At 69.5% G+C, this 57505-nt stretch carries 53 protein-coding genes (2 of these 53 cut by a window edge); 28 read left to right on the forward strand and 25 right to left on the reverse strand.

Going from position 1 to position 57505, the window contains the following annotated elements:
• A protein-coding gene (locus BW733_RS02210) for a cytochrome c biogenesis CcdA family protein (RefSeq protein ID WP_202970260.1) crosses the window boundary here: on the reverse strand, positions 1–100 show its start. It extends 479 nt beyond the left edge of the window; only the first 100 of its 579 coding nucleotides appear in the window; its start codon is at positions 98–100; the stop codon falls past the left edge of the window.
• Positions 100–861 carry a DsbA family protein gene (locus BW733_RS02215; RefSeq protein ID WP_077347507.1) on the reverse strand — a complete coding sequence of 254 codons (762 nt, stop codon included), beginning with the start codon at positions 859–861 and terminating at the stop codon, positions 100–102. The genes BW733_RS02210 and BW733_RS02215 overlap by 1 nt, the downstream gene beginning before the upstream one ends.
• A 173-nt stretch (positions 862–1034) precedes the next feature.
• Here BW733_RS02215 and BW733_RS02220 point away from each other — a divergent pair, with 173 nt between their 5' ends.
• Positions 1035–3212 carry a HelD family protein gene (locus BW733_RS02220; RefSeq protein ID WP_179947149.1) on the forward strand — a complete coding sequence of 726 codons (2178 nt, stop codon included), beginning with the start codon at positions 1035–1037 and terminating at the stop codon, positions 3210–3212.
• Between the two features lie 3 nt (positions 3213–3215).
• Here BW733_RS02220 and BW733_RS02225 read toward each other — a convergent pair whose 3' ends face one another.
• On the reverse strand, positions 3216–4106 hold the full coding sequence (locus BW733_RS02225) for a methylenetetrahydrofolate reductase (RefSeq protein WP_077347511.1): 891 nt from the start codon (positions 4104–4106) through the stop codon (positions 3216–3218).
• Between the two features lie 47 nt (positions 4107–4153).
• Here BW733_RS02225 and BW733_RS02230 point away from each other — a divergent pair, with 47 nt between their 5' ends.
• Positions 4154–5245 carry a polyprenyl synthetase family protein gene (locus BW733_RS02230; RefSeq protein WP_077347512.1) on the forward strand — a complete coding sequence of 364 codons (1092 nt, stop codon included), beginning with the start codon at positions 4154–4156 and terminating at the stop codon, positions 5243–5245.
• Positions 5235–7604, forward strand: coding sequence for an HAD-IC family P-type ATPase (locus BW733_RS02235; RefSeq protein WP_077347514.1), 2370 nt, complete (start codon positions 5235–5237; stop codon positions 7602–7604). The genes BW733_RS02230 and BW733_RS02235 overlap by 11 nt, the downstream gene beginning before the upstream one ends.
• On the opposite strand, the gene BW733_RS02240 is transcribed toward BW733_RS02235, so the two are convergent.
• A complete protein-coding gene (locus tag BW733_RS02240; protein ID WP_077347516.1) occupies positions 7577–8257 on the reverse strand; it encodes a thiamine phosphate synthase in 681 nt (226 codons plus the stop codon). The two genes, BW733_RS02235 and BW733_RS02240, sit on opposite strands and share 28 nt — an antisense overlap.
• 236 nt (positions 8258–8493) lie before the next feature.
• On the opposite strand from BW733_RS02240, the gene pknB reads away from it, so the two are divergent.
• Both pknB and BW733_RS02250 read left to right on the forward strand, forming a co-directional pair.
• Positions 8494–10563, forward strand: coding sequence for a Stk1 family PASTA domain-containing Ser/Thr kinase (gene pknB / locus BW733_RS02245; RefSeq protein WP_161490106.1), 2070 nt, complete (start codon positions 8494–8496; stop codon positions 10561–10563).
• A gap of 45 nt (positions 10564–10608) precedes the next feature.
• Positions 10609–11802, forward strand: coding sequence for a hypothetical protein (locus BW733_RS02250; RefSeq protein WP_077347520.1), 1194 nt, complete (start codon positions 10609–10611; stop codon positions 11800–11802).
• Here the strand turns inward: BW733_RS02250 and BW733_RS02255 are convergent.
• The 5 genes from BW733_RS02255 to BW733_RS02275 are packed head-to-tail and all read right to left on the reverse strand — an operon-like array spanning position 11767 to position 16844.
• A complete protein-coding gene (locus BW733_RS02255; RefSeq protein ID WP_077347522.1) occupies positions 11767–12777 on the reverse strand; it encodes a threonine aldolase family protein in 1011 nt (336 codons plus the stop codon). The two genes, BW733_RS02250 and BW733_RS02255, sit on opposite strands and share 36 nt — an antisense overlap.
• The gene (locus BW733_RS02260) at positions 12774–14159 is read right to left on the reverse strand and encodes a class II 3-deoxy-7-phosphoheptulonate synthase (protein WP_077347524.1); all 1386 of its coding nucleotides are present in this window, start codon (positions 14157–14159) and stop codon (positions 12774–12776) included. Before BW733_RS02260 ends, BW733_RS02255 begins: the two co-directional genes overlap by 4 nt.
• Before the next feature lie 60 nt (positions 14160–14219).
• Positions 14220–14885: a response regulator gene (locus BW733_RS02265; RefSeq protein ID WP_077347526.1), complete on the reverse strand. Its 666-nt coding sequence runs from the start codon at positions 14883–14885 to the stop codon at positions 14220–14222.
• Complete coding sequence (locus tag BW733_RS02270) at positions 14885–16084, reverse strand: sensor histidine kinase (RefSeq protein ID WP_077347528.1); 1200 nt, start codon at positions 16082–16084, stop codon at positions 14885–14887. The genes BW733_RS02265 and BW733_RS02270 overlap by 1 nt, the downstream gene beginning before the upstream one ends.
• Positions 16077–16844: a lysophospholipid acyltransferase family protein gene (locus tag BW733_RS02275; RefSeq protein WP_077347530.1), complete on the reverse strand. Its 768-nt coding sequence runs from the start codon at positions 16842–16844 to the stop codon at positions 16077–16079. The genes BW733_RS02270 and BW733_RS02275 overlap by 8 nt, the downstream gene beginning before the upstream one ends.
• 47 nt (positions 16845–16891) lie before the next feature.
• Here BW733_RS02275 and BW733_RS02280 point away from each other — a divergent pair, with 47 nt between their 5' ends.
• Positions 16892–17659 (forward strand): alpha/beta hydrolase, encoded by a 768-nt coding sequence (locus BW733_RS02280; protein ID WP_077347532.1) that lies wholly within the window; start codon positions 16892–16894, stop codon positions 17657–17659.
• 56 nt (positions 17660–17715) lie between these two features.
• Here the strand turns inward: BW733_RS02280 and BW733_RS02285 are convergent, their stop codons facing one another.
• Together BW733_RS02285 and BW733_RS02290 are read right to left on the reverse strand one after the other, a co-directional pair.
• Positions 17716–18852, reverse strand: coding sequence for a C40 family peptidase (locus BW733_RS02285; RefSeq protein WP_077347534.1), 1137 nt, complete (start codon positions 18850–18852; stop codon positions 17716–17718).
• 81 nt (positions 18853–18933) lie between these two features.
• Positions 18934–19074, reverse strand: a complete 141-nt coding sequence (locus BW733_RS02290; RefSeq protein ID WP_237268275.1) for a hypothetical protein — start codon at positions 19072–19074, stop codon at positions 18934–18936.
• A gap of 125 nt (positions 19075–19199) precedes the next feature.
• Here BW733_RS02290 and BW733_RS02295 point away from each other — a divergent pair, with 125 nt between their 5' ends.
• Positions 19200–20930: a DEDD exonuclease domain-containing protein gene (locus tag BW733_RS02295; protein WP_077347536.1), complete on the forward strand. Its 1731-nt coding sequence runs from the start codon at positions 19200–19202 to the stop codon at positions 20928–20930.
• Between the two features lie 56 nt (positions 20931–20986).
• Here BW733_RS02295 and BW733_RS02300 read toward each other — a convergent pair whose 3' ends face one another.
• Positions 20987–21496, reverse strand: coding sequence for a peptidylprolyl isomerase (locus BW733_RS02300; protein WP_077347538.1), 510 nt, complete (start codon positions 21494–21496; stop codon positions 20987–20989).
• A gap of 130 nt (positions 21497–21626) precedes the next feature.
• Between BW733_RS02300 and BW733_RS02305 the strand changes: the two genes are divergently transcribed.
• Both BW733_RS02305 and BW733_RS19855 read left to right on the forward strand, forming a co-directional pair.
• Positions 21627–22070: a VOC family protein gene (locus BW733_RS02305; protein WP_077347540.1), complete on the forward strand. Its 444-nt coding sequence runs from the start codon at positions 21627–21629 to the stop codon at positions 22068–22070.
• Positions 22071–22188: 118 nt separating this feature from the next.
• Complete coding sequence (locus tag BW733_RS19855) at positions 22189–23100, forward strand: sunset domain-containing protein (protein WP_077347542.1); 912 nt, start codon at positions 22189–22191, stop codon at positions 23098–23100.
• 60 nt (positions 23101–23160) lie between these two features.
• On the opposite strand, the gene BW733_RS02315 is transcribed toward BW733_RS19855, so the two are convergent.
• Positions 23161–24357: a winged helix-turn-helix domain-containing protein gene (locus tag BW733_RS02315; protein ID WP_077347544.1), complete on the reverse strand. Its 1197-nt coding sequence runs from the start codon at positions 24355–24357 to the stop codon at positions 23161–23163.
• 79 nt (positions 24358–24436) lie between these two features.
• Here BW733_RS02315 and BW733_RS02320 point away from each other — a divergent pair, with 79 nt between their 5' ends.
• On the forward strand, positions 24437–25084 hold the full coding sequence (locus BW733_RS02320; protein WP_077347546.1) for a prepilin peptidase: 648 nt from the start codon (positions 24437–24439) through the stop codon (positions 25082–25084).
• On the opposite strand, the gene trpD is transcribed toward BW733_RS02320, so the two are convergent.
• Complete coding sequence (gene trpD / locus BW733_RS02325) at positions 25071–26108, reverse strand: anthranilate phosphoribosyltransferase (RefSeq protein WP_077347548.1); 1038 nt, start codon at positions 26106–26108, stop codon at positions 25071–25073. The two genes, BW733_RS02320 and trpD, sit on opposite strands and share 14 nt — an antisense overlap.
• Positions 26108–26515 (reverse strand): DNA-binding transcriptional response regulator, encoded by a 408-nt coding sequence (locus BW733_RS02330; RefSeq protein ID WP_179947135.1) that lies wholly within the window; start codon positions 26513–26515, stop codon positions 26108–26110. The genes trpD and BW733_RS02330 overlap by 1 nt, the downstream gene beginning before the upstream one ends.
• 225 nt (positions 26516–26740) lie before the next feature.
• Between BW733_RS02330 and ctaE the strand changes: the two genes are divergently transcribed.
• The 14 genes from ctaE to BW733_RS02400 all read left to right on the forward strand — a co-directional run bounded on the left by ctaE (position 26741) and on the right by BW733_RS02400 (position 46987).
• Positions 26741–27445: an aa3-type cytochrome oxidase subunit III gene (ctaE, locus tag BW733_RS02335; RefSeq protein WP_077347552.1), complete on the forward strand. Its 705-nt coding sequence runs from the start codon at positions 26741–26743 to the stop codon at positions 27443–27445.
• A gap of 22 nt (positions 27446–27467) precedes the next feature.
• Positions 27468–28268: a cytochrome bc1 complex diheme cytochrome c subunit gene (gene qcrC / locus BW733_RS02340; RefSeq protein WP_077347554.1), complete on the forward strand. Its 801-nt coding sequence runs from the start codon at positions 27468–27470 to the stop codon at positions 28266–28268.
• The gene (qcrA, locus tag BW733_RS02345) at positions 28265–29356 is read left to right on the forward strand and encodes a cytochrome bc1 complex Rieske iron-sulfur subunit (protein ID WP_077347556.1); all 1092 of its coding nucleotides are present in this window, start codon (positions 28265–28267) and stop codon (positions 29354–29356) included. The genes qcrC and qcrA overlap by 4 nt, the downstream gene beginning before the upstream one ends.
• Positions 29356–31092, forward strand: coding sequence for a cytochrome bc1 complex cytochrome b subunit (gene qcrB, locus BW733_RS02350; RefSeq protein ID WP_077347558.1), 1737 nt, complete (start codon positions 29356–29358; stop codon positions 31090–31092). The genes qcrA and qcrB overlap by 1 nt, the downstream gene beginning before the upstream one ends.
• Positions 31093–31241: 149 nt before the next feature.
• Positions 31242–34946, forward strand: a complete 3705-nt coding sequence (locus BW733_RS02355) for a DUF4132 domain-containing protein (RefSeq protein ID WP_077347560.1) — start codon at positions 31242–31244, stop codon at positions 34944–34946.
• Complete coding sequence (locus BW733_RS02360; protein WP_077347562.1) at positions 34946–36037, forward strand: ATP-binding protein; 1092 nt, start codon at positions 34946–34948, stop codon at positions 36035–36037. The genes BW733_RS02355 and BW733_RS02360 overlap by 1 nt, the downstream gene beginning before the upstream one ends.
• Position 36038: 1 nt before the next feature.
• Positions 36039–38399 carry a DUF5682 family protein gene (locus BW733_RS02365; protein ID WP_077347564.1) on the forward strand — a complete coding sequence of 787 codons (2361 nt, stop codon included), beginning with the start codon at positions 36039–36041 and terminating at the stop codon, positions 38397–38399.
• A complete protein-coding gene (locus BW733_RS02370) occupies positions 38396–39520 on the forward strand; it encodes a VWA domain-containing protein (protein ID WP_202970262.1) in 1125 nt (374 codons plus the stop codon). Before BW733_RS02365 ends, BW733_RS02370 begins: the two co-directional genes overlap by 4 nt.
• Positions 39517–41445: a hypothetical protein gene (locus tag BW733_RS02375; RefSeq protein WP_077347568.1), complete on the forward strand. Its 1929-nt coding sequence runs from the start codon at positions 39517–39519 to the stop codon at positions 41443–41445. The genes BW733_RS02370 and BW733_RS02375 overlap by 4 nt, the downstream gene beginning before the upstream one ends.
• A gap of 68 nt (positions 41446–41513) precedes the next feature.
• Positions 41514–42920, forward strand: a complete 1407-nt coding sequence (locus BW733_RS02380; protein ID WP_237268361.1) for a GuaB1 family IMP dehydrogenase-related protein — start codon at positions 41514–41516, stop codon at positions 42918–42920.
• A 16-nt stretch (positions 42921–42936) separates the two neighbouring features.
• Positions 42937–44196, forward strand: coding sequence for a sensor histidine kinase (locus BW733_RS02385; RefSeq protein WP_077347572.1), 1260 nt, complete (start codon positions 42937–42939; stop codon positions 44194–44196).
• Positions 44193–44843: a response regulator gene (locus BW733_RS02390; RefSeq protein WP_077347574.1), complete on the forward strand. Its 651-nt coding sequence runs from the start codon at positions 44193–44195 to the stop codon at positions 44841–44843. The genes BW733_RS02385 and BW733_RS02390 overlap by 4 nt, the downstream gene beginning before the upstream one ends.
• A gap of 87 nt (positions 44844–44930) precedes the next feature.
• Positions 44931–45812 carry an ABC transporter ATP-binding protein gene (locus BW733_RS02395; RefSeq protein WP_077347576.1) on the forward strand — a complete coding sequence of 294 codons (882 nt, stop codon included), beginning with the start codon at positions 44931–44933 and terminating at the stop codon, positions 45810–45812.
• Positions 45809–46987 carry an ABC transporter permease gene (locus tag BW733_RS02400; RefSeq protein ID WP_077347578.1) on the forward strand — a complete coding sequence of 393 codons (1179 nt, stop codon included), beginning with the start codon at positions 45809–45811 and terminating at the stop codon, positions 46985–46987. Before BW733_RS02395 ends, BW733_RS02400 begins: the two co-directional genes overlap by 4 nt.
• Before the next feature lie 63 nt (positions 46988–47050).
• Here BW733_RS02400 and ctaF read toward each other — a convergent pair whose 3' ends face one another.
• The 7 genes from ctaF to BW733_RS02435 form a co-directional block, all read right to left on the reverse strand.
• Complete coding sequence (gene ctaF / locus BW733_RS02405; protein ID WP_077347580.1) at positions 47051–47449, reverse strand: aa3-type cytochrome oxidase subunit IV; 399 nt, start codon at positions 47447–47449, stop codon at positions 47051–47053.
• On the reverse strand, positions 47446–49173 hold the full coding sequence (gene ctaD, locus BW733_RS02410) for an aa3-type cytochrome oxidase subunit I (RefSeq protein ID WP_077347582.1): 1728 nt from the start codon (positions 49171–49173) through the stop codon (positions 47446–47448). The genes ctaF and ctaD overlap by 4 nt, the downstream gene beginning before the upstream one ends.
• Entirely contained in the window at positions 49173–50030 is an 858-nt protein-coding gene (gene ctaC / locus BW733_RS02415; protein ID WP_237268276.1) for an aa3-type cytochrome oxidase subunit II, read from the reverse strand. Before ctaC ends, ctaD begins: the two co-directional genes overlap by 1 nt.
• 146 nt (positions 50031–50176) lie before the next feature.
• Entirely contained in the window at positions 50177–50521 is a 345-nt protein-coding gene (locus BW733_RS02420) for a HesB/IscA family protein (RefSeq protein WP_152024530.1), read from the reverse strand.
• A gap of 96 nt (positions 50522–50617) precedes the next feature.
• A complete protein-coding gene (locus BW733_RS02425; protein ID WP_161490107.1) occupies positions 50618–51502 on the reverse strand; it encodes a glycerate kinase in 885 nt (294 codons plus the stop codon).
• Entirely contained in the window at positions 51499–51834 is a 336-nt protein-coding gene (gene pspAA / locus BW733_RS02430) for a PspA-associated protein PspAA (RefSeq protein WP_077347590.1), read from the reverse strand. The genes BW733_RS02425 and pspAA overlap by 4 nt, the downstream gene beginning before the upstream one ends.
• Positions 51831–52670: a PspA/IM30 family protein gene (locus BW733_RS02435; RefSeq protein WP_077347592.1), complete on the reverse strand. Its 840-nt coding sequence runs from the start codon at positions 52668–52670 to the stop codon at positions 51831–51833. Before BW733_RS02435 ends, pspAA begins: the two co-directional genes overlap by 4 nt.
• Positions 52671–52829: 159 nt before the next feature.
• Here BW733_RS02435 and BW733_RS02440 point away from each other — a divergent pair, with 159 nt between their 5' ends.
• Together BW733_RS02440 and BW733_RS02445 are read left to right on the forward strand one after the other, a co-directional pair.
• Positions 52830–53498 (forward strand): DUF3043 domain-containing protein, encoded by a 669-nt coding sequence (locus tag BW733_RS02440; protein ID WP_077347594.1) that lies wholly within the window; start codon positions 52830–52832, stop codon positions 53496–53498.
• Positions 53498–53704 (forward strand): hypothetical protein, encoded by a 207-nt coding sequence (locus BW733_RS02445; protein ID WP_077347596.1) that lies wholly within the window; start codon positions 53498–53500, stop codon positions 53702–53704. Before BW733_RS02440 ends, BW733_RS02445 begins: the two co-directional genes overlap by 1 nt.
• On the opposite strand, the gene BW733_RS02450 is transcribed toward BW733_RS02445, so the two are convergent.
• A complete protein-coding gene (locus tag BW733_RS02450) occupies positions 53685–53993 on the reverse strand; it encodes a hypothetical protein (protein WP_077347598.1) in 309 nt (102 codons plus the stop codon). The two genes, BW733_RS02445 and BW733_RS02450, sit on opposite strands and share 20 nt — an antisense overlap.
• A gap of 69 nt (positions 53994–54062) precedes the next feature.
• Between BW733_RS02450 and BW733_RS02455 the strand changes: the two genes are divergently transcribed.
• Positions 54063–55574 (forward strand): leucyl aminopeptidase, encoded by a 1512-nt coding sequence (locus BW733_RS02455; protein WP_418361328.1) that lies wholly within the window; start codon positions 54063–54065, stop codon positions 55572–55574.
• Here the strand turns inward: BW733_RS02455 and BW733_RS02460 are convergent.
• Both BW733_RS02460 and BW733_RS02465 read right to left on the reverse strand, forming a co-directional pair.
• Complete coding sequence (locus tag BW733_RS02460; RefSeq protein ID WP_077347602.1) at positions 55553–55903, reverse strand: hypothetical protein; 351 nt, start codon at positions 55901–55903, stop codon at positions 55553–55555. The two genes, BW733_RS02455 and BW733_RS02460, sit on opposite strands and share 22 nt — an antisense overlap.
• Positions 55904–56013: 110 nt before the next feature.
• Positions 56014–56775, reverse strand: coding sequence for a hypothetical protein (locus BW733_RS02465; RefSeq protein ID WP_077347604.1), 762 nt, complete (start codon positions 56773–56775; stop codon positions 56014–56016).
• Positions 56776–56956: 181 nt separating this feature from the next.
• Between BW733_RS02465 and BW733_RS02475 the strand changes: the two genes are divergently transcribed.
• On the forward strand, positions 56957–57505 hold the 5' end (the start) of the coding sequence (locus tag BW733_RS02475) for an integrase catalytic domain-containing protein (RefSeq protein ID WP_152024495.1). It continues 708 nt past the right edge of the window; 549 of the gene's 1257 nt are visible here — the first part of the coding sequence; its start codon is at positions 56957–56959; the stop codon falls past the right edge of the window.

A 57505-nucleotide genomic window follows, 5' to 3' on the forward strand; every position in this document is an offset into this window, starting at 1 on the left:
CGAACGCGTAGGCGAAGAAGGCGGGAAGCAGGAGCGCCGCGCAGGGGCTGAGGATCGCCGCCATGCCTCCAAGGAAGGCACCGGCGTAGCCGACCAGCATCAGCCTGCCAGGCCGGCCTGCTGCCGGATGATCTCCTGGAACTCCTCGATCGGGAGCGCACCCGCCACGAACTGCGAGCCGATCACGAACGACGGCGTCGAGCTGATCCCCATCGACTGCGCCTCCTGGGAGTCGGCGAGCACCGCCTCCTGGTGTGCAGGGTCGGCCCAGTCGGTCTTGAACTGCTCGAGGTCGAGGCCCAGCTGCTCGACGATGCCGAACACCAGCTCGTCCGGGATGTCTGGGTGGCCCTCGTTGGGGAGGGCGACGAAGAGTTCGTGCGCGAACTCGAAGTAGTGGCCCTGCACGCCTGCGGCCCGGGCCGCGGTTGCCGCGCGGATCGACTCGTCGCCGAAGATGGCGAGGTCGCGGAACTCGACGCGCAGCGTCCCGTCGTCGATCAGCGGCTGCAGCCCCGGAAGGGTCTCCTCCGCCCAGACCGAGCAGAACGGGCAGCGGTAGTCGGCCCACTCCGTCAACACGACGGGCGCGTCGACCTCACCCAGAGCGAGTGGATCGCCCTCCTGCCTGCGCGGGAACTCGTCGACGAGGAACTGCTCGAGCTTGACCTGCTCATCGGTCTTCGCCGAGGCGGGGGCGTCGCTGACCACCGCCGCGGGCGCCGAGCCCCCTGGGTCCGCCGGCTCCGCCGTGGTCGACGGCGTGCGCTGCAGTTGGGCGATGATCCCGATCAGGACGACGATCACCGCCACCATGGCGACGATCACGAACTTGTACGTCCTTGCGGGCGCGGATGACATGGGATCAACTCATTCTCGGTCGGCGACTGCTCTGCCACCCACTCTGCCCTACGCCCTCGGAGAACCACGAACCGGGGTCGGTCCACGTGCACGCGTCCTGCCCGCGGCAGTAGTAGGCTTGACTGTCTGTCTCACCACAAGGGATGAAGGTCTTGACTAATTCGCGCGAGCAACTGGAACGCGAGATCGCCCTCGAACAGGCCCACGTCGACCGGGTCTACGACAACCTCAACGTCGCGACGGCAAGCGCGAAGTCGCTCGCCGAACAGGGCCGTGACATCTACCGCTCCGACCGCATCGGCTACACGCGCGAGGAGGACAGCACCGCGCTGTTCGAGCGCGACGCCTTCGCCTACCAGGCCGCCCGCCGGCTCGCGGTCCTCGACGCCGAGCACGAGGGTCTCGTCTTCGGCAGGATCGACCTCACCGACGACGAGGCGCGCTACATCGGGCGCATCGGGGTGCGCGACGAGGACTACGAGCCCCTCGTGATCGACTGGCGCGCCCCGGCCGCCGAGCCGTTCTACCGCGCCACCCCGGCCGAGCCGATGGGGGTGATCCGACGCCGCGTGCTGCGCTGCCGCGACGACAAGGTGATCGGGCTGGAGGACGATCTGCTCGACTCGTCGACCGACTCGGCCCTCCCGATCATCGGCGAGGGAGCCCTCATGGCGGCGCTGACCCGCGCCCGGGGCCGCACCATGCGCGACATCGTTGCCACCATCCAGGGCGAACAGGACGAGGCGATCCGCGCCCCTTACCAGGGCGTCACGATCATCGCGGGCGGCCCCGGCACGGGCAAGACCGTGGTGGCTCTGCACCGCGCCGCGTACCTGCTCTACACCAACCGGGCCCGCCTCGAGCGCGGCGGCGTGCTCGTCGTCGGGCCGTCCAACGTGTTCATGAACTACATCGAGCGCGTGCTGCCGAGCCTCGGCGAGGACTCCGTGACCCTCAAGGCCATCGGCAGCGTCGCCAGCGACGTGCTCGGCATGTCGAGCGAACGGATGGACGCCGCGGAGGCGGCCACCGTCAAGGGCAGCCTGTCGATGGTCGGGGTGCTGCGCCGGCTGGTGCGCACCCCTCTGATCGACCATCCGGAGGCGCTGCGGGTGCGGGTCACCGTCAAGGGAGAGGTGCTGGGCCTCGACGCGGCCGAGCTCGGCCGGATCCGCGACCAGGTGCTCGCCCAGACCAAGCTGAACCGCGGCCGCGAACTGGCCCTGAAGCTCGTCATCTCCGCCCTGAAGGACAAGTTCCCCGACGACATCGAGATCTCGCCGGAGGAACTCGACGAACGGATCCGCGAGCACGCGAGCCTCGCCATGTTCATGAACGCCTGGTGGCCTGCGCTCAGCGCGACCCGGGTGCTCGCCCGGCTCAGCGATCCGCAGCTCACCGCGCGGGTGGCCAAGGACCTCGACGGCGACGAGCGGCGCGCGCTGAGCGACTCCTACGCCTGGCTGCGCGGCTCCGAGGGAGACGCGGACGAGGTCTCCGGCTGGTCGGTCGCCGACATCGCGCTGCTCGACGAACTCGTCTCCATTCTCGGCCCCATGCCTGAGGACCCCGACCAGGAGCTCGACGTCTTCATCGAGGGCGGCGACGTCGCGGAGGTGCTGACCACCGCCGACCTGCTGCGCTTCGAGCGCACCCGCGACGTCGAGGACGATCCGCAGACGACCTACGCGCACATCCTCGTCGACGAGGGACAGGACGTGACGCCCATGCAGTGGCGGATGCTGCGCAGGCGCGGGCCGCAGTCGTCGTGGACGATCGTCGGTGACCCGGCGCAGAGTTCGTACCCGTTCCCGGACGAGACCCGCAAGGCCCTCGACGAACTGATCGGGCGCGCCCAGCGCCGCACGTTCACGATGAGCACCAACTACCGCTCCCCCAGCGAGGTGTTCGACCTCGCCGCGCGGGTGATCACGAAGGTCTACCCGGACGCGGAACTTCCGCGCGCGGTGCGCTCCACCGGCATCGAACCGAAGCTGACCGCCACCGGCAGCGACGACCTGCATGCGGCCCTGCGCACCGAACTCCTCGATCTCGCGGGGAAGGTCAGCGGCACGATCGGCGTCATCTGTCCCCCGTCCCTGCTGCGCGAGGTCCAGCTGTTAGTGATGGGCGATGAGCGGCTGCGCGCCTTCGAGGACCGGCTGATCGTCGTGACGGCGCTGCAGGCGAAGGGCCTCGAGTACGACGGCGTCGTCGTGGTGGCACCCGACCGGATCATCGAGGAGGCGCCCGGCGGCGTCCGCGTGCTGTACGTGGCGCTGACGAGGGCGACGCAGCGGCTGGTCACCCTCGACGTCGACACCTCCGAGTGGCGCGGGCTGCTCAGCTGAGGCTCAGAGCTCGTCCTTCAGCCTCGCCAGCACCTCGCGGGTGGCCTTCGACCGGTTCTGGGTGAAGAACTGCAGGCCGGGGGCGCCTGCGGCGAGCAGGTCGCGGCACAGCTGCAGGGCGGCGTTGAGACCGATCTCGCGGACCTCCTCCTTCGACCCTGCTGCGCGCAGCCGGGAGACGAAACCCTCGGGGAGGGCACGCCCGGACAGGTCGGCGAAGCGCTCGATCTGGGTGATCACCGTCAGCGGCATGATGCCGGGGATGATCGGGACGGTGCAGCCGAGCGCGCGCATCCGCTCCACGAGCTCGCCGTAGCGTCCGGCGTCGAAGAACAGCTGTGTGATCGCGAACTCGGCTCCCGCCTCGACCTTCTGGGTGAGGATCCTTGCGTCGAGGTCGACGTCGTCGCTCGTCTCGTGTGGGTTCGGGAAGGCCGCGACACCGACGCAGAAGTCCCCCTGCTCCCGGATGAAGCGCACCAGTTCGGTCGCGTTGCCGAGGCCGTCGGGATGGGCCTCCCATTCCCCTCCGCCCGGCATGTCGCCGCGGATGGCGAGGATGTTGGTCACCCCTGCCTCCCGGTAGGCGTCGAGCGCCTCCGCGATATCGGCCTTCGACTGGTCGACGCAGGTGAGGTGCCCCACCGTCAACGGCCCTCCCGACTCCGCGATCCAGCGCGTCGCCCGGATGGTGCGGTCGCGGCGCGACCCGTTGGCCCCATAGGTGACAGACACGAAGTCAGGGGCCAGCGGAGCGAGCGCGTCGACGGCGCGCCACAAGATGGGCTCCTCTTCCTCAGACCTCGGGGGGAAGAACTCGAACGAGAAGAGGGGACCATGGGCCGAGGCGAGGAGGTCGCCGACGGTCGCCGGACTCGGATCGGTGCGAAGCATGCCCCCACAATAGGGAGTCCGTTGCACTGCTCCACTAGGCTGCCCACGTGAGACGCTCGCTTGATCCCACCGCTCCGCTGAACGACGATTTCCTGTCCGCGATCAGCGAAACCATCGCCGGTTTCCTCGACGCCCAGGCGCCTCTGATCGCCGAGGTCGGCGTGCCCGAGCTGCTGAACGTGGCCAGGATCGCCACCGAAGGGGGCAAGCGGCTGCGACCCGCCTACTGCTACTGGAGCTACGTGGCTGCCGCGGGACTGCCCGAGGACGACTCCTCGCTGCTCGCCGTTGCCTCCTCGCTCGATCTGCTGCACGTCAGCGCGCTCGTCCACGACGACCTGATCGACGACGCCGACACCCGACGCGGCCTTCCTGCCGCCCACAGGCGTTTCGAACAGTTCCACGGCGCCCGGTCGGGCCGAGGCGACGGCGCCGAGTTCGGCACGTCCGCCGCGATCCTGCTCGGCGACCTGCTGTTGATGTGGAGCCTTGAGCTGGCCGACGCCTCGGGCGCGCCGGGACTCGAGCGCACCCGCGGGCTGCTCAACGCCATGCGCTCGGAGGTCACCGCCGGCCAGTTCCTCGACGTCAGCGCGCAGTACGACGTGGCGGACGAGGCCAGCTTCGCCGACGAGCTCGAGGTGGCCCGTCGTGTGCTCGAGTTCAAGTCGGCGCGCTACTCGATCCGCCGCCCCGCCCAGATCGGGGCGAGCCTCGCCGGGGCGGACGAGACACTACTTGCGACGCTCGGGGAGTTCGGCTCGGTCGTCGGCCGGGCGTTCCAGCTGCGCGACGACGTGCTCGGCGTCTACGGCGACCCGGCGGTCACCGGGAAGCCCTTCGGCGGCGACATCCACGAGGGTAAGCGCACCGTCCTCGTGCTCACCGCGCTCGCCAATGGATCATCGGCGCAGGCGCGCGAGTTGGACTCGATCCTCGGCGCCCCCGGCATCACCGACGCCGACGTGCGCCGCGCCGGGGAGATCATCGAGTCGACCGGGGCGCTGAGCTCCGTCGAGTCGACGATCGCCGACAACTGGCACCACGCGCAGCGGCTGCTCGCGGACACCCCCATGGCTGAGGAGGGTCGGACCGCCCTCTCCGCGTTGGCAGACCGGAGCGTCAACCGTGCCCGTTGACGTCCAGGGCCTGACCTCTGAGGAGGTCGCCGACCGCGTCGCGCGGGGACAGGTCAACACTCTCCCCTCCAGGTCGGGGCGCTCCACGCTGGACATCGTCCGCGCCAACGTGCTCACCCGCGTCAACGCGATCCTCTTCGTCCTGTTCATGTGCGTGGCCGTCACAGGCCATTTCATCCAGGGCATCTTCGGGCTGCTGATCGTGGTCAACTCGACCATCGGCATCATCCAGGAGCTGCGGGCCAAGCGGACCCTCGACAACCTCGCCGTGGTCGGCGAGGCCCACCCGACGGTGATCCGCGACGGCGTCGCGCGGCAGATCGTGCGCGACGAGGTCGTGCTCGACGATCTGATCGTCGTCACGCCGGGAGAACAGGTCGTCGTCGACGGGGTCGTGGTCGACGCCGACTACCTCGAGGTCGACGAGTCGCTGCTGACCGGCGAATCGGACGCGCTCGCCAAGGAGCCCGGCGACCGCGTCCTTTCCGGCTCCTTCGTCGTCTCCGGCACGGGCCGCTACCGCGCGGAGAAGGTCGGCGCAGACGCCTACGCGGCGCAGTTGACGGCCCAGGCGGCCAAGTTCACGCTTGTCAGCTCCGAACTGCGGCAGGGCATCAACAAGATCCTCAAGTACGTCACCTGGCTGCTGATCCCGGTCGGCCTGCTCAACATCGTCGTCCAGTTCACCCAGCCGGACACCACCTGGCAGGAGGCGGTCCTGCGCACCACCTCCGCTCTGGTGCCGATGGTCCCGGAGGGGCTCGTCCTGCTCACGTCGATGGCCTTCGCGCTCGGCGTGATCCGGCTCGGTCGGCGCAACTGCCTCGTCCAGGAACTACCCGCCATCGAGGGCCTCGCACGGGTCAGCGTCGTCTGCGCGGACAAGACGGGCACCCTCACCGAGCACGCGTTGACGCTCGGCGAGATCATCCACCTCGACGCCGACCCCGCGGAGGTGTCAGCGGCTCTTGCGCAACTGGTGGCCGCCGATCCCACCCCCAACGCCTCCATGCAGGCGATCAACGCCGTCGTGGAGCCGGCCGACCGCCCGTGGCCGATCCTCGCGCGGGCACCGTTCACCTCGGCCAAGAAGTTCTCCGGCGTCACGTTCGAGCACGCGACCTGGCTGCTCGGCGCGGCAGACGTGCTGTGCGAGGGTGAGGTCGCAGACCGGGCCGAGGAGATCGGCTCGACGGGGCGCCGGGTGCTGCTGCTCGCGACCGCCTCCGAGCGGGTCGACTCCGCCTCTGCGCCGGGCGCCGTGGTGCCGAAGGCGCTGCTGGTGCTCGACCAGGTCAAGCGCACCGATGCCGCGGACACGCTGCGCTACTTCCAGGAGCAGAACGTCGAGGTGAAGGTCATCTCCGGCGACAACGCCGCCTCGGTCGGTGCCGTGACCCGTTCGCTCGGCGTCGAGATCGGTGAGGTCGTCGACGCGAGGACCCTGCCCGAGCCGGGGCCCGAGTTCGCCGGGATCGTCGACGACGCCGATGTCTTCGGGAGGGTGACCCCCGAGCAGAAGCGTCAGATGGTCGAGGCCCTGCAGTCGCGCGGGCACAGCGTCGCCATGACAGGCGACGGCGTCAACGACGTGCTTGCGCTGAAGGACGCCGACCTCGGCGTCGCCATGGGCTCCGGCTCGTCCGCCACCCGCGCCGTCGCCCAGATCGTCCTGCTCGACGACAAATTCGCCTCGCTGCCGCACGTCGTCGCAGAGGGACGCCGGGTGATCGGCAACATCGAGCGCGTCGCGAAGCTGTTCCTCACCAAGACGATCTACGCGGTGATCCTCGCGCTCGCGGCCGGCCTGCTCGGCATCCCGAACCCGTTCCTCCCGCTGCACGTCACGGTCGTCGGCTGGTTCACGATCGGCATCCCCGCGTTCCTGATGAGCCTCGCCCCGAACCGCGAGCGGGCACGCCCGGGTTTCGTGCGGCGCACGCTCGCCGTCGCGATCCCCGGCGGCATCGTGGTGGCAGCCGGCGCGTTGACCACCTATCTGGGCAGTCGAGGACTGCACGACGTGCCGGACCACATCCAGACGCAGGCGTCGACGGCGACCCTGATCACGCTCATCATGACGGCCACCTGGGTGCTGAGCGTCGTCGCCCGGCCCTACGTGTGGTGGAGGGCCGCGCTCGTCGCGTTCGCCTACGGGTTCTACTTCACGGTCTTCGCGCTGCCGGTCTCACAGCGCTGGCTGAGCCTCGACGTGTCGAATCTCCAGACCATCGGCTTCGGCGTGATCGTCGGCCTCATCGGCATGGCGGCCATCGAGGTGATCTGGTGGGTCACCGCGGTCATCCGCGGCGAGACCCCGAGGTTGTGGGGTCAGCCGGCGAAGGCGTCGCTCGAGTAGGCCTGCGCCCCGGGATCTGCGTCCCAGGCCGCCTTCACCGCGTCGGCGATGGCGCGCGTCTCGGCGTTCGGGTCGGCCGAACGGAAGATCGACGTGGACACCGTCACGCGCCGTGCGCCTGCGGCTAGCACGTCATGGACGGAGACGCTGGAGATCCCTCCGGCGGCGAACCACACCGGACCGGCGGGCAGCCCGACCGGTGGCGCGGCGGCTGCGGTCCTTGCGATCTCGTCGTTGACGCCCGAGTCGGTCACGGCCGGCCCGACGAAGCCGAACACGAACGGGTCGCCGTCGATCTTGTCGAGGTCGGAGGCTCCGTCGATGGAGCGGCCGAAGAGCGAGTATTCGTGCGGCCTGCGGTAGCCGAAGGGACGCCAGCCGGGCCGCTTCAGGAAGACGACATCGGCGGAGGCCTGTGCCGCGACCTCGAGGTCGTCGGCCGCGACGAGGGTCGGAAGCGAGAAGAGCCTCTTGCGCGCCACCTGGATCGACTCGACGGCCTCCTCGACGCTGCGGTTGCCCTTCGACAGCACCAGGAGGTCGGCGCCGTGGGCGGCCAGATCCGCCGCCTCGGGACCCGCGAACTTCGGCGGCACCACGACGGCCACGCGGGCCATCCTCAGGCGCGTCGTCAACGGCACCAGTGCGGTCATGGGCTCCTCCATCGGTCTGAGCGGTTGGCAACACTCTAGTGAGCAGACGCGTCGCGCGTGCGGCGGATCGCCCTTGTTCCACGGACCTCGGTCTTCGCCGCGTGCCCGGGGTCATACCGGCGTGGCCCGCGCCGCGACTCGCCGCGTCCACAGGTCCGCCCATGGCCAGGCACCGCATACAATCGACAGGCAGACGGGCTCACACGGCCTCCTTCCCCGACCGTGCATGGAGTGGCATGAACAGCACTTTCGACCCGTTGGTCGGCCAGGTGCTGGACGACCGCTACGAGATCGTGGCGAAGCTGGCACGAGGTGGCATGGCCACGGTCTATCGCGCGCGCGACCTCAGGTTGTCGCGCGTCGTCGCCGTGAAGGTGATGCGAAGCGATCTCGGGGAGGACGACGAGTTCGCCGCGAAGTTCGACCGGGAGGCCCGATCGGCCGCGGTGCTCAGCCATCCCAACGTGGTCAGCATCTTCGACCAGGGCAGCTCGCAGGGCCAGCCCTACATCGTGATGGAGTTCATCGACGGCGAGACGATGCGCCGCCTGATCAGCCGGGAGGCCCCGCTTCCCCCCGATCGCGCGCTCGAACTGTTCGAGCAGATCGCAGCCGCGCTGGCCGCCGCCCACGAGGCGGGCGTGGTGCACCGCGACATCAAGCCCGAGAACGTGATGATCACCGAGCGCGGGCAGGTCAAGGTCGCCGACTTCGGGCTGGCCCGCCAGGTCGGCTCGCCGCAGATGACGGCAACGGGCGTGCTCGTCGGCACCGCCAGCTACCTGCCGCCCGAGCTGGTCACCCATTCGCGTCCCGACGGGCGCAGCGACATCTACTCGGCGGGCGTCGTGCTGTTCGAGATGCTCACCGGCAAGAAGCCGCACACGGGTGAGAACAACTACCAGATCGCCTACCGGCACGTGAACGTCGACATCGAGAAGCCCTCCGAGCGGCTCGGTGAACTCGGCCAGACGTTCGACTGGCCGATCCCCGACTATCTCGACACGCTCGTGCTCGCCTCGACGAGGCGCGATCCACGAGCGCGCATCGCGGACGGGCAGGAACTGCTCTCCGCCGTCCGACGGATCCGCCACGAGTTGGCGCGCGGCGCGGGCGGCGACAATCCGCGGCTCGCCGCGGCCATCCTGCCCGCGAGCCCGGACGACGGGGTGACCGAACGGCTGCGCCCGAGGGAGAGGCCGCGTCCGGCCTCGTCGCTCACCCCGGAAACGGTGATCGTCAACCGCGAGCCCCAGTGGCGCCCCGAGAAGCCTGCCCCCGTCCCCGCGGGGGTCGCGGTGGCTCAGCGGCGTCCGGAACCCGTGCCGGTGCAGGCCTCCCCGGTGCCGTCACCGGCCGCCCCGCGCAGCCAGCGCACGCCGGTGTTTCCGCAACTGCACATCTCCCACGACCCGGTGCACCGGCGACGAAGGGGCGTCATCGCACTCCTGCTCGTGCTGCTGCTCACCGCAGGCGCGGGCGTCGGTTCCTGGTGGTGGATGTCGGGACGCTTCACCACCGTTCCGACCGCGACCGCCCTGAACGAGACGAAGGCCCGCGAGGCCGCCTCCGCGAACGACCTCGAGGTGGCGACCCGCGAGGAGTACTCGGAGACGGTTCCGGTGGGCGTGGTGATCAGCACCGATCCCGGCGCGGGCGAGCGGCTGCTGCGCGGTGGGACGGTCACGCTCGTGATGTCGCTCGGCCCTGAGCGGTACCCGATGGTCGAGGTCGTCGGGCTGGAGCGGGCCGCGGCGGAGAAGCTGCTCACCGATTCACACCTGGCGCTCGGCAAGGTCACCGAGTCGTTCTCGGAGGAGGTTCCCGAGGGGCAGGTGATCTCGGCGAGCCAGGACGTGGGTGCCTCGCTCAAGCCGCAGACCCCCGTCGACCTGACCGTCTCCAAGGGGCGCGAGCCGATCCGGATCCCCGACCACGTCGGCGCGAAGGCGGACGAGGCGGCAAAGCAGTTGAAGGGCCTCGGCTTCAAGGTCAACGTCAAGGAGGAGAACTCCGCAGACGTCGACAAGGGACGGGTCATCCGCCAGGATCCGCGCTCAGGCAGCGGCTTCCGCGGAGACACGGTCACGATCGTCAAGTCGCTCGGCCCCGTGATGGTCACGATCCCCTCGGTCCGCTACAAGTCGACCGACGACGCGAAGAAGGCCCTCGAGGACCTCGACCTGAAGGTGGAGGTCAAGCGCGACTCCGGCTTCGCCATCCCGCTCAACCTCGCGACGGGCACGGACCCGGCCGAGGGCACGGAGGTGGCCGTCGGCACGAAGGTGACACTGTACGTCGCCTGATCCCGCGACCCAGCCTGCTGCCACACTGAAGACCGGAGGTGGGTCATGGAGGGTCTGGGCACGCTCATCATCGTCGTCGTCGGCATCGCGCTCGTCTGCGTGCTGATCTGGGCATACCTGCATCACAAGTACGTGAAGTCGCTGGAGGCGAAGGGCTGGAGCTATGACGGGAGCCCCGGCATCTCGACCGCCTACGGCCTCAACGTCGCCCCGTTCGGCGTCGGCTTCGAGCGCAAGGTGACAAGGGCAGTCACTGGAAACGCGTCCGATGCGACCCCATTCGTCGCCTTCGACTACCGCTCCACGAACTGGGACTCCTACGGCTTCGTGCTCACGATGCCGCTCCCCCACTCGCTGCCTCCTGCCGAGCTCCCGAAGTCGGCCCCCGTGCGCACCGGCGACGCGGCGTACGCGGCAGAACTCGAGTCGGCTCTGACCGCCGCGAGGAGTTACGACCTGACGGTCGACCACGACAAGCTGGTGCTGCTGAACGCCCCCACCGACGCGGACGGCCTCGAGCAGGCACTGATCGCGCTCACCACGGCGCGCACCGCCCTGCTCGCCTCCCCCGCGGCAGAGCGGCAGGGGCCTCCCCCGCCACCGCAGCTCAGCTTCGTCGGCCATCCCGACTGGGTCTATGTGCCCCGCGACGACGACCTGCTCGACCAGATCGATCACAGCGGCGCGGGCACCGGACACGCCGCCCACGACATCATCACCTCGGACAACGCGGGGCTGCCGTTCATCCGGCTTCGCCACACCTGGCAGACGCAGACGACGCACACCGACTCCGAGGGGCGGACCCACACGACGACCCACCACCACGAGGAGACGCTCTGCGAGTTCCGCACGTCGTTCCCGTTCATCGACCTCGCGTCGAACTGGGGCTGGTTCGGGCGCAGCCAGCGGTTCGAGTGGGAGGAGTTCAACGACCGGTTCCGGATCGAGTCGTCGAACGAGAGGGTGGCGCACGCGGTGCTGCACCAGCGCCAGATGGAGTACCTGATGGAGGTGGGTGCGCCGGACTTCGCGATCGGTGGAGACGGGCGGATCCGGGTCAAGGGCGGCGACGAGTGGCTACCCGACGACATCGTGGCGATGGACCACTTCCTGCGCGGCTTCTTCGCAAGGGTGCCGGACTTCGTCTGGAAGGATCTCGGCGCCTGGCCCCGGCCGATCCCCCAGCTCGAGTGGCAGCCGACCTCAGCGCAGCCTGGAGGCGATGAGCGCACCGGCTGAGGTGCACTGCTCCGCGGTGACATCGAGGTGGGTGACCGCACGCAGTGCGGTCGGGCCGAGCACGCTGATCAGCACCCCCGCCTCCCGCAGCTCGGCCGCGACAGCTGGCGCCTGGGCCGTTGGGATGAGCACGATGTTGGTCTCGGGGTCGACGACCGACCCGGGCCGCGCCGCGTTGATCGCCTCGGCGAGCAGGCGCGCCGACGTGTGGTCCTCTGCCACCCGCCCCACGTTGTGCCCGAGGGCGTAGGAGCCGGCCGCAGCCAGCATGCCCGCCTGCCGCCAGCCCGCACCGAGGCGCTTGCGCTGCACTCGTGCCCGCGCGATGTCGTCGCCGTCGCCGACCAGCACCGAGCCGACCGGGGCGCCGAGCCCCTTCGACAGGCACAGGCTGACGGTGTCGAAGAGGGCGCCGTAGTCGGCGAACGTGCGGCCGTTGACGGCCATCGCGTTGGGGAGGCGGGCACCGTCGAGGTGGGTCTTCACGCCGGCGGCGCGCGCCCCCTCACTGACCCGTGCGAGCTCGTCGAAGGCCTGGACGGTTCCCCCACCGAAGTTGTGGGTGTCCTCCACCGCGAGGCAGGCCGTCTCGACGAGATAGGGGCCGCAGTCGACGGCGAGCATGGCGAGCGCGTCATCGGCGACCAGCCGGCCTGCCCGGGAGGTCCAGGTCCGCATCGTCACCCCGTGCAGGGCGCCGTGGGCGCCCATCTCGGCGCGCGCGATGTGCGCGTAGGAGTCGCACAGCACCTCGCGCCCCGGCGGGGTGTGCAGCCAGACGCCGAGCAGGTTCGACAGCGACCCGGTGGCGCAGAACAGCGCCGCCTCCCGCCCGAACCGTCGGGCGACCTCGGACTCGAGCGCGGTGACGCTCGGGTCCTCCCCGTAGACGTCGTCGCCGAGCTCGGCCTGTGCCATGGCCGCCAGCATGTCCGCCGACGGCCGGGTGACGGTGTCGCTGCGAAGATCGATCACAGTTCCTTGGCCCTGAACTCCTGCACCGGGTTCTCGCGGCCGAGGCGCCCGGAACGGAGGCGACGGGCGACGGTGAAGGCGAGCTCGAGCGACTGGTTCCGGTTGAGCCGGGGATCGCAGACGGTCTCGTAGCGGCTGGCCAGATCGGCCTCGCTGAGGTTCATCACGCCACCGACGCATTCGGTCACGTCGTCTCCGGTGAGCTCGACGTGCAGGCCACCTGGCCACGTGCCGAGCTGCTCGTGCACGTCGAAGAAGCCGTTGACCTCGTCCGCGACGTCGGCGAAGGAGCGCGTCTTGTACCCGTTGGCCGCCTCGAAGGTGTTGCCGTGCATCGGGTCACAGACCCAGGCCACCTTCCTGCCGGTCGCCTCGACGCCCGCGATGACGTCGGGGAGGACGTCGCGCACCTTCGAGGCGCCCAGGCGGGTGATGAAGGTGAGTCGGCCGGGGATCCGGTCGGGGTCGAGCTGGTCGGCAAGCGCGATCGCGACGTCTGCCGTCGTGGTGGGGCCGAGCTTCACGCCGAGCGGGTTGCTGACGCGGCGCAGCAGCTCGACGTGGGCCCCGTCGAGCTGGCGGGTGCGCTCGCCGATCCACAGCATGTGGCCGGAGCAGCCGTAGAGCTGCTCGGAGCGGGAGTCGACGCGGGTGAGGGCGCGCTCGTACTCGAGCAGCAGCGCCTCGTGCGATGCGTAGAAGTCGACGGTGCTCAGCGAGTCGTCGTGGACGCCACAGGCGACCATGAAGGCGAGCGCGCGGTCGATCTCGGAGGCGAGCTCCTCGTACTCCTGCTCGACCGCCGAGTCGCGCACGAACTGCGCGTTCCACGTGTGCACGCCACGCAGGTTGGCGAAGCCGCCCTTGACGAAGGCGCGCACCAGGTTGAGGGTGGCCGCCGACGAGTTGTAGACGTCCATCAGCCGCTGCGGGTCGTGCGCGCGGGCGGCCTCGGAGAACTCGAAGCCGTTGATGGCGTCGCCGCGGTAGGCCGGAAGGGTGACGTCGCCGCGCGTCTCCGTGTCCTTCGAGCGGGGCTTTGCGTACTGGCCCGCGATGCGGCCCACCTTGACCACCGGCACCTGCGCGGCGTAGGTCATCACGACGGCCATGGAGAGCTGCACGAGCAGCTTCTGCTTGATGTTGTCGGCCGTCACTGCCTCGAAGGTCTCGGCGCAGTCCCCGCCCTGGAGCAGGAAGGCCCTGCCCTCCGCGACGTCGGCCAGCTTGGCGCGCAGGTCGTCGCACTCCCCCGCGAAGACCAGCGGTGGGAGCCGTTCGAGCGAGTCGATGGTGCGGTCAAGTGCCGTCTTGTCCGGGTAGGACGGCTGCTGGATGAAGGGCAGCGCGCGCAGTTCTTCCCGGGAAATGATGCTCGACATAGGCGAAAGGGTACCCCAACGCGGCAACGGCTCTCACCGCGTGAGGTGCGCGTGGAACGCCTACTCGTTGGGGTCGTGCAGCCCGTTGTCGATGGCGTACAAGGTGAGCTCGACGCGGTTGTGCAACTGCAGCTTGCGCAGCACGTTCTGCACGTGGTTCTGCACCGTGCGGTGCGAGACGAACAGCTCGTCCGCGATCTCGCGGTAGGCCATCCCCTTGGCGACCCGGCGCAGCACCTCGATCTCACGCGTTGTCAGGACCGGTCCCTCCTCGTTGTGGGACCGCGCGACGTTGACCATGCGGCGGAACTCGCCGAGCACGAGTCCTGCGAGCCCGGGGGTGAACACGGCGTCGCCGACCGCCGTGCGCTGCACGCCCTCGATCAGCTCCTCCTTCGACGCCGACTTGACGAGGTAGCCCTTCGCGCCTGCCTTCATGGCCCGCAGCACGTCGTCGCGTTCGCCAGAGGCAGACATCACCAGCACGTGCATGTCAGGGAACTCGCCGAGCAGGATCTCGATGCAGGTGGCTCCGTCGGGCTCGGGGATCTGCAGGTCCATCACGACGACCTCCGGCCGCGTCGCCCGCGCCCGGGCGAGGCACTCGGTGCCGTTCTTGGCCACGGCGACGATCTCGAAGCCCACCTCCGTCAGGTCCTCGCTGAGGGCGTCGATCCACATCGGGTGGTCGTCGACGAGCATCAGTCGCTTGCGTTCCTGGGTCATCACATGGCCTCCAAATCCTCGACCTCGATCGGGAACCGCAGCTCCCATTCCGTGCCTGCACCGGGCGACGACTTGAGGATCGCCGATCCCCCGATGTCGCTCATCCTGCCCACGATCGAGTCCTTGATCCCGAGCCGGCCGTTGTCGGCCGCCTCCTGCACCTCCGCGGCGCTCATCCCGACCCCGTTGTCACGTACCCAGAGGATCACCTCGTCGTCAAGCTCCTGATCGAGCAGGATCCACACCTTGGCGTCCTCGCCCGCGTGCTTCTCCACGTTCTTCAGGATCTCGGCGAGCGTACCCTCCACCTCGTCCACAAGGACCCGGGGTACCATCACCAGTGAGGCCATCGTCGAGACCGTCACCCGGGCCGACTCGTACTTGTCGAGCGCCGCGGCGAGGTCGATGGTCTCGCTGTGCTCGACGTCGACGATCTCGCGGTCCTGCAGGTGCCCTCGAAGCTGCGCCTCCGACTCCCGGGCGAGCGCAGCGAGGCGGATCCCGCGCGGGCCGAGCGACGGCCCCTCCCGCTCGACGAGGGCCAGCACCTGGAGGGCGCCGTCGTGGACCAGCCGGGAGAGCCGCTCACGCTCGGCGAGGGCAGCGCTGCGCAGGCGCTCCTGCTCCTGCTCCTCCATGGTGGCCCGGAACTGGGTGACCAGCGTGCCGAGGCAGGCGGTGATCAGGATCGTGATGAACGCGGCCCCGACCCGCTCCATGGCGAAGTGCTGGGGCACGATCAGCATCGCCACGGAGGTGGCGACGGCAAAGCTGACGCCCCACTTGTAGCTGCGGAAGATGGCCGCGTAGGCCGCGCAGCCGACGGCCCAGTAGCCGGCCAGCGTCAGCGGGGCCCCGCCGGGAGGGACGGTCACGGCTGTGACGAGGATGATGGTGAGGGTCACGCCGAGGTCGGCGAGATGCGCCGGCTTGGTGCGGCGCGATGGCCTGCGCATCCGCAGCGAGATGTACACGTGCCAGTAGATCAGGGCCAGCGAGGCGGCCACGACGCCGATCCGGTTGTCTGCGCGCGGCAGGACGATCAGCAGGTTGACGATGACCGCGTGCAGGGCGAGGAAGCCGCGCGCGATCTCACACACGGTGTAGACGCGCCCCAGCAGGTCGTTGGGGTCACGGAACCAGAGCAGCTGCCGTCGCCCCCACCCCCAGGCCCTGCTCAACGCGTGGGGCTCACTCACCGGTGCGCACGGCCCTCGGCTCGACGACCGGGGGGTCCCCTCCGCCCGGGCGGGGAAGGACGTGTGCGTCGGCCTGCTCGGCGGTGATCTCCCCGTGCTTGACCTTCGCGGCGTAGAGGTCGACGTAGGTCTGCCCGGTCAGCTGCTGGATGGCCGCCATCGTCTCGTCCGTCACGTAGCGCAGCACCTTGGAGTTGCCTGGCGTGTCGTGGAACTGGCTGAAGTCGAGCGGCTTGCCGATGAAGACGACCGGGCGCCGCGCCCAGGGAAGGCCGAAGGGTCCCTTGACCGACTTCGTCCCCGCCACGCCGACGGGGATCACGGGGACCTTGTTCGTCAGCGCCATGCGGGCCATGCCAGTCTTGCCCTTGTAGAGCCGGCCGTCGGGCGAGCGGGTTCCCTCGGGGTAGATCGCGATCACCTGGCCGTCGGCCAGCACGTCGGAGATCGCCTGCAGGGCGTCAGCCGAGGCGCGGCCACCGCTGCGGTCCATCGGGACCATCCTGACGGTCTTCAGGAACCAGGCGACGATCTTCGCGCCGATGCTCGTACCGCTGAACAACTCCGCCTTCGCCGGGAAGGTGATCGGTCGCGGCATCATCGCGGGCACGACGAGCGAGTCGAGCGCCCCGATGTGATTGCTCGCGAGGATCGCCCCTCCCTGCTTCGGGAAGTTCTCCTCCCCGAAGACCTTTGCCTTGTACGAGTACTCCACCATCGGCCTGAAGATCGTGAACTTGAAGAAGCGGTACCACCACATGGGCGGCAGTCTATCCGTGCGGCGATCCGCGCACCTATCCTGCAGACATGGCAGCCCTCTTCCGCTCCCCCGTCCCGTCCGTCTGGCCCGAGGCACGGCCGCTGAGCATCGGGGCAGGTGAGGTGGGGGTCGTGATGAGCCACGGGTTCACCGGCTCGGTCCAGTCCATCGGGCCCTGGGCGCGCGGGCTCGCCACGCCGGAGGGCGACTGGCCGGGGGTACGGGTCGTCGCGCCACGGCTCCCCGGCCACGGCACCTCGTGGCGCGATCTGGCCCGCACGCGGTGGTGGGACTGGTTCTCCACCGTCGAGGACGCCTACCTCGGGCTCGCCGCCGAATGCCGAAGCGTCTACGTCGCCGGCCTCTCGATGGGAGGCGCGCTCGCGCTCCGGCTCGCGGAGACGCACCAGGTGGCGGGCGTGCTGCTGGTCAACCCGGCGATCGCGACCCGAGACCGGAGGGTGCCTCCTGCGACGCTCCTGCACCGCGTGCTTCCCCCGCAGAAGGGCATCGCCTCCGACATCGCGAAGCCGGGCGTCACCGAGCTCGGCTATCCGCGCTTCTCCGTGACCAGCCTTGCCACGATGACCCGTCTCTGGCGGCTCACCGCGCGCGACCTTCCACGCATCGACTCCCCCGTCCTGCTGATGCGCTCACCGCAGGACCACGTCGTCGACGACCTGAGCTCCGAGTTGATCGGGGCCCGGGTGCGCGACGTGCGCACCGTCGCGCTGGAGCGCAGCCACCACGTCGCCACGCTCGACCACGACGCCGACCTGATCGTCGAGGAGTCGCGCCGCTTCATCGCCGGGTGATGCACGACGCCCCCGCCCGGAAAGGGCGGGGGCGCCGTGTCAGGACTGCCGGTGGATCAGCCGAGCACGCGGCGGGCGCCGGTGAACGGCATCGAGTCGAGGCTCGTGACGCGCACGCCGCTGCGCGGGTTCGCGGCGTCGACGATCTTGCCGTTGCCGATGTACAGGCCCACGTGGCTGACGGGGCTGTAGTAGAAGACGAGGTCGCCGGGCTGCAGCTCGGACTTCGAGACCTTGCGTCCGGCTGAGGAGTACTGGCCGCGCGAGGAGCGGGTCAGGTTGACGCCGATCTGGCGGTACGCCCAGCTGGTGAGGCCGGAGCAGTCGAAGGTGCTCGGCCCGGAGGTGCCCCACACGTAGCTGCTGCCGACCTTGGTGAGCGCTGCGTCGACGACCTGCTGTGCCCGGCCGGAACCGGAGCTGGCGACGGGCGCCTCCTCCTCGGCTGCGTCGTCGGCTGCCTGCTCATCGGCCGCGGCGGGCGTCTCGCCCGCGGTCTGGGTGGTGGGGGCTGCGGCGGTGGTGCGGGAGCGGCTCGCCTGTTCGGCTGCGCGGGCCTCGGCCTCCGCCTGAGCGGCTGCGGCACGGCGCTCGCGTTCTGCCTGCTCGGCGGCGAGGCGCTGGCGCTCCTCCTCGGAGAGACGGTCGTAGACCGCCTCTGCGTCGGCCTCGAGCTTCTCGTAGTCCTCGCCGAGTTCGACCTTTGTCGCGGCGTCCTTCTCGAGCTGGGCCTGCGTCGCGTCGGCGTCCTCGCGCAGCGTGGTCAGCTTCGCCTGGTCCACCTGCAGCTGCTGGATCCCGGCGTTGGAGCGGTCGGCCTCGACCTGGAGGGCGCCGAGTCCGCTGAGGAAGCTGGAGGCGTCGCTGCTGGTGAGCAGCTGCGCGGTGAGGGAGACGGAATCGGTCTGCATCTGCAGCGCGCCGACGTCGCCGAGCTGGGCGGACAGGTCTGCGACCCTCTGCTCCTGGGCCGCGACATCATCCTTCAGCGTCGCGAGCTTCGCCTCGTTCTTGGCGACCCGGTCGTGGGCCTCGATGATCTCCTGGTCGACCGACGAGGACTCCTGCTGGATCCGCTCCAGCTCCTGGCGCGCCTTCGCGACGGCGTCCGGGTCGGCGGTCGCCACGACCGAACCGGCGAAGACGGTTGCGACAGCAAGGCTGGCGGCCAGGGCGAGACGGACTCGGTTCACAGTTGCTCCAGGGATCGCGGATGAGTCTGAGAGAATCCTAAGGCTCACTCAGGCAATTCTCAAACGCGAAACGCAACCCGTTCACACGGCCTCGCTCCTACCCTCTCGGGGACCGCTCAGCCGCAGCGGAGGAAGCAGCCCGGCATCGGACAAGACGGCGAGGGCGCGCTGCTCCGGCTCGACGAGTTCGACGCTCGGGTTGCCGAGGAGCACCGAGATCACGCAGTCCCCGCAGGCCGGCCCACGGGCCCGGCAGCTTTCACAGTCAACATGCATTGAGGTCATGACATGGAGTCTCGCCGTCACCTCTGACAAAACTGTCCGCGGCGACACGTAGCGTCACGGGCATGCCGAACAAGACCGCCGTGCAACCGAGCTTCGACGAGCTGGGTGTCCCCCTCGCCGATGTGACGTTCGTGGTGGTCGATCTCGAGACCACCGGCGGCGCGGCCGACTCCGAGATCACGGAGGTCGGTGCCGTGAAGGTGCGCGGCGGCCAGGTCCTCGGCGAGTTCCAGACCCTCGTGCGCCCCTCCGCGCAGATCCCGCCCATGATCCAGGTCCTCACGGGCATCACCAACCAGATGGTGGCCGACGCCCCACCGGTGTCGGTCGTCCTGCCCGCGTTCGCCGAGTTCGCCGCCGACGCCGTGATCGTCGCGCACAACGCCCGCTTTGACACCGGCTTCCTCCGCCGCGGCTACGAGCGGCTCGGTCTAACCTGGCCGCGGCCGACGGTGGTCGACACGGTGGCCCTCGCCCGCTGCGCGCTGTTGCGCGACGAGGTGCCCAACTGCAAGCTGTCCACCCTCGCCCGCCACTTCAGGGCGGGCACCGAGCCCAACCACCGGGCGCTCAGCGACGCACGGGCCACCGTCGACGTGCTGCACGGACTGCTGGAGCGGGTGGGCAACCTCGGCGTCGGCTCGCTGGAGGACCTGATCGAGTTCACGGCGCAGGTCTCCCCCGACCGACGGGCCAAGCGGGCGTGGGCGAGCGAAGCGCCCGAGTGCGCCGGCGTGTACTACTTCGTCTCCGATGCCCCCGATGCCGCAGGCACGCTGCGCCGCGAGGTGCTCTACGTCGGCAAGTCGACCAACCTGCGCCGCCGGGTCCGCTCGTACTTCTCTGCGGCAGAGAAGCGCGGCCGGATCCACGAGATGGTGCGCGTGGCGACGGGCGTCGAGTTCGTGCCCTGTGCCACCGGCCTGGAGGCAGAGGTGCGGGAGCTGCGCATGATCGAGTCGCTCTCGCCGCGCTACAACCGCCGTTCGAAGCAGCAGCGCAAGCTCTGGTGGCTGAAGCTCACCGACGAGGCGTTCCCGCGGCTCTCGGTGGTGGCGAGGGTCCGGGAAGGAGATCGGCACTTCGGCCCGTTCCGCACCCGCGACGCGGCCAACGAGGCGGCGCTGACGCTCTATGACGCGTTCAAGCTGCGCAGGTGCACCACGCGGCTGTCCGCGCGTCGGCCGAGCCCCTCCTGCGCCCTCGCGGAGATGGGCCGCTGCGTCGCGCCGTGCGAACTGGGCGATGGGGCCGCCGACTACCCAGGGATGGTCGAGGGCGTCGCGGCGAGCTGGCGTGGAGACGTGCGGCCGGTGCTGCGAAGCGTGCGGGGGCGGATGCGCAAGCTGATCGCTCAGGAGCGCTACGAGGAGGCGGGCGAGGTGTCCGACCGGCTGGCCGCCTACCACCGCACGTCGGTGCGCTACCACCGGATCAGTTCGCTCGCCGCCTGCCGGGAACTGGTGGCCGCGATCCCCTCGGAGCGCGGGTGGGACATCCACGTGATCCGGCACGGACGGCTGGCCGCCGCGACCTCGGCGCCGAGCCATCGGGCGCGCGCCGCGGCGGAGGAGGCCGCCGCGTCGGCGGAGACGGTGCTCGCCCCGGTCGGCGGGCTGCCCGCCTGCAGCATCGAGGAGGCCGAGCGGGTCGCCGCCTGGCTCGAGCTTCCTGGGGTGCGGCTGATCGATACCGACGGCGACTGGGCCTGGCCGCTCAACGTCGGGCTGCCGGAGGGCGCGCTTCCCGTCGAACTGCTGGGGCCGGAGCCGCTGGTTCCCCTCACGGGCTGACCGACGGGCAGCAGAAGACCCGCCGGCCTCGGGCGCGGCGGGTCCTACGGGGACGATCAGGCCAGCGTGACCGACTCGATCACGACGGGCTCGACCGGACGGTCACCGAAGCTCGTCTTGGTGGTGGCGATCGCGTCGACGACCTTCTGGCTCTCGGCGTCCTTGACCTCACCGAAGATGGTGTGGCGGCGGTTCAGGTGCGGCGTCGGCGCGACGGTGATGAAGAACTGCGAACCGTTGGTCGCCGGGCCGCGGTTGGCCATGGCGAGCAGGTAGGGGCGGTCGAACGACAGGTCCGGGTGGAACTCGTCCGCGAACGTGTAGCCGGGCTCGCCGGTGCCGTCGCCGCGACGGTCGCCGCCCTGGATCATGAAGCCGTCGATGACGCGGTGGAACGGGACCCCGTCGTAGAAGTTCGCGGTGGTCTGCTCGCCGGTGACCGGGTCGCGGAACTCCTTGGTGCCGCCTGCGAGGCCGACGAAGTTCTCGACCGTCTTCGGCGCGTGGTCGGCGAAGAGCTCGATGACGATGTCGCCGCGGTTGGTGTGCAGGGTTGCAGTGCTCACGTGTGTCCTTCTTCTCGGGTGTTGTCCACTCCAGTGTCGCAGACGCGCAGATAACCTCTGTCATCAGCCACGGCTCACGGTCGAGCCGGGGCAGGCGCACCGAAGCGCCGCCTGACCGGAAGGACGCACCATGCCCCTGCTCAACCACGTCGGCATCACCGTGTCGATCCTCGAACGATCGATCGACTTCTACACGAGGCTCGGCCTGCAGCCCCCTCCGCCGGACTGGGTCTTCACCATCGAGGGCGACTGGCTGAGCAGACTCGTCGCGGAGGACGACGCCGTGATCCGGGTCGCCTTCCTCCCGATGGGCGAGGGCGCAGTGCTCGAACTGCTGGAGTACCGGCAGCCGCAGGGCGAGCAGTCCAACAGCCGACCCAACCGCGATGTCGGCGCGATGCACGTCGCGCTCAACGTGGACGACATCGACGCGGTCTATGCCGACCTCAAGGACAGCCTCGCCTTCAACTCGGAGCCGCAGACGGTTGCCACGGGCCCATGGGCGGGAAACCGGGTCGCCTACCTGAGCGATCCGGACGGCACGCCGGTGGAACTGGTGATGGACGTCTCCTGAACCTCCGCCCGTGCCGCGCCGTCACCGGTGCCTGTTCGGGCGTTCGCCCTTGATGGGGACCGACTACCCGGTAGCGTGGAGTCTGCTCGATTACGAGCCTCAACATTGGGAGGAACTTGTGAAGAAGTCACGAGAGCTGAAGAAGGCCGCCGCGGAGACCGCCTCCGCCGCCGCCGAGTACTCATCGACCGCATTGAAGGACGGCCTGGACAAGGCCCAGGAACTGCTGGCCGAGGCCCAGAAGCAGGCGGGTCCGATTCTGCGCGACGCGAAGGTCCGCACCGCCGACTTCGCATCCCGCAGGCTGGACGACCTTGAGCCCCACATCAAGGACGCGCTGGAGAAGGTCTCGCCAGCCGTCGACGCGGCCCGCGACAAGGTCACCGACGATCTGCTTCCGAAGCTGCAGGGTGCGCTGCACCAGGCCGCGGAGCATCCAGCGGTCGCCGAGGCCACGAAGCGCGGCTCGGCCGCGGTCCAGGCGCTGAAGGGCGAGCTGGAGCCGGTGAAGAAGAAGAGCAAGTTCAAGAAGGTGGCCAAGTTCCTCGCCATCGGCGCCATCGTCGCAGGCGCGGTCGCCGCGGTGCGCCACTTCCTTGCGCCGAAGGACGACGGCTGGACGGCCCACGAGCCGTCGAAGGCGTACGTGAACAACAACGACACGTTCACCAACGCCGCAAAGTTCGCCTCCGACATCAACAACCCGTCCGAGCACGAGGTCGTCGTCTCCGAGGAGGAGCTCGAGGAGCAGGCCGACATGACTGCCGAAGGCGGCCCCGCTCCCGACGTGACCTTCGTCACCGAGCAGGACGTCGAGCACGAGGAGGCCGACGCGAAGCCTGCCGAGTCCTACGGCGAGGGTTCCTACGTCGGTTCGGAGCCCCCGGCCGACTTCACCATCAAGGGCAACGAGCGCTCGAAGAAGTACCACGTGCCCGGCACCGGTGGCTACGAGCGCACGATCGCCGAGGTGTGGTTCAACTCGGAGGACGCCGCACAGGCTGCAGGGTTCACCAAGGCCCAGCGCTGATCCGCTGACGCACTGAGAAGGGCGGCCCCGTTCGGGGGCCGCCCTTTCTCGTCTCCAGGCTCAGATCACCCGGGCGAGGTCGGCGACCCAGGTGCCTGGCCCGGTGAGTGAGACCTCGCTCAACCCCTGCCAGGCTGCCGCCTCGTGCAGCAGGGGCGCCACCCTGCCCGCCAGTTCCCGCGACCGAGTCACCTGCGTCGGCTCGACGTGCGCATGCTGGACCCGCAGCACGCCCGCCTTCCTGTCGCTCTTGAGATCGATCCTGCCGACGATCTGGTCGTCGACGAGCACGGGCAGCACGTAGTAGCCGTGTTCGCGCTTCTCCTTCGGGGTGTAGATCGAGATCCGGTAGTGGAAGCCGAACAGCCGCTCGCCCCTCGGCCGGAACCAGACGAGCGGATCGAAGGGCGATAGCAGCGCCGCAGCCGTCACCGAGCGGGGCACCTTCGTCCGGGCGGCCAGATAGGCGGGCTTGTCCCAACCCTCGACGCTGACCTGCTCCAGTTGCCCGTCCGCCACGAGCCGTTCGAGGGCGGGCCGTGCCGTCGCCGGCTTGAGGCGCGGATAGTCGGCCAGGTCCTCGAGCGTCGCGATCCCGTAGGCGAGGGAGGCTCGACGCACGAGTTCATGGATCGCCTCCTCACGCGGCAGCTCCTCGAGCGCCCGGTCCGGCAGGACCTGGTCTGCGAGGCCGAACCGGCGTTCGAACCGCTGCCTCCCCACCACGACCAGCTCGCCCTTGCGGAACAGCCAGTTCGCGGCCCAGTGCACGTCGTTGCGGTTCCACCATCCGCCTCCAGTCGAGACGTTGTCGGGGTGCTCGAGGTCGCGCACCCGGGTCGGGCCCCGACCGGCGAACTCGGCGCGCACCTCGTCGAGGAGACGCCGGTTCTCCTCCCCCCACTGCCGGAACCCGTCACGCATGGACGCCTCCCGGTGCCAGGCCCACAGCGGCCAGTCGGCGACGGGCACGACGGTGGCCTCGTGCGCGATGTACTCGGTGTACTCGCCGAGCCCCCTGCCCTGGTCATGACGAAGCAGACGGTCGAGCGCCGAGCGCTCATACGGGCCGAGCCGGGCGAGCAGCGGCAGGTAGTGGCTCCGCTCGAAGACGTTGACCGAGTCGAGCTGCAGAACCCCCATCCGCGTGATCTCGCGGCGCAGGGCCGCCGGGCCGACCGTCGCCGGTCTGGACGAGTCGAGGCCTTGGGCGCGGATGGCGATGCCACGGGCCGCGGCCTGGCTGACGTGACGCATCTGCCCAGAATAGGGTGGGACTATCCACAGTTCGCGTCGACGGCCCGGTTCCGTCCGTCCGGCGGCCTACGCTCACCCCATGGCCCTGTTCGCCGTGCTGCTGGTCGCCGTGCTCGCCACCCTCGGGTGGCGACTGCTGGTGCCGCGCGTGCGCGTCGAGGACGACGAGTCCCCCGACTTCGCCTCCCTCGTGACCGGCCAGTCCACCCTTGCGGTGGCCCTGGCCGCCGTTCTCGCCGGCCAGGTGCTGTGGCTCACCCCGCAGTCCCACTGGTGGCTCTGGGTGCCCTATCTCGGGCTCGGCCTACCGCTGGTGGCGGTTGACCTGCGCACCACGTTCCTGCCGTTGCGGCTGAACTACCTCGTGGCAGGCGCAATGGCCGCCTGTCTCGTCCCGCTGACCGTGCACGACTGGCGCTCCGGGGTGGGCGCCCTCGCCGGGGCGGCGGCTCTCTTCGCCCTTTTCCATCTCGTGTGGCGCTTCGCACGGGGAATCGGCTACGGCGATGTGCGGCTCGCGCTGCTCGTTGGCGCCGTCTCGGGCATGGCGGGCGTGCAGTTCGCGGCACTGGCGCTGCTTGCCGGAACAGCGCTCGGCGCGGTCCATGCGATCGCCCACGCCATCTGGGCCAGGCGCGATCCGGCGCGGGAGCGCCACTTCGCCTACGGCCCTGCGCTGTGGGCCGGACCGATCGTCGCCGCCCTGCTCTCCCCTATCGTCGGGTAGCGGCGATCCAGGCTTCGAGCGTCCGTGCGGCGGCGCCCGAGTCGATGGCCTGTTGCGCGTCGCGGAGCGGGCCGCGGAGCTGGTCGACCAGTTCCTTCACCGTCGAGATGCCGCGGTAGGCGAGCAGTCCGGCCGCCGCGTTGAGCACGACGATGTCACGCACCGGTCCCCTGGCGCCGTTGACCACCTCGTGCACGACGGCCGCATTGTGGTTGGCGTCGCCACCTGTGAGGTCGTGCGGGGCCGCGGGCTGCAGGTCGAGCTGGGTGGGGTCGAGCACGGTGCGGTGCACGCGCCCCTCGGCGATCATCCACACGTCGGAGGACGAGGTGGTGGTCAGTTCGTCGAGGCCGTCGAAGCCGCGGAAGACCATTCCGCGCGTCCCGCGCTCGGCGAGCACTCGGGCGATCACCGCGGCCATGTCGTCGTTGGCGACGCCGAGCGCCATGGCCCTCGGACGCGCCGGGTTGGCGAGAGGGCCGAGGAAGTTGAAGGTCGTCTGGATGCCGAGTTGCTTACGCACTCCCGCGACCGTCTTCATGGTCGGGTGGTACTGCTGGGCGAACAGGAAGGCGATGCCGACCTCGTCGAGGATGCCTGCCTGCTTCTCGGGCTCGACGTCGATGCGCACGCCGAGGGCCTCGAGGGTGTCTGCGGTGCCGGACTGCGACGATGCGGCCCGCGCCCCGTGCTTGACCACCTTCGCCCCCGCGGCCGCCGCGACAATGGCGGCCATCGTGGAGACGTTGACTGTGTTCGCCCGGTCGCCGCCGGTGCCGACGATGTCGACGGCGTCAGGGTCGACGGAGATCGGCGTCGCCTTCGCAAGCATCGCCTCCGCAAGTCCGGAGATCTCGTCCTCCGTCTCGCCCTTGGCGCGCAGCGCGGTCAGCATGGCCGCGATCTGCACCTCCGAGGCACGCCCGGAGAGGATCTCGCCGAGGGCCCAGCTGGCCGCGGTCTCCTCGAGGCCCTCGCTGCGGACGAGGCCGGTGAGGATGTCCGGCCAACTGAACCCCGACATCACACAGCCTGTGCGAGGCGGGTGCGGATGAGGTTTGCGGCCTGCCGGGGCAGCGTGAGCGGATCGATCGGGAACGGCGCGACCGCCTCCGCACGGGTCCAGGACGCGAGCCACGCGTCGTCGACACGGGTGACGAGCAGCATCACCGGCGCGCAGTCGGTGTACTCCTCCTTGACCTGGTGGGCGAGCCCGAAGCCACCGGAGGGCTGCGCGTTGCCGTCGAGGATCAGCAGCGAGTAGCTCTGGTCTTTGTCGAGGGTCCGCAGGAGGGCGCCCTGGGTCGCCACCTCGAACACCTCGATCTCCGGCAGGTCGGACGCGAGGCGGCGGCCGAGGGCGAGACGGACGGCTTCGCGCACGGTCCGGTCGTCGGAGAACACCAGCACCTTGACGGGGGCTTCGCTCATCAGTGGTCATTCCTTTGCGTTGTCGCTGTCGACCGGGGTCGAACTGCCTGCAGATGTCATCGTAGCCGTGCCACGCCCGACTGGCGCGCACGACCTCGTCGGGGCCTCGTGCCGCACCTTCCGGCCGGCGCATTATCGCACCGGGGTGCCGGGAAACTACAGGGGGGTCTTTCAAACTTTCACCGCTGGCGTGACCTCCTCGGCTTTTGCGGCAATAATGACCCCGTGGCCACCAATCATGAAACCCTGACTGCACCGGCAGAGCTGCCGAGCGGAGCGATCCACAAGGTCCCCTCCGCCCGACTCAACAAGCCCGCGGGGCGCCCCGACACGGTATCTGTCGGCGTCATCGTGTGGCTCGCGAGCGAGCTGATGTTCTTCGGTGCCGTGTTCGCCGCCTACTTCTGGACCCGCAGCATCACCAACGATGCCGCGGCGGCCGCAGGCGCGACGTCTTTGTGGGCGACCGAGAGTGCGCATCTCGACGTGGTGTTCGCCAGCATCAACACCGCGATCCTCGTGCTGTCCTCGGTGACCTGCCAGATCGCGGCAAACGCAGCGGAGGCGCGCAGGGTCGAGGGTTCATGGCTGAACCCGGCCAAGTGGGGCATGCGGCAGGGCTTCATCGTCACCATCGCGCTCGGTTCGATCTTCGTCGCCGGGCAGGTGTGGGAGTACTTCACCCTCTTCAACGAGGGCTTCACCATCCAGACCAACCAGTACTGGTCCCTGTTCTTCCTGGCCACGGGTTTCCACGGACTGCACGTCATCGGCGGCGTCGTCGCCATGTGGTACGTCCTGGCACGCTCCTACATGACCCGCACCCACACCCACGAGCAGACGGTCGGCGCCCACGTCGTGTCCTACTACTGGCACTTCGTCGACGTCATCTGGATCCTGCTGTTCGGCGTCCTCTACTTCCTCCGCTAGACACGTTCCTGGAGACTGACTCGTGAAATTCCTCACATCCTTCCGGCGGCACTCAATCGCTCGGCCCGCGCTGCTGATCCTGGCGCTCGTGGTCATCGGCCTCGGGTACGCGGGGGTCAATCCGCAGCGCTCGTCGGCGGAGACCGAGATGACCCAGCAGATCGAGGAGGGCAAGGCCCTGTTCGATCTGACCTGCTCCTCCTGCCACGGCCTCGGCGCCGAGGGCACCTCGCAGGGCCCGTCCCTGATCGGCGTCGGCGCCGCATCGGTCGACTTCCAGATGGGCACCGGGCGCATGCCCGCGGCCCGCCAGGAGGCCCAGCTGCCCGCCCGCAAGGTCAACTACACCCAGGAGCAGATCGACTCCGTCGGGGCCTACATCGCGTCACTCGCCCCCGGCCCGGCGGTCCCGAAGAAGGAGCAGTACTCCCCCGAGGGCCTGACCGAGGAGGAGATCGCCCGAGGCGGCGCGCTCTTCCGCGCCAACTGCTCTGCCTGCCACGGCATCGTCGGCGGCGGCGGCGCCATGCCCAACGGCGAGTACGCGCCCTCCCTCGTCAACACCGACGAGGCGCACATCTGGGAGGCCGTCCGCACAGGTCCCCAGCAGATGCCGACCTTCTCCCAGAAGGTCATGCCCGACCAGAGTGTCCGCGAGATCATCGGATACCTCGACGAGGCCCACGAGCAGCCCAACTACGGCGGCCTGACCATGGGTGAGGCAGGCCCCGTCTCCGAGGGCTTCTGGATCTTCATCGTCGGAATCGGCGGCCTCGCCATCGTCGCCACTTGGATCGCCAAGAAGGGGGCACGCGCCCGATGAGCCACGACAACCTCCCCGTCAAGGATCCCGAACTCGGCCACGTGGTGGCCAATCCGGGCGTCGAGGAGCACATCGAGCGCTACACCGACGTCGACAAGGGTGCGGGCAACCGTGCCTACGCCGCCATCCTCATGATGCTCGCCGCGGTTCCGGTGCTCGCGATCGCCTTCGTGGTGATCTACTTCGCCGTTCCACGTGACGCCTACATCGACTTCGGCTGGCTGAAGGCCAACGCCCAGAACGTCTTCCTCGGCCTCACCGGCGGCCTCGCCGTCGTGCTGATCGGCGTCGCGGTGATCCAGTGGGCCCGCGTGCTCATGGGCGACCACGAGAGCGTCGAACTGCGCCACACGGCCGCCTCGAGCGCGGAGGACCGCGAGGTCGTCGTCGAGCAGTTCGCCGACGGTGTCGAGCAGTCCGGCGTCAAGCGCCGCAAGCTGCTGCTCGGGGCCGTCGGTGGCGCCGTCGGCATCTCGATCGTGCCCGCCGTGGTGCTGCTCGCCGACATGGGCCCCTGGCCCACGAAGGCCGTGCGCGCGCGCACCATCGAGCGCACCATCTGGGCCGACCAGCCCGAGGAGGACGGCAAGCCCGTCGGCATCCGCCTCGTCAACGACGAGAACTGGCTCCCCCTGCGCGCCGAGGACCTGGAGATCGGCCAGCTGGTCAACGCCCAGCCCGAGAACCTGCTCGACCTGCACGGCAAGGACCTCATGATCGAGAAGGCGAAGGCCTCGATCATCGTGGTGCGGATGGATCCGGCCTCGATCAAGATCCCCGAGTCCCGCAAGGACTGGCAGGTCGCCGGCATCCTCGCCTACTCCAAGATCTGCACCCACGTCGGCTGCCCGATCTCGCTGTGGGAGCGGCAGACGCACCACCTGCTCTGCCCCTGCCATCAGTCGACCTTCGACCTGGGCGACTCCGGTGTCGTCGTCTTCGGCCCCGCCGCGCGGTCGCTTCCGCAGCTGCCCATCGAGGTCGACGACGAGGGTTACCTCATCGCCAAGGGCGACTTCACCGTCCCCGTCGGCCCCAGCTTCTTCGAGCGCGACTCGCGCCACGACTTCGTGAAAGGTGACAACTGATGGCTAAGCCCACCAGCGTCGTCGAAACCTCGCCCGAGGTCGAGGCCCGCGAACCAGAGAAGAAGTCGTCGTTCCCCTCGAGCGGCCCGCTGAACTGGGCCGACGAGCGCACCGGTCTTGCCAAGATCGGCCGGTTCGGGCTGCGCAAGATCTTCCCCGACCACTGGTCGTTCCTGCTCGGCGAGATCGCCCTGTACTCCTTCGTGGTGCTGCTACTGACCGGCGTGTTCCTCACCATCTGGTTCAAGCCGTCGATGGCCGAGATCGAGTACGACGGCTCCTACCAGCTGCTCAAGGGCATGCCCGTCTCCGAGGCCTTCGCCTCGACGCTGCACATCAGCTTCGACGTGCGCGGCGGGCTGCTCGTGCGCCAGATCCACCACTGGGCCGCGCTGCTGTTCGTCGCGGCGGCCTTCGTACACATGCTCCGCGTGTTCTTCACGGGCGCGTTCCGCAAGCCGCGTGAGGTCAACTGGCTGATCGGCGTCGGCCTGATGTCGATGTCGCTGATCGCGGGCTTCGCAGGCTACTCGCTGCCCGACGACCTGCTCTCGGGCACCGGCCTGCGCTTCGTCGACGGCCTGATCCGCTCGATCCCGCTGATCGGCACCTGGGCCGAGTTCTTCGTCTTCGGCGGCCAGTACCCGGGCGACCTGGTGATCCCCCGCCTGTACATGGTGCACATCCTGCTGATCCCCGGCCTGCTGCTCGGCCTCGTCGCCGCGCACCTCGCGCTGGTGGTCTACTACAAGCACACCCAGTACCCAGGTCCCGGCCGCACAGAGAACAACGTCGTCGGCTACCCGCTCTTCCCCGTCTACATGGCGAAGGCCGGCGGCTTCTTCTTCATCGTGTTCGGCCTGCTCGTCCTGATGGGCGGCCTCTTCCAGATCAACCCGGTGTGGACCTACGGCCCCTACGACCCGGCGAAGGTGACCGCGGGTTCGCAGCCCGACTGGTACATGGGCTGGGTCGAGGGCGCCATCCGCATCATGCCGAACTGGGAGTCGCACTGGGGATCGACCACCTGGTCGTGGGCGGTCTTCCTGCCGGGCGTCGGCCTGATGGGGCTGCTGTTCGGCCTGCTGGCCGCCTGGCCGTTCATCGAGGCCTGGCTCACGGGTGACAAGCGCGAGCATCACCTGCTCGACCGTCCCCGCAACGCCCCGACGCGCACCGCCTTCGGTGTGGCGGGCATCACCTGCTACGCGATGTTCTGGCTCTCCGGAGGCAATGACATCCTCGCCACCAGGTTCCACCTCAGCCTGAACGCCATCACGATCTTCATGCGGGTCGCGATCTTCGTCGCCCCAGTGATCGCGTTCATCATCACCAAGCGCATCTGCCTCTCGCTGCAGCGCGCTGACCGCGAGCGTGCCCTGCACGGCTCCGAGGACGGCGTCATCGTGCGGTCGCCCGAGGGCGGTTACTCCGAGGGTCACCTGCCGCTGTCCGAGGACGAGCAGTTCCTGCTCACCCAGCACCTGCAGCACACCCCGCTCGAGGCCTCTGCGGAGACCGACGGCGCGGGCGTCGCCAAGAAACAGAAGGTCAGCAAGTTCCGGGCCCGCGCCTCGCGCTGGTTCCTCGGCTCGGAGATCCCGAAGCCGACCTCCCACGAACTCGAGGAGGCGGCCCACCACGGCGACGAGCCGCGGCGCGAACTGCCCGAGGGCGAGGACGCGGAGCGTCAGCTCGACGGTCGCAGGGACGACGACAGGGCTCCCACCCACTGACACCCGAAACGAGAGGGGTCCGGCACAGGCCGGGCCCCTCTCGCCGTTCCCGTCGCGGGTGGGTTCCCGTGCACGGTCCATGCAATAGGTTGTTGCGCACTGGCCAGCACGGATGCGGCCGCGCAACCGACGGAGAGGATGCACGCGAGATGGTGTTCGAACGACTGACGAAGCTGTTCAATGCTGGGGGTGCCAGCCGGCCGCCGAAGGAACTCGAGGCCGCGCTGCTGGTACTCAGCCTGAAGAGCCCCGAGCTCATGAAGTCGACGCTGAACTACGTCACCACCGGACTGCCAGCCGAGGCGCTGCTCGAATTCCAGTCGAGCGTCGACAACGAGGTGCGCGACCTGCTCGGCGACCCGGGAGCGGGCCGCTGGCCCTACTACCGCAACGATCTCAACGCACGGGTGAAGAAGGCACTGGATGGCCGCGACGGACTCCCCGACTGCCATGACGCGATGTTCATCCTCCTCGGTGACCACGATGCCCTGACCGCGGAACAGAGCGTCCGGCTCGGTCGTGTGCTGGCCGCCGCGCAGGAGGCCCCCAACCTGACCGCCGCCGACGCCGTCCCCGACTGGCTCAACGCCTTGTGGGGCACCTCGCAGCGCGACTCCCCGAAGGCGCCGCCGCGCAGGGCCACCGCCTGGGACGTCTCCAGGATCCGCGCCCTGATGGAGGCCGACGGAAGGGACGGGACCGAGATCGCCACCGCGACTGCTCAGCTGATCATCCGCTCAGCACCGGTGGTCAGCTGGGAGTCGCGCCGGCACCCGGCGATCGGGGGCACCCTCGAGTTCGCGCGCGAGCATCGCGACCTGATGATCCAGACCTTCAAGGACGCACCGGCAGACGACAAGCTGGCCTTCCTCGCAAAGGTCGAGGCCGATCCTTCGCTCGACGCAGCGCTCGAAGGCCTGCTCCCCCTCGCCATGCGCGACACGTCGAAGGGCGTGCGCACCGCCGCAGGGGGGGCCGTCGCGAAGCTGGATCCACAGGCGCGCGCCACCCTGCTGACCCGCGTGATCGAGTCCACGCCCGCAGGGCAGATCGAGTCTGCCCTCGACCTGCTGGTCCGCTTCGGCGACGCACCTGCCAGGGCCGCGCTCGAGTCGCTCCCGGCGAACGAGAAGAACGCGAAGAAGAGGCAGCTGATCGAGGCCGCGCTCGTGCGGCTCTCAGACGTCTCGGCCGGGCGGGAGACGGACCTGGACCTGCCGCCCTGGGAACCCGTGCCCGATGCCGAACTCGGAGCCGATTTCGTCGAGGAGGCGCTGGCCCACATCGCCGGGGTGATCCAGAAGGCCGATGAGCAGCTCGCGGAGGTTCCCGAGGCTGAGCAGCGCGGCTGGCATGCACGCAACCTGCGCGACAGGCTGGCGTTGGCCTCCCGACTCGACCGACGCTGGTTCGAGAAGTTGCGCGCGTACCTCAATGGCGCGCAGCATGCACCCACGGACCTGGATGCGGTCCTCCAGTCGGCCCTGGTTCCCACAGACAGCCTCCCCCTCCCCCGCCTTGTCCGGCTGTACGGACTCAACTGGCGCCTCCGCCCTCACGCAGTCGGCCTGGACCTGCGGGCCATGCTCGATGCGATCGAACGCGCCGACCCCGAAGACGCCACGACCCGTACCGACGTCATCGAGGTCACTGCGGAGGAGTTCATCGCGATGCTCGTGTTCACGTGGAGCAATGCGCACGACCCGGAGGATGTCTGGCCGTTCTTCGTCGAGCACCCGCAGGGGCTGGACGGGGCGCTTGGCCTCGACTCCGATGCGCCCTCGACGAGTCACTTCAACACCAGCTACGACCTCACGACGGCCATCGAGATCCTGAAGGCATTCCCCAGCCTGCCCCAACGCTACGTGGCGAGGCTCACCGAGATCGCGCTCGGCACGGCCAAGTCGCACCGGCTCCTCGCGCAGGAGGCGCTGGCGAATCTGTCGAACGTGGGCGAGATCGCCTCACGTGGGCTGACCGACTCGCGCGCCGAGGTGCGCGCCGCGGCGGCAGACTGGCTTGCCCGGCTCGGCTCGGAGGAGGCCGTGGCGCCCTTGCGGGCGGCGCTGGCCAAGGAGAAGCGCGAGACGGCGATGGCGGCGATGCTCGGCTCCCTCAGCCGCCTCGGCCAGGATCTGGCCGACGACCTGCGCAAGGACAAGCTCGCCGCCGAGGCCGCGAAGGGCATCAAGGCAAAGCCCCCGGCCGCGCTGGCCTGGTTCCCCGTCGAGTCGCTCCCCCAGGTCCGATGGGCCGACGGGTCCCCGGTCGAGCGCGACATCGTCGTGTGGTGGCTCCGCCTGGCGACCAAGCTGAAGGACCCACTCGGCTCGGGCCTGCTCCCCATCTACATCGGCCTGCTCGACGAGGATTCCCAGCAGGAGCTCGGCGAGTTCGTCCTGCACGCCTGGATCGCCCACGACACCGTCGGACCCTCCGACGAGGAGGCCCGCGCCTACGCTGCAGGGCGGGTCGATCAGGAGTACGACCGCTACCAGCACTGGGCCAGGCGTGACCGACGCAACGAGTGGATCCAGGCCCAGGCCGCCAAGCCGAAGGAGCAGATCTTCGAGGAGCTGCGCCGAGACAAGGCCGCGGAGTACGTCGGGTCGGCAATCGAAACCAAGGGCATCCTCGCCCTGAGCGTCGGCGCCCGGGGGCATGTCGTGCACAGCGCGACGACCGGCTACATCCGCAACCACGCAGGCCGCCGCGCCCAGATCGAGGCCCTCGTCACCGCCGCCTCCGGCAACGACGACCCGGCCGCCATCCAGCTGGTGCTCCAGGTGGCGCGGCGGTTCAGGCAGCGCTCGGTTCAGGAGAAGGCTGGCGAGCTGATCGAGGCGATCGCGGAGCGACGCGGCTGGTCCGCCGAGGAACTGGCCGACCGCACCATCCCGACCGCCGGTTTCGACGACGACGGGCTGCTCCACCTCGACTACGGACCCCGCGAGTTCCTCGGCCGGATCGGTCGCAGTCCGAAGGGGGCGTGGCAGATCGACCTCTCCACCCCCGACGGGAAGCAGGTCAAGTCCCTTCCCGCGGCCGCGAAGGCCGACGACGAGGAGCTCGTCAAGGAGACGAAGAAGCAGCTGACGGCCTCGAAGAAGGAACTGCGGCAGCTCGTCGACGTGCAGTCCGGCCGCCTCTTCGAGGCGATGTGCCTCCAGCGGAGCTGGACCGCTGCCCAGTGGAAGGAACTCATCGCAGGCCACCCGGTGCTCTCCCAGCTGATCACGGGGCTCGTCTGGCAGGTGGGCGCCTCCGAGGCCCCGGCCGGCGCGGACGCCCTGTTCCGGCTCACGCCCGAGGGCGAGCTGATCGGCATCTACGACGACACCTTCGCTCTGCCCGATGACGCGGAGGTCCGCCTCGCCCATGCCGCCACGGTGACCCCTGAGGCGGCCCAGGCCTGGCGCTCCCACCTCGAGGACTACGAAGCCACCCCACTGTTCGGCCAGTTCGACACGCCCGTCGGGCAGTACCCCGGCGAGGCGGTCAAGATCGACTCGCGGCTCGGCTGGCTGAGCGACTCGTTCGCCATCCGTGGCCGGGCCACCAAGCGCGGCTACACGCGCAGCCAGGCCGAGGACGGCGGCTGGTTCTCCGAGTACCGGCGCGAGTACCCGAGTGCCGGGCTCGCCGCCGTGGTCAGCTTCACCGGTTCCTACCTGCCGGAGGAACAGATCCCGGCCGCCGTCACGATGCTCACCTTCGAGCCCCTTCGCTCCGGCAAGCACAGGCCGCTCGGCGAGGTGCCGCCCATCCTGCTCGCCGAGTCGGTCGCCGACTACGAGTACATCGGCGATGCCGGGATCTTCGACGGGGACTGGCAGTCGAAGGCGGCGTTCTGATGGCGGGCCTCCGGGTGCCTGCCGAGTCCAGGTACGCCGACGAACTGGAACTCCTGCGCGGGCAGGACGAGCAGCTCGGCAGACCTCTGCCCCCGGGGTGGCGGCTGAGCCCGCGCGCGGTGCGGGCCTTCATCGTCGGCGACGAGAAGCTCGGAGTCAGCCGGAAGTTCTACGGGGACGACCCCCTCGTCGACCGCGCAGTGGTGACCCTGCTCGGCAGGCAGGCCCTAATGCTGGTCGGCGAACCCGGCACCGCGAAGTCGATGCTCTCGGAGCTGTTGGCCGCCGCCGTCAGCGGGAACTCGAACCTGACCGTGCAGGGCACCGCAGGCACCACCGAGGATCACCTGCGGTACTCGTGGAACTACGCGCTCCTGCTCGCCGAAGGGCCGACCGAGAGGTCGCTTGTGCGCTCGCCTGTCTACCAGGCCATGGAGGCCGGACAGATCGTCCGGGTGGAGGAGATCACCAGAACCGCCCCTGAGATCCAGGACACGCTGGTCAGCCTGCTCTCCGAGAAACAGCTCATGGTCCCCGAGCTGGGTCCCGACGCCCTCGTCGCCGCCCAGCCGGGATTCAACCTGATCGCGACGGCGAACCTGCGCGACCGCGGCGTCAACGAGATGTCCTCCGCGCTCAAGCGCCGCTTCAACTTCGAGACGGTCCGCCCCATCGCCGAGCGCGCCTTCGAGGTGGAACTGGTCGAGCGCCAGCTCCGCGCTGCGCTCGAGGGCTCCGGGCAGGAGGTCGAGGCCCCGCGCGAGGTGATCGACCTGCTCGTCACCGCCTTCCGTGAACTGCGCAGCGGGCGCACCGCCGACGGGGTCCCGCTCAAGCGGCCAGAGACGGTGATGTCGACGGCGGAGGCCGTCAATGTGGCTCACGCAGCCACCCTGGAGGCCGCCTACTTCGGCGACGGCCGGATGGGCGCGGCCGAGGTGGCACGGGCTCTCGCCGGTGTGGCGCTCAAGGACTCGACGGAGGACCGGGACAGGCTGCGCTACTGGGTCGACAACGTGGTCCGCGAACGGGCGGGCGGCGATCCGCGGTGGCGGGAGTTCCTCGGCGCGGCCCGCTCCGCATGGAGCTGACGTGGACGAGCGCCTCACCGCGGCACGGAGGGCGCGCGACGCCCTCGCCTCCGACGGCATCCACTTCGTCCCCGTGCGCCACCACTCCCCCGCGTGCGCGCGGGCAGCGGCGTCCCTGATCGACGCCGTCTCCCCTGCCGCGGTGTTGATCGAGGGCCCCCGGCACTACGACTCGCTCCTCGACGATCTCCAGTCCGAGGAGACGTCACCGCCTGTGGCCGTACTCACGGTGCGCGGCGAGGGGCGCGGACGGGCCTCGTCCCTTTATCCGATGGCCGACTTCTCTCCCGAATGGGTGGCGCTGCGGAGGGCGGGCGAGCTGGGTGTGCCCGTCGGCTTCATCGATCTGGATGAGCAGGATCGACCCGAGCTCGACGACGAGAGTCGGGTCCTCCAGTCGGAGCGCTACCTCGCGCAGAGCCGCACCGTCGCCGACCTGGCTGTGCGGCTCGGCTGCCGCGACCACGACGAGCTGTGGGAACACCTGTTCGAGGTGCGCGACGACGCCGAGCCGACGGCGCTGCTGGACGAGGTCTTCGTCTGGAGCGCCCTCGCGCGGCTCGACTACGAACCCGAGGTGCTCGCGGGTGAAGGGTCGCTGCGGCGCGAGGCCCGCATGATTGAGACGATCCGCGCCTGGCGCGACCGGGTGGAGGGCCCGCTGGTCGTGGTCACCGGGGCGTTCCACACCCTCGCCCTCGTCGAGGGGCTCGCCGACCTGCCGGGGCGGCCCGAGCTGCCCGCCAACGACGCCGGATCCTCGCCGGCCGCGGCGGAGTCGTGGGTGGTGCCCATCACACACGCCGACCTCGACGGCCTGCGGGGCTACTCGGCCGGGATGCCTGCGCCGAGCTTCTGGCAACGGATCTGGGACACGGGAGCGGATCGGGGTCAGGTGGCGACGGGCTTCATCCTCGACGTCGTCGCGAGGGCGAACCAGGCAGAGGCGGACGCGCCGATCAGCTTCGCCTCTGTGCAGGAGGCCGTCCTGCAGGCCCGTCGACTCGCGGAGCTGCGCGGGCATCCCTGGCCTTCGCGTACCGACGTCCTCGACGCCATCACCTCGTGTCTCGTCGACGAGGCGGTCAGCCCTTCCCTCCGCGACGCCGTCGCCCACGAGCTCGCGGTGCGGGTACCGGGGAGCGTGGCGAGCGGCAGCCGCACGCCCCCCATCGTGTCGGAGGCCAGGGAGACGGCCCGCTCGCTGCGGCTCGTGATCGACGACGCCGCCCCGCATTCGACCACGCTGGACATCGCGCGCAGCGATCGGGCGCGCACCAGGAGCCGGTTCCTGCACCTCCTCGGGCTGCTCGGGGTGCCGTTCGCCCGTCGGGTGAGCGGCCCCGACCTGATCGCAGGGGTGGGCGCCCAGTTTCTCACCGAGCGCTGGGACTACCACTGGACCCCGGCCGTGGAGGCTGCGCTCGCCGCCCTGATGACCCGTGGCGCGACCCTCACCGCGGCTGCGGCGACGACACTCGGCACCCTGCTGGAGGAACTGGAGGGTGCCCGCGAGTCCGCGCCGGTCACCGACCTGCTCGTCCGCGCCGCCCTGACCGGGCAGGACGATCGGGTGGAGGACCTGCTCCGCGTGCTCGCCTCCCTCATCGACCAGGATCCGGCGCTCGGCTCCGTGCTCGCCACCGGCACCCGGCTGCTGAACCTGCATCGGGCCCAGTCGATGCTGCGGCTGCGGAGGCCGGAACAGGTCCTTCCGCTGCTCGGAGGGGCCGTGGCCCAGGCGGCCTACCTGCTTCCCGACCTCGCCTCCGTCCGCCGCGAGAATGAGGTTGACGCCGTCGGACAGCTCGTGGCGGTCAGGCGGTTGCTGCGCGACCTCGACGGGGTCGACGGCGTCGATCCGGCACCGCTTGGCGAGGCGCTGCGCCGCCTGCGCCACCCGGACACGGCGCCTGCCGTCCGCGGAGCCGCGCTCGCGGTGGGGGTCGCGGCCGGCGAGCTGTCGGACTCCGACCTCGCCCACGAGCTCCGGGCCGGCTTCGCGCCCGGGGCCGAACCTGGCGTCGCCGCGCGGATGCTGACCGGAATGCTGCACGCCGCCCCCGAACTCCTCGTCCACTCCGACGAGCTCTTCGCGGCGGCCGACCGGGCGCTGCTCGACGCCTCCCCGGAGGTGTTCCTCGACGTCCTGCCGGAGCTGCGCCGGGCGTTCACCTACCTCAAACCGGTCGAGACCTCCACGGTCGCGGCGAAGGTCGCGGCGCTCGGTGACGTGGACGCCGTCGCACTCGACGCACGGGTCGCGGCCACGGAGGCGGAGCTGCGCACCGGCATGGAGTTGGAGCGACGCCTCCTCGACTCCCTGCGCGACGCGGGGCTCTCCGGATGGGTGGCGTCGTGAGCGACCACGCGGAGCGAGGCCGGAGATGGCGGCTGGTGCTCGGCCGCTACGCCGACGACGGCCTCGGCGGCGGCCTCTCCGCCACGGACGCCGACCTCGACACGGCGCTAGGCTTCGTGTTCGACCGCGAGTACGGCTCCCGTGATCTGCTCACCTCCGGGACGGGGGCTGGCCGCTCGTCGCAGGGGATCGCGGCCCTGACCTGGCTCGCCAGATCGAAGGAACTGTTTCCCGCCTCCACGCTCGAGCGCCTGCAGGCCAGCGCCATCGCCGACTACGGCATCACGGAACTGCTCCGCGACCCCGAGGTGGCGGAGCAGCTTGAGCCGACGCCGGAGCTCGGGGCGGCGCTGCTCGCCACAAGGGGCCGACTCGATCGCGGGACAGAGGAGGGCCTGCGTCGGATCATCTCCAAGGTGGTCGAGCAGATCGTCGAGCGCCTGCGCACCAGCTTCCGCAACCACCTGACCGGGCGGCGCAACCGCTTCCGCCGCTCCCAGCAGAAGGTCAGGCAGAACTTCGACTGGCGTCGCACGATCGCCGCGAACCTGCGCAATGTCGACCCCGAAACGGGGAAGCTGCTGGTCAGCGACCTGCGGTTCAACTCCCGCGAGCGGCGCAGGCTGCCCTGGCACGTGATCCTCTGCGTGGATCAGAGCGGGTCGATGGCCTCCTCAGTCCTCTACAGCGCGGTGTGCGCGAGCATCCTCGCCTCACTGCCGGGCGTCGAGGTGACGCTGCTGCTGTTCGACACGCGGGTGGTCGATCTCACCCACCTGGCCGACGACCCGGTGGCCGTCCTGATGACCGCCCAACTCGGCGGCGGGACCGACATCGCCTCCGTGATCGGCCTCGCCGCCTCGAAGATCACCAACCCGCGACGCACGGTCGTCACGCTGATCAGCGACTTCGGGGAGGGCGGTTCGGTCAGCCAGTTGATGCGACGCGTCGGCGAACTCAACGGTCAGGGCGTCACCCTGCTCGGGCTCGCCGCGCTCGACGAGGAGGCCACGCCGAGCTACGACCGGAGGGTCGCCTCCATGCTCGCCGACCGCGGGATGCACATCGCGGCGCTCACCCCCGACCGCTTCGCCGAATGGCTCGCGGAGGTGATGGGGTGACCGACTGGCTGCAGGGGTGGGGCGCCTGGGACGACGAGGCGCTGGCCGCGCTGACCTCCAAGGGCCTCGTCCGCCGTGCCGCGAAGGCGGTCGCCGACGCCCGGCTCCACAACGTTCAGGGCGACTCGGCGGTCGTCGAGACGGGAGGCTTCGCCGTCACCATCGGCCCCCGTGGGCCGGCCGCCGCGAGCTGCCCCTGCCCGGCTGCGGGAGTCTGCGTGCACATCCTCACCGCGGCGATGCTCGCCAGGAGCGCCGCACTCGACGACGCCGAGGCGACGGACCCGCTCGAGGACCTGCTCTCCATCGAGCCCTCCGCGTGGTGCCGGGAGGCAGGCGCAGCAGCCGTCCGGACGGCGCTCGCCTCGTCGCCCGAACCGGAGGGCGCGGAGCTCACCCAGGTCGACGGCCGACTACGGATCGCGTGGCCGGGCGCCGATCCGGTGACCTATGCGCCCGGCCAGGGACTCGCCGGGATGTCCTCCCCCGCTCCCCGCTCGCGTTGGTCCGCGCTGCACCTCGAGGCCGTCGCACGGGCGTTCATCGCCTCCGGTCGACGGTGGGACTGGCCGCAGCGCTTCCTGGAGGAGGCAAAGTCCCGCGCCGAAGAGGACCGCCCGGTCGCCCTGCTCGGGCGCGTGCGGTCCTGGCTCGGCAGCATCGTCGAGGACGGCCTCGCCGACCTCGGCCCCTCATCGCTGGCCTCCCTCACCGAACTGCGCACCGAGCTCCGCGCTGCCCGGCTCCCCCGGCTCGCGGGAATGCTCGGCACGACGGTCGGTCACCTCGAGGCGCTCTCGCGCCGCGACGACGGAACAGACGACGCGACGGTGCTCGAGTCGATCGCCCGCGCATGGGCCCTGAGCGTCGCCGTCGAGGACTCGTTCCCGGACGCGCTGACCGGTCGCTCCGCCGACACGTCCGGCGGCGAACTGGAACTGTTCGTGCTCGGTGCCACCTGGTGGGAATCGGGCTCGGGGTCCCGGGGGGTCGACGTGGCGCTGTGGGATCCCGCCTCGTCCCGCTCCCTGACCACCACAGTCGGGCGTGCCGCCGGGCAGGACCCCACCTTCACCCGCTCCCTCGACACGGTCCAGCTGTGGGGTCTTCCCGTGCGGGCTCTGCTCGGACACCTGGTCCGGATCCCGCAGGCGCGTCTGAGGCCGGACGGATCGGTCGCCCCGACCGCCGTCGAGCGGGCCGTTCCGCAGCGGCGGATCACCCTCGACGAGCTCGCCACCATCGGCGCCCACACCGCCTTCGCCGACCTGACCGCCGACCCGTTCGGCGGTGGAAGGGGCGGGCCGATCCTGCTGCGACCTGATGAAAGGGGAACGCTGACGATCGACGAACCCCGTCAGGCCGTCCTGTGGAGCGTCCCGTCCGGGGAAGCGACGCTCACGCTGAGGGCGCCTGCCCTGCGCGCGAACCGGGGCAGGCTCGAACGGATCCAGGACCTGGTCGAGTTCGGCCGCCCGATCGAGGCCATCGTTGCGGTGCCCCGGGTGCACCGCAACGTCATGGGCTGGGACCCGGTGGCGGTGTTCGTCAACGGCAGCCGTGGCACGTTGCGCGCGGTGAGCCTCGACTTCGAGGGGGCCGTGGCTGCCACGCGGCGCAACCGATGGCTGAGCAGGGGCCTCGACCGGCTCGCTGCTGCGGGCGCGGCACCCGGCCCGACCTCCGCCGTGGACCGTCTGGTCCGCGACGTGCTCGAACTGGCCGCCGATCTGGCCGTCCGTGGGGTCGGACGGAGCGCTCCCGGGGAGCGCTGCACCCGGCTGGCGGCCCGGGCCGACGACCTCGCGCTTGCCACCCTGGCCTCCAGCCTGCGCGCCCTCGCCGAGGAACCGGGCGGCGAGTCCCTCGTGCGGGTGGTGCTGGTCACTCTGATGGTCCGGGAACTGGCCTGGCTCGCGAGCTGACGTAGCATTGGGCCGTGCATTTTCTGGATGAGCGTCCCGCCTACGACCTGACCTACAACGATGTCTTCATGGCGCCGAGCCGATCGAGTGTCAGCTCCCGCCTGGACGTCGACCTCACCTCCACCGACGGCCTCGCCACGCCGACGCCGCTCGTGGCCGCCAACATGACCGCCGTCTCCGGCCGCCGGATGGCCGAGACGATGGCCCGTCGAGGTGGGCTGGCCATCTTCCCGCAGGACATCCCGGCCGATGTGGTGGCCGCCTCGATCCGCAAGGTCAAGGACGCGAGCCCCGTGTTCGACACCGCGGTCACCGTCTCCCCCGACACCACGGTCGGCGAGACGCTCTCCCTGATCGCCAAGCGCGCCCACGGCGTCGCCGTCGTGATCGACGCCGACCGCAGGGTGCTCGGCCTCGTCACACCGAACGACGCCACGGGCGCCGACCGCTTCGCGCAGGCAAAGGACGTGATGACCACCGATGTCACCCGGGTCCCTGCCGAGACCACTCCCGCGAGCGTGTTCGAGCTGCTGTCCGAGCAGCACCAGAAGGTCGCGGTCGCCGTGGCCCCCGAAGGTCGCCTCGTCGGGGTGATGACCCCCAAGGGGGCCCTGCGCAGCGCGATCTACGCCCCGGCCCTCGACCATGAGGGACGGCTCCGCGCAGGCGTCGCCGTGGGGATCAACGGCGACGTGCCAGCGAAGGTCCGCGCGGCGCTCGAGGGTCGCGCCGACGTGATCGTGATGGACACCGCACACGGTCACCAGGAGAAGATGATCTCCGCGCTCGGCCTGGCCCGCGAGGTGCGCGACGCCTTCGCCTCGGAGACCGGCCGCACCATCCTGCTCGTCGCAGGAAACGTCGTCACCGCGGGCGGCGTCAACGATCTGATCGACGCGGGCGCCGACATCCTGAAGGTCGGGGTCGGCCCCGGTGCCATGTGCACCACCCGGATGCAGACCGGCGTCGGCCGGCCCCAGTTCTCCGCCGTCCTCGAATGCGCAGAGGCGGCAGGCCAGCGCGGCAAGTCGACGTGGGCAGACGGTGGCGTGCGGCATCCCCGCGACGTCGCCCTCGCCCTGGCGGCAGGAGCGGGCTCGGTCATGATCGGCTCCTGGTTCGCCGGAACCCACGAGTCGACCGGCGAACAGCTCGTCGACGCGCAGGGACGCTCCTACAAGGAGTCCTTCGGCATGGCCTCCGCCCGCGCCGTCCGCCAGCGCACCCGCGAACAGTCCGCCTTCGAGCGCGCCCGCGCGGCGATGTTCGAGGAAGGCATCTCCAGCTCCCGGATGTACCTCGACCCGCGCCGTCCCGGCGTGGAGGACCTGATCGACTGGATCACCTCCGGCGTGCGTTCGTCGTGCACCTACGCCGGCGCCCGCAGCCTCAGCGAGTTCGCCGAGCGCGCCGTGATCGGCGTGCAGTCCGGCTCCGGCTACGAGGAGGGCCGCCCGCTCGACCGGAGCTGGTGACCCATAGGGTGTGGCCATGTTCGAGCGGGTAGCCGACTTCTTCGGCCTGAACGACGACTATGTGCGTCCGAGGCCAGTCGCGCCGTGGCGCACCGACTGGATCATCGCCGCCCTCCTGACGGGGATCTCCATGTCGGTGGTGATGTACATCCGCGACGTCAACCCCGATCTCGTCGACCACCTGCCGCTGACGGGTTGCTTCGCCGCGATCATCGTCGCCGGGCTGCTCATCACCTTTCGGCGTGCCTTCCCGATCTCGGTCCTGCTGCTCGCGAGCGGTGCGCACTTCATCGTCGTGGGCGTGCTGCTTCCCGTGACAGTGTCCATGGCGAGCATGCAGATCCTCTACTTCCTTGGCATCTACACGGCGATGGCCTACGCGAGGCGCAGGCAGAACCTGATGCTCGCGATGTTCGCGGTGCTGCTGTCGATGGCGGTGTGGCTCGTCGTCGCCGACAGCTACGCCCGCGCGGTCCAGCCCGATGAGTTCCAGCCGACGTTGTGGTACTACGTCGGCACGGTCGTGATGAACTTCGCCTACTTCGGGGTCGCGATCTGGCTCGGTCAGCAGGCCTGGCTGCAGGCGAAGGCCAGGGACGCGCTCGCCGAGAGCCAGAGCGTCGTGCAGCAGCAGGGCGAGCGGCTAGCCGGGCAGGCGGTCGTCGCCGAGCGGTTGCGCATCGCGCGCGACCTGCACGACTCGGTCGCCCACCACATCTCCCTGATCGGCGTCCAGACGGCGGCCGCCCGCCGCGCCATGGCCACCCGGCCCGAGCTCGCCGCGCAGGCGATGCAGGAGGTCGAGGACATGTCCCGCGAGGCAGTGACCGAGCTGCGCGGCATGCTCGGCTCGCTGCGCGACGTCTCCGAGGACGAGAGCGGGTCGCGCTCCGTCGAGGCGCTCGCGGCCCTCGCGGAGGAGGCGAGCGGCAACGGGCTGCGCGTCAGCTACGAACTGGTCGGCAATCCCCGGCTCGCCGAGGCGATGAGCCCCATGCAGGCGAGCAACCTGCTCCGCATCGCGCAGGAGGCGCTGACGAACGTGCGACGCCACTCGACCGCGACCGAGGCCCGCATGGTCGCCCGGCTCGGGGACGAGATCGAGCTGGAGATCACGGACAACGGCCACACCGTGCCCCACACCACCGGAAGCGGCCTCGGCCACGTCGGCATCCGGGAACGGGTCGCAGCGCTCGGCGGCACCGCAGACATCGGGCCCAGATCCACCCGCGGGTACCGCGTCCGGGTCACCCTCCCCCGAAAGGCAGCCTCATGATCCGTGTCGGCCTTGTCGACGACCAGTCCCTCGTCCGGAGGGCCTTCTCCCTGATGCTCGGCATCGAGGACGACATCGAGCTGGTCGGCGAGGCGGGCGACGGCGAGGAGGCGATCCGGCTCGCGGCGACCGCGCGTCCCGACATCATGTTGATGGACATCGAGATGCCGCGCATGGGAGGGCTCGAGGCGACACGGCGGATCCGGGAGGTCGGGGCCACGAAGGTGATCATCCTGACCACCTTCGACCGGGACGACTATCTGTTCGAGGCCCTGGACGCAGGAGCGGCAGGGTTCCTGCTCAAGAACTCCGAGCCCGAGCGACTGCTCGAGGCCATCCGCACCGTCGCCGAAGGAGGTGCCCTGCTCGCACCGGAGGTGACCCGTCGGGTGATCGCACAGGCGGTCCGCGGGCGCCGACCTGCGGGCGTACCGGAGGCGGCGCACCGGCTCACCGAGCGGGAACTGGAGGTGCTCCGCGAGATGGCCGCCGGCCTCAGCAACGCCGAGATCGCGGCCCGCCTCTTCGTCAGCGAGGCCACCGTCAAGACCCACGTCTCCGCGACCCTGGGCAAGCTGTGCGTGCGCGACCGCGTGCAGGCCGTCATCTACGCCTACGAGCACGGGCTGGTCGGCGGACGAGACTGAGCCTCATCCGATCGGATGAGGCGGCGGGGCGAAGATGCCCCGCACGACCGATGCCGCTCCCCCACCGGTTCCGGCAGGCTGGATGTCATGTTGGACATCGATTCCGTCACCCGAAGATTCGGCGACCTGACCGCCCTCGACAACGTCTCCTTCACCGTCCCTGACGGCGGCTTCACCGGCTTCGTCGGGGGCAACGGCGCGGGCAAGACGACGACCATGCGCATCATCATGGGCGTCCTCGCCCCCACCTCCGGTGAGGTCCGCTGGAACGGGCAGCCGCTGACCAGGCAGGACCGCGCCGAGTTCGGCTACATGCCCGAGGAGCGCGGCCTCTACCCGAAGCAGCCGATCCTGCCCCAGCTCGCCTTCCTCGGTGAGCTGCACGGCATGGACGCCCGCGACGCGAAGCTCGTCGCCCGTGAGCTGCTCACCCGCTTCAACCTTGGCGACCGCACGAAGGACAAGCTCGAGAAGCTCTCCCTCGGCAACCAGCAGCGGGTGCAGATCGCCGGGGCGGTGATCGGCGAACCGAAGGCGCTCATCCTGGACGAACCGTTCAGCGGGCTCGACCCCGAGGCGGTGGACGAGATGTTCACGCTGCTGACCGAGTTCACCAAGGCAGGCGTGCCCGTTCTGTTCTCCTCCCATCAGCTCGACCTCGTCGAGCGGCTCTGCGACCAGATCGTCATCCTGAGCAAGGGGCACGTCGTTGCCGCGGGCACCGTCGAGGAGCTCCGCAACGTCGGCGAGACCCAGCACCGGATCGTCGCAGGCGGCGACCTCGGCTGGCTCCGTGGCCGTCCCGGGGTCGGCGTCGTCGACCTCGACGGCCCCGAGGCCGTCGTCACCTTCGACGACGACACCGCCGCCCAGTCCGCGCTGGCCGAGGCCCTCGGCCGCGGTCCCGTCCACTCCTTCGGCCCCATCGTGCGGCCGCTCAGCGACTACTACAGGGAGGTCACCCGATGACTGCCACCGGCTCATCCACGACGAGGCGGGCGCCCCGCGCCGCATGGCTGATCGTCGCAAAGCGCGAGATCATGTCCCAGCTGCAGAGCAAGGCCTTCTGGGTCGGCACCCTCTCCACGATCGCGCTCGTGGCGATCGCGTTTCTCATCTCCACGGCTGTCAACAGCGGCGGAGGTGACCCGACCCGGATCGCCGTCGACTCCGATCAGGGGGCTGCCGTGATCGCGCAGGCGAAGGCAGGCGGCGGAAACGTCGAGGCCGTCGAGGTGGCATCCGACCAGCTCGAGCAGTCGGTCCGCGACGGCGACGCCGAGGCCTCCCTCACGTATACGGAGGGTGAAGGCTGGAAGGTCGCGGTCAAGGACATGATGGACACGCCCGACCTCGACGAGGCGGTGCGCACCTTCCAGATCGAGCGCAACGCCACGCAGGCCGGTGTGGATGCGGCGTCGATCCTGCGGGACACCACCGTGACCGTTGCACCGCTCGACGGTGATGAGTCCGGCGCCATGGCGGTGTTCGTGGCCACCTTCGCCTTCTCGATCCTGTTCATGGTGGCGGCCGTGACCTACGGCATGCAGATCGCCCAGAGCGTGGTCACCGAGAAGGAGTCCCGCATCGTCGAGATCCTCGCGGCCGCCGTGCCGATCCGTTCGCTGCTGGTCGGCAAGGTGGTCGGCAACACCCTGATGGCGCTCGGCCAGGTCGTCCTGATCGTGTGCGCGGCGCTCGTCGCGCTGTCGTTCAGCGACTACCGGGAGCTGATCGCCCTGATCGCCCCGGTGGCGGGCTGGTTCATCCTGTTCTTCCTGGTCGGCTTCGCCTCCCTCGCCTGCCTGTGGGCGGGTGCGGGTGCGATGGCCACGCGAGTGCAGGACCTCAGCCAGACCACCATCCCGCTGACCATGATCGTCTCGATGGTCTACGTCGCAGGCCTGCTCGCCCGTGGCACCGTCGCCGAGATCCTGTCCTACGTCCCGATCGCCTCGACGGTCATGATGCCTGGCCGACTGCTGAGCGGCGAGGCAGGCTGGCCCGAGGCGCTGCTCGCGCTGGCCGTGTCGATCGCGTTCATGGCCGTCGCCATCTGGTTCGGGGAGCGGATCTACCGCCGCGGCCTGATGCAGACCAACTCGGTCATGGCGCTGAAGCAGGCGTTCAGCAAGGCGAGCTGACCCACCGGCCTCGACGAGGAAGCCCACCCCGGAGCGGGGTGGGCTTCTTCTCGTCTTGCTGGCTCAGTGCTTGTAGTCGCCTCGGTAGAACTCGAGGACCCAGCCGGAGCAGGACCAGATCCCGATGCCGATGCCGACCAGCGAGATCCAGGCCTGATGCAGAGCGGGGCCGAGGAAGATCACGGTGAGGGTCAGCGCGGTCCAGAAGGGCCACATGCTCTTCGGGGCGAAGAAGCCGACCGTGCCCGCTGCCTCCACGACCTCGGCATCGCGCCGGTCCTCCGGGCGGGGATCGAAGCTACGCGCCGTGAGCGCGAGGTAGCCGGCGATCATGCCGCCGAGGAGACCGGTGAACCCGAGCACGAAGGTGCCGGCGATCTCCTTGGACATGAAGTAGTAGACCGGGGTGACGATCAGGAAGAAGATGAAGATGAACCCGAAAACCCACTTCTCGGCCTTCACTTGGTGGCTCCTTCCTGAGCGTCGGGATCGCGGTTGAGCAGTTCGCCCGGGTCCACGTCATGATCGAGGTTTGCCAGCTCGGGTCGCGCCTGGTCGAGCGCCGGGCTGTTGGAACGGACCCGCGGGAGCGAGTCGAAGTTGTGCCGCGGCGGCGGGCAGGAGGTCGCCCACTCGAGCGAACGTCCCCAACCCCACGGGTCGTTGACGGTGACCTTCGGCGACTTGCGGGTGATCCACACGTTCCACAGGAAGGGGATCATGCTGACGCCGAGCAGGAACGCACCGAAGGTGGAGACCTGGTTCAGCAGCGTGAACCCCTCCCACTCGCCGTAGTCGGCGATGCGGCGCTGCATGCCCGCGACGCCGAGCCAGTGCTGCACCAGAAAGGTGGTGTGGAACCCGACGAAGATCGTCCAGAAGTGCACCTTGCCCCACGTCTCGTTCAGCATCTTGCCGGTGAACTTCGGCCACCAGTAGTAGAAGCCCGCGAACATCGCGAACACGACGGTGCCGAACAGCACGTAGTGGAAGTGCGCCACCACGAAGTAGGTGTCGGAGACCGGGAAGTCCAGCGCCGGGGAGGCGAGGATGATGCCGGTGAGGCCACCGAACAGGAACGTGGTGAGGAAGCCGATGGCGAACGTCATCGACGTGTTCAGCGTCAACGAACCTCGCCAGATCGTGCCGATCCAGTTGAAGAACTTCACACCCGTCGGCACGGCGATCATGAACGACATGAAGGAGAAGAACGGCAGGTTCACCGCTCCGGTGACGAACATGTGGTGTGCCCACACCGAGATGGAGAGGGCGCCGATGGCGAGGGTGGCGAAGACGAGGCCGTAGTAGCCGAACACCGGCTTGCGGCTGAACGCGCTCAGTACCTCGGTGATGATGCCGAAGAACGGCAGGGCGATGACGTAGACCTCAGGGTGGCCGAAGAACCAGAACAGGTGCTGCCAGAGGATGGCGCCACCCGAGGCGGGATCCAGCACGTGGCTGCCGAGCACGCGGTCTGCCTCGAGCACGAGCAGGCCGGCGGCGAGCACGGGGAAGCAGATCAGGATCATCAGCGAGGCGACGAGGATGTTCCAGGAGAAGATCGGCATCCGGAACATGGTCAGGCCGGGAGCACGCATCGTGATGATGGTCGTGGTGAAGTTCACCGCGCCGAGGATCGACGAGAGGCCGAGCAGGTACAGGCCCATGATCCACAGGTCGTGGCCGACGCCCGGGGAGTGGATCGAGTTAGACAGGGGCGCGTAGGCGAACCAGCCGAAGCTCGCGGCACCGTTCGGGCTGGCGAAGCCCGCGCAGGCCATCACGGAGCCGAACAGGTACAGCCAGTAGGAGAAGGCGTTGAGCCGCGGGAACGCCACGTCAGGGGCGCCGAGCTGCAGCGGAAGGATCGCGTTGGCGAAGCCCGAGAACATCGGCGTCGCGAACATCAGCAGCATGATCGTGCCGTGCATGGTGAAGAACTGGTTGAACGTCTCGAAGTTCATGAACTGCATGCCGGGGCTAGCCAGCTCGGCACGGATGCCGAGCGCGAGCAGGCCGCCGATGCCGAAGAAGACGAACGCCGTGACGAAGTACATGTTGCCGATCACCTTGTGATCGGTGGTGGTCAGGTACTTCATGGCCTTCGCGCCGGGTCCGACATGGACGGAGGTGGCCGTCGACTCGGACACCTGGGTCGTGCGACCCGCGATCGTTGCGCTGCTCATCACTTGTGCTCCTCCGGGGCTGCGGTCGGGAGGACCGCCTGCATGGCTTCGGCCAGTTCGAGCTCGCCCTCGCCACCGTTGGCGGCGATCTCCTTCACCTTCTCCGCGTACTCCTCCTCGGAGACGACGTGGAGCTTGAAGAGCATGGCGGCGTGCTTCTCACCGCAGAGCTCGGCGCACTTACCGTCGTAGGTGCCGATGCGGTTCGGGGTCACGTCGAACGAATTGGGGTGGCCGGGGATCACGTCGCGCTTGAAGTAGAACGACGGGACCCAGAACGAGTGGATGACATCTGCCGATTCGAGGTTGAACCGGACCGTCTTGTTCACGGGCAGGTAGAGGTCGGGCAGCGCCTCGACGGTGCCGACGGTGTGCGCGTCGGTGCCGATGGCCGGGTTGTCGGCCTCCATGTAGTTGAACGTCCAGGACCACTTCTGTCCGATCACGTTGATCGTGACCTCAGGCTCCTCGGTCTGCTCGATCATGGCGTCCTGCGCCTTGACCGTGTAGAAGAACAGCACGCCGATGATCAGGAACGGCACCAGCGTGTAGAGCAGCTCGAGCGGCAGGTGGTAGGTGGTCTGGCGCGGTGCCGGGGCGTCGCCGTCCTTGCGGCGGTAACGGATCACGGCCCAGCCGATCAGACCCCAGACCAGCGCGCCGACGACAAAGCAGGCGACCCATGCGCCGATCCAGAGATTGCCGACGTTGGGAGCCTCTTCACTTGCGGCGACGGGGAGTCCGAGTCGTGACCACTGCTCCGAGCATGCCGTCAGGAAGACGAGCATCAACGGGGCAGCGACGAGCAGACCGGCCCGGGTCTTACGCCGACGTGGTGGCGCAGGATTGCGACTCACTACAAGCCCTTCCAGATAGGACGATTCATCGCCCGCAGATTCGCGCGGAATCGTGCGGGCAGCACTGCTCCCGCCACCTTAACGTAAAAAGACCACCCCGGCGGACTGTCTCCGACCGGGGTGGCGTATGATTCGGCGGCTTCGCCTCAGTGGAAGGAATCTCCACACGCGCAGGAGCCCTGCGCGTTCGGGTTGTCGATGGTGAAGCCCTGCTTCTCGATCGAGTCCATGAAGTCGATGGAGGCCCCTCCGAGGTAGGGAGCGCTCATCTTGTCCGTGACGACACTGACGCCGTTGTAGTCGGTGACGACGTCGCCGTCGAGCGAGCGGTCGTCGAAGTAGAGCTGGTAGCGCAGGCCGGAGCAGCCACCGGGCTGCACGGCGATGCGGAGCGAGAGGTCGTCGCGACCCTCGGCCTCCAGGAGGGAACGCACCTTCTCGACGGCGACGTCAGAGAGCTGCACGCCGGGAGTGGTCTGGGTATCGGTCACTGTGTGCTCCGTAATTCGCGGGTTCTGAGAAATCTTCGACGAGTCTACGCCGACCTCGGGCGTTTCCCCAGCCGGGACGTCGGCTGAGAGCGAACCTCACCACTGCCAGGTCGAGGCGACCTGCTCCGCGACCTCCGCGAGGCGCTCCGGCGTCGCGTTTTGAGTGCTCGCGGCGGGGACGAGCGGGTAGGCCGTCTCGAAGCCGCCGAGCCGCAGCTCACGCGACGACACGAAGTTGCGTCCGACGACGGCGATCACGGGCCTGAGCGCGGCGGCTGCCAACTGCGCGACCCGCTTGACGACCGGCCCTCCGAGGGCGTGGAAGTCCAGTGACTCCGCGCCGGTGACCACCAGGTCGGCGCGAGCCATGGTCGCGGCGAGGTCGAAGCGGGCGGCGAGGAAGGTCAGGGGGTCGGTGACCTGTCCGCCGATCGCCGCGAGGATCAGGCCGAGCCCCCTCGCGGCACCGGAGCCCTGCGAGGGCTCGACGCCGAGTTCGGCGGCCCAGCGCTCGGCCTCCGCGTCGGCGAGCAGGATCGCGTTCAGGTCGGCTCCCTCGGCGCGCAGCGCGGTCGAGGCGTGACCCGAGAGGCCGGTGAGCGGGCGCTCGACCTCCTCCTCAGGGACGAGTGCGGTCAGCTCGCGTCCGGCCCAGGAGCGGCGCAGCTGAGCGAGCGAGTCGGCGGGGTCCGCGTCGAAGAGCGAGCGGCCGAGGTCGTCGACGCTCAGCCCGGAAAGATCCACGACCAGTTGGTCGGCTCCAGCGGCGAGGGCTTCGGCCAGTTCCGCGGTGGTGGTGGGGGCGGCGAAGACCGCTGAAGGACAACAGGCGGCGACGCCCTCGCGGAGGCCCTGCCCCGTGGCGGCAAGTGGCACCACGGCGACAGCGACACCGCGCTCCGCGAAGGCGCGCGCGATCTGCTCGGACGCGGCGGCGGGGGTGAGCCCTGCGACCGCGTCCGAGGCGACAACCACTCTCACAGGCTGGCGGACTCCTCGTCGCCCTCGGTGAGCTCTCCGTCGGCGTCGGGAATCAGCCCGTAGTACTCGCTCGTCGATTTGAGCAGTTCACGGACCTCCTCAAGCGACACGTCGACGTCGGGAAGCACGAGGTCTGACTCCGCGAGCATGTCCTCGGGGACCTCGACGCCGAGTCGTCGGACGCCGTCACCGAGCGCGGTGAGGGCCTCGATCATGCCGGGCTCATCGCCGGCGGCGACGCGTTCCTCAAGCGCCCGGTCGAGCTCGTTCAGCTCGATCAGGTGCTCAGGTTCCAGGACCCACTGGCCCTGGCCCATGATGCGCACGATCATGACTTGTTCTCCTGCGGCCACTCGTCGGCGGTGTCCGCCTGGTCAGTCACCTGTTGGGCGGTCTGCACCGGCTGTGCCGGCTGCGCCGGGGCGGTGGAACCGGCCCGGAGCTCGGGGCGGGCGGCTGCGGAGCCACCGGTGAGCTGAGCCTTCATCGCCGCCAGCTCGTTCTCCACGGAGCTGTCGGAGGCGAGGGCGTCGAGCTCGCGCGTGATGTCGTCCTTCACGGTGCCGGTCGGGTCGTCGAGCGCGCCGGAGGCGAGCAGCTCGTCGACGGCGGAGGCGCGGGCCTGCAGCTGCAGGGTCTTGTCCTCTGCGCGCTGAATCGCGAGGCCGACGTCGCTCATCTCCTCGGAGATGCCGGTGAAGGCCTCGTTGATCCGGGTCTGCGCCTCGGCGGCCGAGTAGCTGGCCTTGATGGTCTCCTTGCGGGTGCGGAAGGCGTCGACCTTCGCCTGGAGGCGGGAGCTGGCGCGAACCAGCTTCTCCTCCTCCGCCTGCAGGGCGGCGTGCTGCGTCTGCAGGTCGTCGAGCTGACCCTGGAGGCCGGACTTGCGGGTCAGGGCCTCGCGGGCGAGGTCCTCGCGGTTGGACTCGAGGGCGCGCTGCGCCGCGTTCTGCAGCCGCTCAACCTCGGAGTTGAGCTTGCTAGCCTGCAGTTCCACCCGCTTACGGCTGGTGGCGACGTCTGCGACGCCACGCCTCACGTTCTGCAGCAGTTCGAGCTGCTTCTGGTACGAGTAGTCGAGCGTCTCTCGGGGATCTTCATACTTGTCGAGGGCCTTGTTCGCCTTCGATCGGAAGACCAGAGCGATGCGTTCAAAGATGCTTGCCACTGAGGTGTCCTTCCAGGAACGTGCGGTGTCGGCATCAACGTTAGCGCCCACGTGGGCGAACCGGGGTCTTTACCTCCCCCGAACGATCCCTGAATCGCCTCGGGCACCCACAGGGTAGGATGTCTGGGAACCACCCGAACTCGTAAGGAACCGTGCACCGTGGGACTTTTCCGTCCGTATGAGCGCAAGGAGGCCGGCGCCTCCAGCGATCAGATCGCCACCCTGACCCCCAAGGGCCAGAAGGCCGCCGAGAAGGAGGCCGCGCGGGAGGCGAAGGCGAGCCAGCCCGAGGTCGCCGTCGAGACGACCTCCGAGACGACCGGATCCGGCAAGATCCAGGTGGCCCGCAAGGCCGGGCCGACGAGGTCGCGCCGACAGGCGGAGGCCGACCGGATGGAGCGCCTCCACCCCACGCTCACCCCGAAGCAGCAGCGTAAGGCGGCCTCGAAGGCCCGCCAGCAGCAGCGCCTCGAGGCCATGGACAAGGTGGAGAACTCCCCCGAGCGTCAGCTCACCCGCGACTATGTCGACACCCGCTGGACCGTCAACGAGTTCCTCTTCCCCGCCATGATCCTCGTGATGGCGGCCTCCATGGCCACCATGTCGAACGTCGCGCTCTCCAGCTACATCGTGCTGAGCGTCTGGGTCCTGATCGCCGTCGGCGTGATCCAGGCCGTCATCATGTGGCGGGGGCTGAAGAAGGTGCTGCAGCAGCGCTACCCGAAGGCCTCGCTCAAGGGCCTCCCGATGTACATGTTCAGCCGCTCGATCATGATCCGCCGCTTCCGTCAGCCGGGTCCGCGGATCAAGCGCGGGGATCCGATCTGATGAGCTACCGCTGGATTCCACAGACCGGGTCCTTCTCCGTGCAGGAGCTGGAATCGGCCGACCTCATCCACGACTTTGACGATCAGGGCTCGGCGGAGGAATGGCTCGGCCTGTTCTACACCGATCTGCTCAACAGGGGCGTGGCGGAGGTGAGCCTCTTCGAGGAGGACCGGCTCGTCTACGGGCCTATGCCTCTGACGCCGTAGGCACCTTCCCACGGCGGCCCTGGGCGACGATCACCAGTCCGAACGCCATCAGCCCCACCCCGGCGGCGACAGCGAAGGGTGCCTGCTCGCGGGCGATGTCGATCCTGTCCTCGTAGCGCTGCACCTTCCCGCCGTGCACGTTGGTCAGGCTCGAGTACTCGCACACGTCGCCCGGGTTCATCTCCACCCCACGGCACGAGGTCGACGGACTGGCCCACGAGAGCGTTCCCCACACGGCGATGGCGAGTCCGGCGACGATGAACCCCCACAGTCCGATGCGTTTCCTCATGCGGGCCAACGTAGTGCCCCGCGGCGCTCAGACAAATCCGTCCGCGGGAGATACCGATAGGCTGAACGGGTGAGTAGAGACATTGCACACCTGAGCCTCAGCAAGTCCATGCCGAAGTCCGCCGACGCGATCGTCGTGGGCCTTGCGACGATCAACGGCGGCGAGACCGCTGCGGTCGGCGTCGGCGCCGACCTGGACAAGAAGTACGAGTCGGCCTACGGGCGCGGCGTGATGGCGATGGCCGCCGCGCTCGGCGCCTCCGCCTCCGCCGACTCGGTCACGGTGCTCCCGCCCCTCGAAGGCAGCCGCCTCGTGGTGGTCGGCCTGGAGGACGCCGACGTCACGCCCGAGCGCCTGCGTCGCGCCACCGGCAACGCCCTGCGCAGCATCGCCGCGATGGAGGGCGCGGACGGCTGGGAGGTGGCCGTCTCGCTCGAGGTCACCGACCCCGAACTCGTCCAGGCCACCGCCGAGGGCGCGCTGCTCGGCGCCTACCGCGTCTGGAAGGTCACCGGAGAGGCGCAGCCTCAGGCGGTCACCGACGTGACGCTCGTGGCCTCGTCTGTCACCGGCCTTCAGAAGGACGCCCTCGCCTCCGCCCAGGCGAACGCTGCGGCCGTGTGCCAGGCGCGCGACTGGGGCAACACTCCCCCGAACCTGCTCTACCCGGAGAGCTTCGCCGAGGCCGCCCGCGGCTACGTGAAGGACGCGAAGATCTCGGTGGAGATCCTCGATGAGAAGGCCCTCGAGAAGGGCGGCTACGGCGGCATCCTCGCCGTCGGTGGCGGCTCGACCCGCAAGCCCCGCCTCGTGCGGCTCAGCTACGCGCCGCGCGGCGCCACGCGCCACCTGGCGCTGGTCGGCAAGGGCATCACCTTCGACTCGGGCGGCCTCGACATCAAGCCTGCGGGCCAGATGGCAGGCATGAAGTACGACATGTCGGGCGCCGCTGCCGTGATCTCCGCGATCCGCGGCATCGCCGACCTCGGCCTCAAGGTCAAGGTCACCGCCTACGCCTCGCTCGCCGAGAACCTCCCCTCCGGCAGCTCGTACCGCGCCAGCGACGTGCTGACCATGTTCGACGGCCAGAGCGTCGAGAACTACAACACCGACGCCGAGGGGCGCCTAGTCATGGCCGACGCGATCGCGCGCGCAGGCCAGGACCGTCCCGACCTGATCGTCGACGTGGCGACCCTCACGGGGGCCTGCATGGTCGGCCTGGGCATGCGCACCGCCGGCCTGATCACCAACGGTGAGACGACCTCGGACCTGCTGCTCGACGCCGCGGAGGCGGCGGGCGAGGATTTCTGGGAGCTTCCGCTGACCGACCACACCCGCGGGCTGATCAAGTCCACCGTCGCAGACATGCGTTCGGGCTCCGGCCAGCGCTGGGGTGGCGCGCTCGTCGCGGGCGCGTTTCTCGAGCGGTTCGTCCCGGAGGGTGTTGCCTGGGCGCACCTGGACATCGCCGGACCGGCGGAGAACGTCGACGAGGCCTATGGCTACGTGCCGAAGGGCGGCACCGGCATGGGTGTGCGCACGCTGATCGCGCTGGCGGGTCAGTTGGCCGACGCGGCCTGATCGCCCTTGGCTGCACGCTTGGTGCGGAGCCCGTATTCGCGCATCCTGCGCGGGTACGGGACCACGCCTGCGTCGTAGCACGGCAGGTTGTGCTCGTCGGCGAACTGGTAGCCGTAGTCGGCGCTGGGCAGGCCGCGACGGGTCGACTCTCCGTCGGCGGCGACGAGCAGGATCGACGGCGGGTTGAACGACGTCGGCTGCTCTACCCACGCCTCGACGCCGCGGCGGGTGCCGACGAAGTCATTGAGGTGGTCGCGCACGGCGTCTGGCACCAGCTCGGCCTCCCTGGCCAGCTGTGCCTGCTTCTTCCTGCGCCCGAACCACCCCACGCGCCCATTATGAGGGATCGGCCCAAGACATGACGATCTGAGGCCGGACAACGACGAAGCCCCCGTCCCAGACCCGGGACGGGGGCTTCGTGCGACTGGGTCAGCTCAGATCAGGCGCCGGTGCTCGGGAGACCCGGCTTGGTCGGCTTCTTCGTCGGGGTGGCCGACGGGGTGACGGTCGGGGTGGCCGAGGCCGAGGCCGAAGGCGAGGAGGTCGCGCCGCAGAGACGCAGCTCGGCGACCACGGAGTTGTCGACCTCAGCGCCCTGGGAGCTCACGTGCACGTCGTAGACGGCGCACGGGAGGCTGGTCGGGAAGGTGACGGTCTTGACGACGAGCATGTTGTCGCCCGCGACGCCCATCGAGGTTGACCAGACGGTCTCGGCGTCGTCGCCCTGGGTGTTGACGCGCAGCGTGACGTCCGAGCCGGGGATGAACTCGCCGGCGGTGATCTCGGTCGGGGTGCCCGACGGGAAGCTGGCCGGGTTTGCCTCGAGGGTCTGGTCCAGGATGTATGCCTCGGCCTCGGCCTCGGCCTTGATCTTCGGGTCGTCTTTATCGATGCACGCAGCCCTGGCGCCGAGCTCGCCCGCGACGTCCTCGGGGATCTCGAAGGTCACCGGTGCGATGACGCCGCTTTCCGGAACGACGCTCTCCGTCGGCGCCGCGTCGCCGACGGCGAAGCGCAGGGTGTTGCCGGCCGCGCAGTCGGCAAGGGTCAGGGTGGCGGTGTCGCCCGGAAGGTAGTACGAGGCGTCAAAATTGGCGCTGAAGTCAGCTGCCTGGGCGGCGGAGCCGCCGAAGGCGACGAGGCCCGCTCCGACGAGGGCCGAGGCACCAGCAACAGCGCCCAGCTTCTTGAGGATGGTCATTGTTCTCCCTGGGTGGTTTGGTTGATCCGCGGTCACGGTAACAACAACCGGGACCATTTGACCAGCCTCCGACGACACTCATACATAGTCCCCGCGAACGAAGGGGCCGTACCTCACATACTTTTCCCCGGGAAACAGTGACCGGCCACGATGGGGTGTGGAGGTTGGAGAGAAGCTGTCGATGGCAGCCCGAGTCGAGATCACGAAGAAGTACGCCAAGGCCTATGCCGCGGCCCCGAAGAAGGGCAAGTCCCAGATCCTCGACCACGTGGTCGAGATCACCGGCTGGAACCGTGACCATGCCCGCCAGCAGTTGGTGGCCCGGTTGAAACAGGCCCCGGGACGGGCCACCGCGACGGTCGCGGTGATCGATCGGCGCAAGACCAAGGCGTGTAAGTACTCCTACGACGCCAGGCTGATCCTGCAGCGGGTATGGGCGGCCTCGGGGGGCAGCTGCGGGCAGTACCTCGCCGCATCCATGAGCGATCTGATCGATGCGATGGAAGCCGAAGGCGAACTGGTGCCTAGCCAGGACCGTTACAGCGCCGAGGTCAGGGCCGAGCTGGAATCGATGTCGGCGGCCACGATCGACCGGTACCTCGCACCGGCGCGGGCGAAGGACCCGATCCGAGGAAAGACCGCCACCAAGCCCGGCAGCCTGCTACGAAACTCGATCACCGTGCGTAAAGCCGGTGACGAGGTCGAAGCCGAACCCGGGTTCTTCGAAGTC

This window comes from Tessaracoccus flavescens, assembly GCF_001998865.1.
Lineage (GTDB): Bacteria > Actinomycetota > Actinomycetes > Propionibacteriales > Propionibacteriaceae > Arachnia > Arachnia flavescens.

Coding starts and splice junctions, on each gene's coding strand:
- BW733_RS02395 (WP_077347576.1), top strand. CDS start 44,931: ATGTTGGACATCGATTCCGTCACCCGAAGATTCGGCGACCTGACCGCC.
- BW733_RS02390 (WP_077347574.1), top strand. CDS start 44,193: ATGATCCGTGTCGGCCTTGTCGACGACCAGTCCCTCGTCCGGAGGGCC.
- BW733_RS02360 (WP_077347562.1), top strand. CDS start 34,946: ATGGCGGGCCTCCGGGTGCCTGCCGAGTCCAGGTACGCCGACGAACTG.
- BW733_RS02295 (WP_077347536.1), top strand. CDS start 19,200: ATGCCGAACAAGACCGCCGTGCAACCGAGCTTCGACGAGCTGGGTGTC.
- BW733_RS02385 (WP_077347572.1), top strand. CDS start 42,937: ATGTTCGAGCGGGTAGCCGACTTCTTCGGCCTGAACGACGACTATGTG.
- qcrB (WP_077347558.1), top strand. CDS start 29,356: ATGGCTAAGCCCACCAGCGTCGTCGAAACCTCGCCCGAGGTCGAGGCC.
- BW733_RS02450 (WP_077347598.1), bottom strand. CDS start 53,993: ATGAGGAAACGCATCGGACTGTGGGGGTTCATCGTCGCCGGACTCGCC.
- BW733_RS02330 (WP_179947135.1), bottom strand. CDS start 26,515: ATGAGCGAAGCCCCCGTCAAGGTGCTGGTGTTCTCCGACGACCGGACC.
- BW733_RS02320 (WP_077347546.1), top strand. CDS start 24,437: ATGGCCCTGTTCGCCGTGCTGCTGGTCGCCGTGCTCGCCACCCTCGGG.
- BW733_RS02380 (WP_237268361.1), top strand. CDS start 41,514: ATGGCGCCGAGCCGATCGAGTGTCAGCTCCCGCCTGGACGTCGACCTC.
- BW733_RS02265 (WP_077347526.1), bottom strand. CDS start 14,885: ATGACCCAGGAACGCAAGCGACTGATGCTCGTCGACGACCACCCGATG.
- BW733_RS02240 (WP_077347516.1), bottom strand. CDS start 8,257: ATGACCGCACTGGTGCCGTTGACGACGCGCCTGAGGATGGCCCGCGTG.
- BW733_RS02400 (WP_077347578.1), top strand. CDS start 45,809: ATGACTGCCACCGGCTCATCCACGACGAGGCGGGCGCCCCGCGCCGCA.
- BW733_RS02280 (WP_077347532.1), top strand. CDS start 16,892: ATGGCAGCCCTCTTCCGCTCCCCCGTCCCGTCCGTCTGGCCCGAGGCA.
- BW733_RS02250 (WP_077347520.1), top strand. CDS start 10,609: ATGGAGGGTCTGGGCACGCTCATCATCGTCGTCGTCGGCATCGCGCTC.
- BW733_RS02215 (WP_077347507.1), bottom strand. CDS start 861: ATGTCATCCGCGCCCGCAAGGACGTACAAGTTCGTGATCGTCGCCATG.
- BW733_RS02465 (WP_077347604.1), bottom strand. CDS start 56,775: ATGACCATCCTCAAGAAGCTGGGCGCTGTTGCTGGTGCCTCGGCCCTC.
- trpD (WP_077347548.1), bottom strand. CDS start 26,108: ATGTCGGGGTTCAGTTGGCCGGACATCCTCACCGGCCTCGTCCGCAGC.
- BW733_RS02225 (WP_077347511.1), bottom strand. CDS start 4,106: ATGCTTCGCACCGATCCGAGTCCGGCGACCGTCGGCGACCTCCTCGCC.
- BW733_RS02445 (WP_077347596.1), top strand. CDS start 53,498: ATGAGCTACCGCTGGATTCCACAGACCGGGTCCTTCTCCGTGCAGGAG.
- BW733_RS02305 (WP_077347540.1), top strand. CDS start 21,627: ATGCCCCTGCTCAACCACGTCGGCATCACCGTGTCGATCCTCGAACGA.
- BW733_RS02355 (WP_077347560.1), top strand. CDS start 31,242: ATGGTGTTCGAACGACTGACGAAGCTGTTCAATGCTGGGGGTGCCAGC.
- pknB (WP_161490106.1), top strand. CDS start 8,494: ATGAACAGCACTTTCGACCCGTTGGTCGGCCAGGTGCTGGACGACCGC.
- ctaD (WP_077347582.1), bottom strand. CDS start 49,173: ATGAGCAGCGCAACGATCGCGGGTCGCACGACCCAGGTGTCCGAGTCG.
- BW733_RS02315 (WP_077347544.1), bottom strand. CDS start 24,357: ATGCGTCACGTCAGCCAGGCCGCGGCCCGTGGCATCGCCATCCGCGCC.
- BW733_RS02260 (WP_077347524.1), bottom strand. CDS start 14,159: ATGTCGAGCATCATTTCCCGGGAAGAACTGCGCGCGCTGCCCTTCATC.
- pspAA (WP_077347590.1), bottom strand. CDS start 51,834: ATGATCGTGCGCATCATGGGCCAGGGCCAGTGGGTCCTGGAACCTGAG.
- qcrA (WP_077347556.1), top strand. CDS start 28,265: ATGAGCCACGACAACCTCCCCGTCAAGGATCCCGAACTCGGCCACGTG.
- BW733_RS02275 (WP_077347530.1), bottom strand. CDS start 16,844: ATGTGGTGGTACCGCTTCTTCAAGTTCACGATCTTCAGGCCGATGGTG.